Genomic DNA, 56594 nt, shown 5'->3' on the forward strand with positions numbered 1-56594 from the left:
CAGCGTCTCCTCGAAGCCGTTGCCCGCGCGGACCGGGCGCAGCACCGGCGACAGCCGGTCCGTCACGCCGCTGTCCACGCTGCCGTTCACACTTCCGTTCATGGTCCCCCTTCCCAATCAATGGTCTACGGCCCTACCTTAAGACCCCCGGACGCACCGACAGGAGGCACACCGTGGCTGACCGCACGCCCCCGCTCACAGTCGACGAGCTGCGCCGGCTCGTGGATTCCGGGGAGGTCGACACCGTCGTCCTCGCCTTCACGGACATGCAGGGACGGCTCCAGGGAAAGCGGTTCGCCGCCCGGTTCTTCCTCGACGAGGTCCTCGAACACGGCACGGAGGGCTGCAACTACCTCCTGGCCGTGGACGTCGACCTCAACACCGTCGGCGGCTACGCCATGTCATCCTGGGAGCGCGGCTACGGCGACTTCGCCATGCGCCCGGACCTCACCACCCTGCGCCGCACGCCCTGGAACCCCGGTACCGCCCTCGTCACCGCCGACCTCGCCTGGCACGACGGCTCGCCCGTCCTCGCCTCGCCGCGCCAGATCCTGCGCCGCCAGCTGGACCGGCTGGCCGAGCACGGCTGGAGCGCGCACGTGGGTACGGAGCTGGAGTTCATCGTCTTCAAGGACAGCTACGAGGGCGCCTGGAACCGCGGCTACCGCGACATGACGCCCGCCAACCAGTACAACGCCGACTACTCCGTCCTCGGCACCGGCCGCGTCGAGCCCCTGCTGCGCCGCATCCGCAACGAGATGGGCGCGGCCGGCATGACCGTGGAGTCCGCCAAGGGGGAGTGCAACCTCGGCCAGCACGAGATCGCCTTCCGCTACGACGAGGCGCTCACCACCTGCGACCAGCACACCGTCTACAAGACCGGGGCCAAGGAGATCGCCGCCCAGGAGGGCATGGCGCTCACCTTCATGGCCAAGTACGACGAGCGCGAGGGCAATTCCTGCCACATCCACCTCTCGCTGCGCGACGAGGCCGGGCGCCCCGTCTTCGCGGGCGGTGGTGGTGACGGCGGTGGTGGCGACGGCCCGTACGGGATGTCGCGGATCATGCGGCACTTCCTCGCCGGACAGCTCGCCGCCCTACGGGAGTTCACCCTCCTCTACGCGCCGAACATCAACTCCTACAAGCGCTTCCGCCCCGGCTCCTTCGCCCCCACCGCCGTCGCCTGGGGACCCGACAACCGCACCTGCGCCCTGCGCGTCGTCGGCCACGGCCACTCGCTCCGTTTCGAGAACCGGCTGCCCGGTGGCGACGTCAACCCCTATCTGGCCGTCGCCGGCATGGTCGCCGCCGGGCTGTACGGCATAGAGCGGGAGCTGGAGCCACCGGAGGTCTGTACGGGCAACGCCTACCGGGGCGACGCCGCGCACGTGCCCGCGACCCTGCGGGAGGCCGCCGCCCTGTGGGAGGCGAGTCCCATGGCCAGGGCCGCGTTCGGCGACGAGGTCGTGGAGCACTACCTGAACATGGCGCGTGTCGAGCAGGACGCGTACGACACCGCCGTCACGGACTGGGAGCGGTACCGCTCCTTCGAGCGGATGTGACGCGCCACGTTGTGGGCAGGCGTTCCGCGGGGCGGAACGGGTGGGCACAACGCGACCACCGGCGTGCAGCCGCGTACGAACTGGCAACCCCGGCCGCGAGCGGCGGGGCGAACCGCAGGAGAGGACTTGCACGAGCTTCGCGTACTCAATCCGGCTACGGAAGAAGTCATCGCCACCGTCCCGGCGGCCACGTCGCAGGACGTCGACGCGGCAGTCCGCCGCGCCACCGGCGCCCAGCACCGCTGGGCCGCCCTCGCCCCCGGCGACCGGGCCCGGCAGCTGCGCCGCTTCGCCGACGCGGTCGACGCGCACCTGGAGGAGCTCGCCCAGCTGGAGGTCCGCGAGGCGGGCCACCCGATCGGGAACGCCCGCTGGGAGGCCGGGAACGTCCGCGACCTGCTGGAGTACGCCGCCGGGGGAGTGGAACGGCTGACCGGCGCCCAGATCCCCGTACCCGGCGGGCTCGACGTCACCTTCCACGAACCGCTCGGCGTCGTCGCCGTCATCGCCCCGTGGAACTTCCCGATGCCCATCGCCGCCTGGGGCCTGGCCCCCGCGCTGGCCGCCGGGAACGCCGTCGTCCTCAAGCCCGCCGAGACCACCCCGCTCACCGCGCTCCGCCTCGCCGCCCTCGCCCTGGAAGCGGGGCTTCCGGAAGGGCTGTTCCAGGTGCTCCCGGGCGCGGGCCCGGTGGCGGGGGACGCGCTCGTCCGCCACCCCGGCGTCGCCAAGGTCGTCTTCACCGGCTCCACCGCCGTCGGCAGGAGCATCATGGCCGCCTGCGCGGAGCAGGTGAAGCGGGTGACGCTCGAACTCGGCGGCAAGAGCCCCAACATCGTCTTCGCCGACGCCGACATCGAGCGCGCCGCGGCCGCTGCCCCGGACTCCTTCCTCGACAACACCGGCCAGGACTGCTGCGCCCGTAGCCGCGTCCTCGTCCAGCGGTCCGTGTACGACCGCTTCCTGGAGCTGCTGGAACCGGCCGTGAAGTCCTTCACCGTGGGCGACCCCACCGACCCGGCCACGCGGATGGGCCCGCTGATCTCCGCCGCGCACCGCGAGCGCGTACGGTCGTACGTCCCCGAGAGCGCCCCGGCCCTATTCCGCGGTGAGGTGCCCTCCGGCAAGGGCTACTGGTACCCCGCGACCGTGCTCGAAGCGGCCCCCGGCGACCGGGTGGCCGTGGAGGAGGTCTTCGGGCCGGTCGCCGTCGTCATCCCCTTCGAGGACGAGGCCGAGGCGGTACGGCTCGCCAACGCCACCGACTACGGGCTGTCCGGCTCGGTGTGGACCCGGGACGTCTCCCGTGCCCTGCGGGTCTCCCGGGCCGTCGCCGCCGGCAACCTCTCCGTCAACTCCCACAGCAGCGTCCGCTACTGGACCCCCTTCGGGGGCTTCAAGCGGTCCGGTCTCGGCCGGGAGCTGGGCCCCGGCGCGCTCGCCGCGTTCACCGAGACCAAGAACGTGTTCGTCGCCATCGACCCGCTGACCGACCCTCTTGAGGAGAGCAAGTGACCGACCAGCAAGCCGTCTGCCGCCGCCTCGTCGGCCGCACCGCCGTCGTCACCGGAGCAGGCAGCGGCATCGGCCTGGCCAGCGCCCGGCGGCTCGCCTCCGAAGGCGCCCACGTCGTCTGCGCCGACATCGACGAGAACGCGGGCAAGGCCGCGGCCGACGAGGTCGGCGGGCTCTTCGTCCGGACCGACGTCACCGACCCCGGGCAGGTCGAGGCGTTGTTCCAGGCGGCGTACGAGACCTATGGGTCCGTCGACATCGCCTTCAACAACGCCGGGATCTCCCCGCCCGAGGACGACTCCATCCTCACCACCGGCCTCGACGCCTGGAAGCGGGTCCAGGAGGTCAACCTCACCTCCGTCTACCTCTGCTGCAAGGCCGCCCTGCCCCATATGCGGCGGCAGGGCCGGGGCTCGATCATCAACACCGCCTCCTTCGTCGCCGTGATGGGCGCCGCCACCTCGCAGATCAGCTACACCGCCTCCAAGGGCGGTGTGCTGGCGATGTCCCGCGAGCTCGGGGTGCAGTTCGCCCGCGAGGGCATCCGGGTCAACGCGCTGTGCCCGGGGCCGGTGAACACCCCGCTGCTCAAGGAACTGTTCGCCAAGGACCCGGAGCGCGCGGCGCGCCGGCTGGTGCACGTGCCCGTGGGACGGTTCGCCGAGCCGGAGGAGATCGCGGCCGCCGTCGCCTTCCTGGCCAGCGACGACTCGTCCTTCGTGAACGCCGCCGAGTTCCTCGTGGACGGAGGCATCGCGGGGGCCTATGTGACGCCGCTGTAGGGTCCATGATCAGCAGCCGGAAACCGGCCGACCGGTCCAGGACCCGGACCTGGACCTGGACCCGTCGGCCGGTCCCCGCCTATGTCCCGTCCGTCACACGTACCAAAGAGAGCACATGCGCACCACGTCCGCCATAGTCGTCGGCCTTGCCACCGCCGCCGCCCTCGCCGCCGCGCCCGTCCCCGCCGGCGCGGCCACCACCCACGACCGCGCCCCCCGCGCGAACTGTCCCCGGCTCGACCCCAAGCTCCCCTGGTACGGCGACAACCGCGCCAAGCTCCAGAAGATGATCGACGAGCGCGGCACCTGCTCCGGCAAGCGCGGCCCGCGCCCCGTCGCGGCCTTCGACTGGGACAACACCGTCGTCAAGAACGACATCACGGACGCGACCCTCGCCTGGGCCCTGAAGCACGACAAGATCCTGCGGCCCGGGCACTGGACGGACACCAACGCCTTCCTGACCCCCGCCGCGGACAAGGCGCTCACCAAGGCCTGCGGCACGGCCGTCCGCGTCGGGCATCCGCTGCCCACCTCGAAGAACACCGCCTGCGCCGACGAGATCTTCGAGATCCGCGAGAAGTCGAAGACCATGGCGGGCGAGGACGCCTTCGCCGGCGACTGGAACCACCGCCGCACGGTCCCCGGCTACGCCTGGATCCCGCAGCTGTTCGCCGGCCACACCCCGGCCGCGCTCACCTCCTTCGCCCGCCAGGCCCGCGCCGAGCAGCTCGCCGCGCCCGTCGGCGCGACGCAGAAGGTCGGCACCCACACCCTCGCCGGGTACGTGCGCTACTACGACCAGCAGAAGGACCTCATCCGTACGCTCAAGGCGGCCGGTTTCGACGTCTACATCATCTCCGCCTCCTCCGAGCCGATCGCCGAGGCCTGGTCGGACGGGGTGGGCCTCGACCGCAAGCACACCATCGGCATCCGCAACGTCACCAAGCACGGCCGTCTGACCACCGCCGTCAAGGGCTGCGGCGGCGTCGAGACCGGCCGCGGCGACGCCCTGCCGTACATGGACGGCAAGCGCTGCATGATCAACCAGGAGATCTTCAAGATCAAGGGCGCCGCCGCCTGGAAGCAGCAGGACCCGGCCCACCGCATCGCCCTCGGCGCGGGCGACGCCGACACCGATGTGACGTTCGTGAACGACGCGACCGGTGCGCACGTCGCCATCAACCGCAACAAGTCCGAGCTGATGTGCCGTGCGTTCGACGACGCCGACGGCCGCTGGGTGGCCAACCCGATGTTCATCGACCCGATGCCGCGCAAGTCCGGTACGTACCCGTGCTCGACCACGGGAGCCACGACCGCCGACGGCTCCAAGGTGCCGGTGCGGCGTGCCGACGGCAGTGTGATCCCGGATCAGGTGGACAAGGCGTTCTGATCTGACGGGTCATCCGCCGGGTGATCCGGCGGATTGAGGGAACGTTTCCTCGGGCAGGTTCCGTCGCCAGGGTGATTTTCGCTGCGGAGGTGTCCGGACATGCCCGAGACGATGCTCGCCGGACGGCTCGACCTGCGGTCGGGCCGTTTCGCCGTCGAGGAGGTACCCGTCCCCGAACCCGGCCCCGGCCAGGTCCGGGTCGCGGTGCGGGCGGCGGGCATCTGCCTGTCCGACGTCCACCTCGTCGACGGCGAGCTCAAGCCCGCGTTCGCCCGCACCGGGAAGGTCACGCTCGGCCATGAGACCGCCGGGGTGATCGACGCCCTCGGCCCGGACGTCCCCGTGCCCTGGGCCGAGGGGCAGCGCGTCCTGCTCCAGGCGGGGGAGCGCTGCGGGGAGTGCGCCGGGTGCGTCCGCTACGAGCCGTGCCGGGCGGTCCGTACGCGCGGCGTCGACTACGACGGCGGGTGGGCCGAGTATGCCCTCGCCACCCACCACACGCTCGTCCCGGTCCCCGACGGCCTCCCCTTCGAGCAGGCGGCCGTCATCCCCGACGCCGTCTCCACGCCCTGGGCCGCCATCACCACCACCGGGCGCGTGCGCTCCGCCCGCCCCGCCGGCGTCTGGGGCGTCGGCGGGCTCGGCGCGCACGCGGTGCAGTTGCTGCGGCTGGCCGGGGCGGCGCCGATCGTCGCCGTCGACCCGCTGGAGAGCGCCCGGCGGCGGGCCCTGGACTTCGGCGCCGACCTCGCCCTGGACGCCGGTGCGCCGGACGTGCGCGAGCGGATCCTGGAGGCCACCGGAGGGCTGGGGCTCGACCTCGCCCTCGACACGGCGGGTGTGCCGGCCGTTCGTGATCAGGCCGTGCGCTGTCTGGGGCGGGGTGGGCGGCTTGTGCTCGTCGGCATCGCCCCTGGTCCGCTGACCCTCGCCGACAGCGCCGCTCTCATCTTTCGGGAGCAGCAGGTGCTCGGGCACTACGGGTCGGCGCCCGCGCACGTCGACGAGCTCGTCGTGCTCGCCCGCCTGGGGCGGCTGGACCTCGGACGGTCCATCAGCGGCACCCTGCCCCTGGCGGAGGCGGCGGCCGGCGTGGAACGGCTGCGGAAGAAGGACGGGGATCCGGTCCGGCTGATCCTGGTGCCGTGAGGCTCCCACGGCGGCGAGCCCGGAAAGCCCACCGAACCCCGCGCGGGAGGCGCCGGTCACAGGAACGTGCGGCCCTCGCCCCGGTATGTGGGAACCGTGTCCACCACCCTGTCGCCCTCGACGAGGTGGAGCTCCGCGAAGCGCTCGCACAGCTCGCCCGCCTTGGCGTGCCGGAACCACACCCGGTCGCCGATCAGCAGGTCGTCGGTGGGGTGGCCCAGCAGCGGGGTCTGCACCTCGCCGGCGCCCTCCTGGTTCGCCAGCCGCAGCCCCGCCGGCAGGTACGGGACCGGCAGCCGGTCCCGTCCGGCCGCGCCCGACGCGGGGTAGCCCCCGCCCAGGACCGTCACCACGCCCACCCCGGGCCGGCGCACCACGGGCAGCGCGAACAGCGCGGCCGGACGGGCGGTGAAGGACGAGTAGCCGTCGAACAGCCGCGGCGCGTACAGCCCCGACCCGGCGGCGATCTCCGTCACCGCCTCCTCGGCCGCCGTGTGCTGCACACTGCCCGTCCCGCCGCCGTTGACGAACTCCAGTTCCACCACGTCCCGTACCGCCCGTACGGCCTCCGCGCGCAGGGCCGCCACCCGCTCCCGGGCCACGGACTGCATCAGGCGGATCGCCCGGGAGCGGAGGGGGCGCCCGGCCACCGTGTCTCCCACGCCCGCCACATGCGCCTCATAGGCCATCAGGCCCACCAGGCGGAATCCCGGACGGCGGTCCACGGCCCTGGCCAGCTCCGCCAGTTCGCCCGGATCGCTCAGCGGCGACCGCAATGCCCCGATCCGTAACCGGCCGCCCAGCATCCGCAGCGAGACGTCCAACTCCAGGCAGACCCGGACCTCCTCACGCCCCGTCCGGGCCGCCTCCACCACCGCCAGCTGCGCCGGGTCGTCCACCATCACCGTCACGGCGGCGGCGAGCTTGGGGTCCGAAGTCAGTTCGGCGAAGGCCGAGCGGTCCGCCGACGGGTACGCCACCAGTACGTCCGGAATCCCCGAACGCGCCAGCCACAGCGCCTCGGCGAGGGTGTAGGCCAGCACGCCCGCGAAGCCCTCCCGCGCCAGCACCCGCTCCAGCAGCGCCCGGCACCGCACGGATTTGCTCGCCACTCGTACCGGTTTGCCCCCCGCCCTCCGCACCAGATCGGCGGCATTGGCATCGAACGCCCCGGTATCGACCACCGCGAGGGGAGCGTCCAGATGGGCGGTGGCCCGGTCGTAACGCGCTCTGTCGGACGACATGGCGGGCAGCCTGCCAGAGCCGGATTCCGCTGACCAGGGTTCGGGCCCGGGCGAATGGCACCCGTCGCGTCGCGCACCGTAAAGTGGCGCGCACACCACGGCCTTCGGGCCGGCGGCGGATGTGGCGGAAGTCCGACATACGGCGGTACGACCGGCCGGCTCGCGAGGGGGAGCGCAGGTTGAGCACCGAAGCGGAACCCATGCCGCCGCCTCCCGCCCCCCACTGGGCACCCCCGCCGCCCCCGCTCCCGCCCCCCGTTCCCGTACCGCCCCCGCCCGCGCGGGGCGCCGGACGCGCCGCCACGGCCGCCGTCAGCCTGGTCCTCGGGCTCGGCCTCATAGCCGGGGCCGTGACCGGGAGTTGCCTGGCCGCAGGCCCGGGCGACGGCTCGGCCGCCGAGGCCGCCTACACCCGCGGCGCCACGCTCTGGCGCGGCCTGTCCGTCGACCGGATCTTCCCGGCCGTCGTCCACCGGGACGCGGCCGGACCCGGCGGCGCCCCACGCGAGTGGACCCGGCTGGGCGTCGCCCCCGACAGCGGCTGCGCCGACGCCTTCGACCCCCTCCTCGCCACCGCCCTGGCCCCCGTCGGCTGCGCCCGGCTGCTGCGCGCCACCTACGCGGACGCCACGTCCTCCCATGTGACGACCGTCGGCCTGCTCGTCACGGACGCGGACGCGGCGGGCATGCGCGCCCTGCGCCGCCGGTTCGCCGACGAACACCTCGACGAGCGCGCCGATCTGATGCCCCGCCCCCTCGCGCTCCGGGACACGCCCGCCGCGCGCTTCGGCGACGCGCAGCGCGCCAGCTGGCACATCGCCGTCATGACGGACGTGCCCGTCGTCGTCTACGCCGTCACCGGCTTCGCCGACGGCCGTACGGGCACCCGGCCGCTGCCCGCCGTCCGGGCGGTCGTCCCCGGCGCCACCGAGGCCCCGGCGGAGGCGGGCCTCGGCCATGACGCGACGACCCTCGCGGAGGAAGTGGAGCGCGCCTACCGCGACGCCGCGCGCCGGCCGGCGGGCCGGGAGGCCGGCCGATGAGGCGTCCGCGCCGGGCCCTGGCCGCGCTGGCCGCCGGGACCGCCCTCGCCGTGCTCGTCGCCGCCCCGGCCCGGGCGGACGCCATAAGGGCGCAGGAGTGGGCGCTCGACGCCCTCCACGTCCAGGACGTCTGGCGGACGACCAAGGGCGCCGGGATCACCGTCGCCGTGCTCGACACGGGCGTCGACGACGGCCACCCGGACCTGCGGGGACGGGTCCTGCCGGGCAAGGACCTGATCGGCTTCGGCGCCGGGCCGGGCGACCGCGCCTGGGCCCGGCACGGCACCGCCATGGCCGGGATCATCGCCGGCCGGGGGCACGGCGAGGACGACGCCGACGGGATCACCGGCGTCGCCCCCGAGGCGAGGATCCTCCCGGTGCGGGTGATCCTCGAGGACAGCGACCCCGCCCGCGCCAAGGCCCGGGGAGCGCGCGGCAGCGCCCTCGCGGACGGCATCCGCTGGGCCGCCGACCACGGCGCCGACGTGATCAACCTGTCCCTGGGCGACGACAGCGACACCGCCCACCCCGAGCCGCGCGAGGACGCGGCCGTGCAGTACGCCCTCGCCAAGGGAGCCGTCGTCGTCGCCTCCGCGGGCAACGGCGGCGAGCACGGCGACCACGTCTCCTACCCGGCGGCCTACCCGGGCGTGATCGCCGTGACGGCCGTCGACCGCTACGGCGGCCGTGCCTCCTTCTCCACCCGCCGCTGGTACGCCACCGTCAGCGCGCCCGGCGTCGACGTGGTCATCGCCGACCCCGACCGGCGCTACTACGAGGGCTGGGGGACGAGCGCGGCCTCCGCCTTCGTCTCCGGGGCCGTGGCGCTTCTGCGCGCCGCCCGGCCGGGGCTGAGCCCGGCACGGGTCCGCGAGCTGCTGACCGAGACCGCGCGGGACCGGCCGGAGGGCGGGCGCGACGACGAGGTGGGCGCGGGGATGGTGGATCCGGCGGCGGCGATCGAGAAGGCGGGACGGGAGACGGTGGCCGCCCGGCGGGCGGCGCCCGCGGTGCCGCGCTACTTCGGCGGCGGGCCGGGAGCCGCGCCGGACCCTGCCGACGGGGGCGGGCCGGGTCTGTCGGCGCTGGTCGCGGGCGGTGCGGGGGTGCTGCTGCTCGTGGTGTCGGCGGTGCTGCGGCGCCGGCGGCCGGAGGCTGCTCCCGCCCAGTCCGGCCCCTTCCCGTAACCGGGGCTCCGGCGGGGAAACCCCACCCGATACGCTCAAGCCGTGGCGCTCAAGAACATCCCGGACTCCCAGTTCTCCGACGACGACGGCTCCGCCGACCCCGCTCTCGCCGAGGCGCTCGCCGCCTGGGCGGCGGACCGCTCGGCCGAGGCCGAGCGGCGGGTGCTGGCCGCCCTGCCGGGCACCCGGCTGCTCGTGCCCGTGGTGGCCGTGCTCGGCGAGGTGGAGACCGGGCCCGACGGGCTCAAGCGCGAGAAGTCCAGCGACATGGCCGTACCGACGCTCCAGGCGCCGGACGGGCGCCGCGCGCTGCCCGCGTTCACCTCGACCGGCACCCTCGCCCGCTGGCGCGCGGACGCCCGGCCCGTGGCCGTGCCGCTGCACCAGGCGCTCCGGGCCGCCGCGCACGAGAAGGCGGACACCATCGTGCTGGACCTGGCCGGTCCCGTGACCTACCCGCTGACCGGCGCCGCCCTGCTGGCGCTGGCCGAGGGGCGCGACAGCGCGGACCCGCTGGCCGACCCCGCCGTCACCGGCGCCCTGCGGGGCGTCCTCGCGGCCGAGCCCGGCGTGCTGCGGGCGCACCTCACCCCGTCCGGCGAGGCCGACGGCACGCTGGCGCTGGTCCTCGCCGAGGGCGCGGCGGCCGGTGACGTGGTGCGCCGGGTCGCCGAGGGGCTGGCCGCCGACGAGGTGCTGCGGGCCCGGCTGGTGCGGGGCCTGGACCTCGCCCTGCTGCCCGCGGCGGCGCACGTCCCGGGAGAGGCGCTCTTCAGCCGCTAGCCGGGCCACCGGCCGCGGCCGTCCCGACAGGCGCTCCCGGGGATACCGTCCGACAATTTCACGAGGACGGTCCACGAGATCCTCAGGAGGTCGCCATGGACGCCCTGAAGAACGTGAAGCCGGCCCTGGCCAATCTGGACCCGGTGAAGACCAGGACCGCCGCTTCCGAGTTCCTCGGAACCCTGCTGCTGGTGCTGTTCGCGGTGGGCTCCGTGGTCCTCGCGGCCGACTACATCGGCGTGGTCGGCATCGCCCTGTCGTTCGGCTTCACTCTTCTGGCCCTGGTGTACGCCTTGGGGCCGGTGTCGGGCTGCCACCTCAACCCGGCGGTGACGCTCGGGCTGCTGCTGGAGCGCCGCATCACGATCCACACGGCCATCGAGTACTGGATCGCCCAGCTGGTGGGCGGCATCGTCGGCGCGGCGATCCTCTTCCTGATCGCCAAGCAGGTGCCCGGGATCAAGACCGACGGGACGTTCGGCAGCAACGGCTACGCGGACCGTTCGGCCGTGCACATCAACACCGGTGGCGCGTTCCTCGCGGAGGTCGTCCTGACCTTCCTGCTGGTGTTCGTGGTGCTCGCGGTGACCCACCGGGTCGCCGTCGTGGGCTTCGGCGGGCTGGCCATCGGCCTGGCGCTGGCGGTGGACCACCTGGTCGGCGTCCCGCTGACCGGCACCTCGGTCAACCCCGCCCGTAGCATCGGCCCGGCGCTCTTCGCGGGCGGCGCGGCCCTCTCCCAGCTGTGGCTGTTCATCATCGCCCCGCTGGTCGGCGGCGCCCTCGCCTCGTACGCCCACCGGGTCACCCACCCGCCGCACGGCGTCGCCATGCTCGCGGACGAGCTCGCGGCGCCCGAGCCGCTGGCGGGTACGGGCGAGGGCCGGCCCGACCGGCCGCACTACGGCGGCCCGGCCTGAACCGGCCCTCGACGGAAAATCCCTACGCGTACACGGGTCCGGTGAACTTCTCACCGGGCCCCTGGCCCGGCTCGTCCGGGACGACGGACGCCTCGCGGAAGGCCAGCTGGAGCGACTTCAGGCCGTCGCGCAGCGGGGCCGCGTGGAAGTTGCTGACCTCGGTGGCGCTCGCGGTGACCAGCCCGGCGAGCGCGGTGATCAGCTTGCGGGCCTCGTCGAGGTCCTTGTGCCGCTCGCCGTCCTCGGCGAGGCCGAGGTTGACCGCCGCCGCGCTCATCAGGTGCACCGCGACCGTGGTGATCACCTCGACGGCGGGGACGTCCGCGATGTCGCGGGTCATGGTGTCGAAGTCGGGGGTGGGGTTCTCCCCGCTGGTGGGGGTCGCGTCGCTCATGGCGCACACGATACGTCCCGGTGCCGGATCGGTCCGCCACCGGCCGGTACGCCCGGTTAGCACGTCTGCTCCCCACCTGCTATCGTCGGTAAACGACCGGCTGAGCACATCAGTGTGCCCGGCCCACAAGTGGAGCTCCGTTCTCCCACCTTGCCGACCATGGGTCGGCAGGTCTCCGGTCAGGCGGTAGCCATCGTTCCGTACGGACGATGGAGCTGCCCGATAGCGCCCCGCGGCTTGCCGTGGCGGTGTTCCGGTATGGAGCCCCGCCTGTGCCCGTCGGGGCATTTTTCATGTGCCGGCGCGGTTGGTCTTTACGAAAAGACGTTGCGCGGCGGCCCACGAGGGCGTCGCGTGGTGCTACCGAGGAGGCCCCATCAGCGCCGAGCCCCGCATCAACGACCGGATCCGTGTCCCCGAGGTGCGACTTGTCGGTCCCAGCGGCGAGCAGGTAGGCATCGTGCCGCTTGCCAAGGCCCTGGAGCTTGCGCAGGAGTACGACCTCGACCTGGTCGAGGTGGCGGCGAACGCACGCCCGCCGGTCTGCAAGCTCATGGACTACGGGAAGTTCAAGTACGAGTCGGCCATGAAGGCCCGTGAGGCGCGCAAGAACCAGGCGCACACGGTCATCAAGGAGATGAAGCTCCGGCCGAAGATCGACCCGCACGACTATGACACCAAGAAGGGTCACGTCGTCCGGTTCCTCAAGCAGGGCGACAAGGTCAAGATCACGATCATGTTCCGTGGCCGTGAGCAGTCCCGCCCCGAGCTGGGCTACCGACTGCTTCAGCGCCTCGCGGAAGACGTCCAGGACCTGGGTTTCGTCGAGTCGAACCCCAAGCAGGACGGCCGAAACATGATCATGGTTCTCGGTCCGCACAAGAAGAAGACCGAGGCGATGGCCGAAGCCCGCGAGGCCCAGGCCGCCCGCAAGGCGGAGCGCCAGGGTGGAACCACCGCGGACGTGGACGCCCCCGAGGAGCCCGCAGAGGCGTGATCCCGGGGCCTCGCGGCCCTGGTGCTCACTCCGGGGCGTCCCCCGCTCCGGACAGCAATCAACAGTTGACGCTTCACCGCGCCCCCCACAGGGCCGTGGAGTGCCACCGACGAGGAGAGAACGGCGCTATGCCGAAGAACAAGTCGCACAGCGGTGCCAAGAAGCGCTTCAAGGTCACCGGCTCCGGCAAGGTGCTGCGTGAGCGCGCTGGCAAGCGCCACCTGCTCGAGCACAAGTCGTCCCGCCTGACGCGTCGCCTCACCGGCAACGCCGAGATGGCCCCGGCCGACGCCAAGAAGATCAAGAAGCTTCTCGGCATGTGACATTCGGCCTCGCGCCGAATGTCCACACCGGGACCCAATCGTTTTCGGGTCGTGTGAGAACCCACCACGGCCCCGCTACAAGGAGTTAACAAGTGGCACGCGTCAAGCGCGCAGTCAATGCGCACAAGAAGCGCCGGGCGATCCTCGAGCAGGCCAGCGGCTACCGCGGTCAGCGGTCGCGTCTGTACCGCAAGGCCAAGGAGCAGGTCACCCACTCCCTGGTCTACAACTACAACGACCGCAAGAAGCGCAAGGGCGACTTCCGTCAGCTGTGGATCCAGCGCATCAACGCCGCTGCCCGCCAGAACGGCATGACGTACAACCGCCTCATCCAGGGTCTGAAGGCCGCCAACATCGAGGTGGACCGCAAGATGCTGGCCGAGCTCGCGGTCAACGACATGAACGCGTTCGCCGCGCTCGTCGAGGTCGCGCAGAAGGCCCTGCCGGCCGACGTCAACGCGCCGAAGGCCGCCGCCTGATCCAGGCGCCGCAAGGCACCGTCCGGACCCGCAGGCCCCCGGCCTGCGGGTCCGCTCGCGTCCGGGCCCCGGTACGGGGTGTGACCGGACGCCCACCGCACCTCCGCTACCGAAAGTGAGCCCATGGCGGCCCCCGAGCTGACCTCCCTGCGATCGCCCCGTGTCATCGCGGCCCGCCGTCTCGCCAAGCGCGGCTTCCGCAGCAAGGAACGCCGCTTCATCGCGGAGGGACCGCAGTCCGTCCGCGAGGCCGTCGACCACCTCATCGAGGTGTACGTGACGCCGGACGCCGCCGAGCGCCACGCCGACATCGTCGCCGCCGCCCACGCCGCCGGGGTGCCCGTGCTCACCGCGACGGACGAGGTCATCGCGGAGATGTCCGACACCGTCACCCCGCAGGGCATCGTCGGCCTGTGCCGCTTCCTGGACTCGCCCTTCGAGGAGATCCTGGCCGGCCGGCCCCGGCTGGTCGCCGTCCTCGCGCACGTCCGCGACCCCGGCAACGCCGGTACGGTCCTGCGCTGCGCGGACGCCGCGGGCGCCGACGCCGTCGTGCTGACCGACGCCTCGGTGGACCTCTACAACCCCAAGTCGGTGCGGGCCTCCGTGGGCTCCCTCTTCCACCTGCCGGTGGCCGTGGGCGTCCCCGTCGAGCAGGCCGTCGCGGGCCTGAAGGCCGCCGGGGCGCGGATCCTGGCCGCCGACGGCGCCGGCGACAAGGACCTGGACGAGGAGCTGGACCAGGGCGCCATGGGCGGGCCCAGCGCCTGGATCTTCGGCAACGAGGCCTGGGGCCTGCCGGAGGAGACCCGGGCGCTCGCCGACGCCGTGGTGCGCGTCCCGATCCACGGAAAGGCCGAGAGCCTCAACCTCGCCACGGCCGCCGCGGTGTGCCTCTACGCCTCCGCCCGTGCGCAGCGCGCGTCCGGAGGGTGCCGCTCCGTGACCTCCAGCTAGTAGGGTGGCGCTCCGGGGGTCGGGAGGGGGTGCGGGTCGATGAACGTCAGGACGTCCGGGAGCGTGGTGGCCGGCACATGCCCGGCCGCCTCCATGGGCTCCCCGGGACCGGCCGCCGCCCTCCACGCCGACGACCTGCCCGACGGGCTGGTCGTCGCCGACGCCACCGGCCGGATCACCTGCTTCAACGCCGCCGCGGCCCGGATCACCGCCGTGCGCCCGGGCGACGCCCTCGGCCGGCAGCTGGACGGCGCCCTGCCGCTGGAGGATCTGGACGGCCGCCGCTGGTGGGCCGTGACCGACCCCTACGGCGGGCTCGCCACCCGCACCGGCCAGCCCGAGCGCAATCTGCTGCTGCCCGGCGGCCGCCAGGTGCTGGTCTCCGCCCGCTACGTCCGCGAGCGGCCCGGCGGGCCGGTGGTGCGCGTGGTGGTCCAGCTGCGCGGCACCGAGGCGCGCCGGCGCACCGAGCGCAGCCACGCCGAGCTGATCGCCACCGTCGCCCATGAGCTGCGCTCCCCGCTGACCTCCGTCAAGGGCTTCACGGCCACGCTGCTGGCCAAGTGGGAGCGGTTCACCGACGACCAGAAGCGGCTGATGCTGGAGACGGTCGACGCCGACGCCGACCGGGTCACCCGGCTGATCGCCGAGCTGCTGGACATCTCACGGATCGACTCCGGCCGCCTGGAGGTGCGCCGGCAGCCGGTCGACATGGCCGCCGCCGTCCGACGGCACGTGGCGAGCTACACCCGGGCCGGGATGCGGCCCGAGCGGTTCGAGATCAAGGTCGCCGATTCGCTGCCCGCGCTCTGGGCGGATCCGGACAAGGTCGACCAGGTGCTGGGCAACCTCCTGGAAAACGCCGTGCGCCACGGCGAGGGAGTCGTCACCATAGAAGTGACACCAGCACTGATGAAGGTCCACGCGGAGGGGACGGCGGTCACCGTGAGCGATGAGGGCCCCGGCATCCCGGAGGAGTCGATGGCCCGCGTCTTCACCCGCTTCTGGCGGGGCAGCAAGCGCGGCGGCACCGGCCTCGGGCTGTACATCGTCAAGGGCATCATCGACGCCCACGGCGGGACGATCACGGTGGGGCGGGCGGCCCACGGCGGCGCCCAGTTCCGATTTACCCTGCCCGTGGGCGCCCCGGCCTTCCTCACCCAGGCCTGAGCCGCGCCCACGGGCTCATCCGGATCGCGCGGCCCCTTAGACTCGACCTTTGGCACCTTTGGCACGACCTTTGGCCAGCGCCGTTGGGCGAAGCCGCGCGGGAGCGAAGCGAAGCCTGGGGGCACCTCCCAGCGGTAGCTGGGGGACAATCGGAAGCACGGGAAGATATGTCGGCACCCAATAAGTCGTACGACCCTGTCGAGGTCGAGGCACTGAAACCGGAAGAGATCGAGCGGATGCGGGACGAGGCGCTCGCCGCCTTCGCCGCGGCCGCCGACCTCGAGGCCCTCCGCGAGGCGAAGGGCGCCCACATGGGCGACCGCTCCCCGCTGGCCCTCGCCAACCGCGAGATCGGCGCCCTGCCGCCGCAGGCCAAGGCCGAGGCCGGCAAGCGCGTGGGCATGGCCCGCGGCGCCGTGAACAAGGCCCTCGCCGCCCGTCAGGCGGAGCTGGAGGCCGAGCGCGACGCCCGCGTCCTGGTCGAGGAGGCGGTGGACGTCACCCTGCCGTACGACCGGGTGCCCGCCGGCGCGCGCCACCCGCTGACCACGATCGGCGAGCGCATCGAGGACGTCTTCGTGGCCATGGGCTACGAGGTCGCCGAGGGCCCCGAGGTCGAGGCCGAGTGGTTCAACTTCGACGCCCTGAACCTCGCGCCGGACCACCCCGCCCGCACCATGCAGGACACCTTCTTCGTGCGGGGCGCCAAGAAGGACGCCGACTCCGGCGTCGTGCTGCGCACCCACACCTCCCCGGTGCAGATCCGCTCGATGCTCGACCGCGAGCCCCCGGTCTACGTCATCTGCCCGGGCCGCGTCTACCGCACCGACGAGCTGGACGCCACCCACACCCCCGTCTTCCACCAGGTCGAGCTCCTCGCCATCGACGAGGGCCTGACCATGGCGGACCTCAAGGGCACCCTCGACCACATGGTGCGGGTGCTCTTCGGCGAGGACATGCGCACCCGGCTGCGCCCGTCGTACTTCCCGTTCACCGAGCCGTCCGCCGAGATGGACATGGTGTGCTTCGCCTGCCGCGGCGAGTCGGTCGGCAACCCCGACAAGGCGTGCCGCACCTGCTCCAGCGAGGGCTGGATCGAGCTGGGCGGCTGCGGCATGGTCAACCCCCGGGTGCTGATCGCCGCGGGCATCGACCCGGAGAAGTACAGCGGCTTCGCCTTCGGGTTCGGCATCGAGCGAATGCTGATGTTCCGCCACAACGTCGAGGACATGCGAGACATGGTCGAGGGTGACGTGCGCTTCACCAGGCCGTTCGGGATGGAGATCTGATGCGCGCCCCGCTTTCCTGGCTGCGGGAATACGTCGACCTTCCGGCCGGCGAGACCGGCCGCGACGTGCAGGCCAAGCTGATCGACGCCGGCCTCGAGGTCGAGCGCGTCGAGCAGCTCGGCGCCGACCTGACCGGCCCCCTCGTCGTCGGCAAGGTCCTCACCATCGAGGAGCTCGAGGGCTTCCGCAAGCCGATCCGCTTCTGCACCGTCGACGTCGGCACGGCCAACGGCACCGGTGAGCCGCAGGAGATCGTCTGCGGCGCCCGTAACTTCACCGTCGGCGACAAGGTCGTCGTCGCGCTGCCCGGCGCCGTGCTCCCCGGCGACTTCGCCATCGCCGAGCGCAAGACCTACGGCAAGGTCTCGCGCGGCATGATCTGCTCCGGCGACGAGCTGGGCATGGGCGACGACGGCACCCACGGCATCATCGTGCTCTCCAACGAGCACGAGGTCGGCGCCGACGCCATCGAGCTGCTCCAGCTCGTCGACGAGGTCCTCGACATCGCCGTCACCCCCGACCGCGGCTACTGCCTGTCGATGCGCGGCATCGCCCGCGAGGCCGCCACCGCCTACGGTCTGCCGCTGCGCGACCCGGCCCTGCTGGACGTGCCCGCGCCCAACAGCTACGGCTACCCGGTCGCCGTCGCCGACCCCGCCGGCTGCGGCCGCTTCACCGCCCGCACGGTCATCGGCATCGACCCCGAGGCCCAGTCGCCGATCTGGCTGCGCCGCCGCCTCCAGAAGGCCGGCATGCGCCCGATCTCGCTGACCGTCGACGTCACCAACTACGTGATGCTCGAACTGGGCCAGCCGCTGCACGCCTACGACCGCGCCCGCCTGGACGGGACGATCGGCGTGCGCCGCGCCCAGCCCGGCGAGAAGCTCACCACCCTCGACGGCACCAAGCGCGTCCTGGACGCCGAGGACCTGGTCATCGCCGACAACCGCGGCCCCATCGGGCTCGCCGGTGTGATGGGCGGCGCCGAGACGGAGATCGCCGACCACGCGGCCGGCGAGGGCTCCACCGACGTCGTCATCGAGGCGGCGCACTTCGACGCGGTCGCCATCGCCCGCGCCGCCCGCCGCCACAAGCTGACCACCGAGGCGTCCAAGCGCTTCGAGCGCGGCGTCGACCCGCAGGCCGCCTCGGCCGCCGCCCAGCGCACGGTCGACCTGCTGGTGCTGCTCGGTGGCGGCACCGCCGAGGCCGGCGTCACCGAGGTCGTCGCGCCCAGCGGGCCGCGCACCATCTCCATCCGCGCGGACCACCCGGACCGCGTCGCGGGCGTCGAGTACGGCCGCGAGACCGTCGTGCGCCGCCTCCAGGAGGTCGGCTGCGACGTCTACGGCCAGGACGAGCTGATCGTCACCGTCCCCAGCTGGCGGCCCGACCTCACCGACCCCAACGACCTCGCCGAGGAGGTCATCCGGCTGGAGGGCTACGCCAACGTGCCCTCGGCGCTGCCCGCGCCGCCCGCCGGCCGTGGCCTGACCCACCGCCAGCGCCTCCACCGCCGCGTCGGCCGGGCACTGGCCGGGGCCGGCTATGTCGAGGTGCTCAACTACCCCTTCATCGGTGAGTGGGCCCTGGACCACCTGGGCCTGGCCGCCGACGACCCGCGTCGCACCACGGTGCGCCTGGCCAACCCGCTCTCCGAGGCGGAGCCGGCGCTGCGCACCACCATGCTGCCGGGGCTCTTCGCCGCCCTGCGCCGCAACGACAGCCGCGGCGAGCACGACCTGGCGCTCTTCGAGACCGGCCTGGTCTTCGAGCCGACGGGCGAGGAGGGCGTCCCGGCGCGGCTGCCCGTCGACCGCCGTCCCACCGACGAGGAGATCGCCGGCCTCAACGCCGCGCTGCCCCGGCAGCCGCGCCGTGCCGCCGTCGTCCTCGCCGGCGCCCGCGAGCGGGCCGGCTGGTGGGGCCAGCAGGCCCGTCCGGCCGGCTGGGCCGACGCCGTCGAGGCGGGCCGCACCGTGGCCCGTGAGGCCGGCGCCGAGCTGATCATCCGTCAGGACCAGTCGGCGCCGTACCACCCGGGCCGGTGCGCCGTGTTCTCCGTCCTGATCGACGGCCAGGAGGTGGCCGTCGGCAACGCCGGTGAGCTCCACCCGCGCGTCATCAAGGCGTTCGGCCTGCCGGAGCGCGCCTGCGCCATGGAGATCGACCTCGATCTGCTGGAGCGGGCCGGCAACGGCGCCGTCCAGGGGCCGCACGTCTCCACCTTCCCGGTCGCCACCCAGGACGTCGCGCTCGTCGTCGACTCCTCGGTCCCGGCGGCCGACGTCGAGGCCGCCCTGCGGGACGGCGCCGGCGAACTGCTGGAGTCGCTGCGCCTGTTCGACGTCTTCACCGGCGCGCAGCTCGGCGAGGGCAAGAAGTCCCTGGCCTACGCGCTGCGCTTCCGCGCCGCGGACCGCACCCTGACGGCCGACGAGGCCTCGGCCGCGCGTGACGCGGCCGTGCGGGTTGCGGTGGAGCGCGTGGGTGCGGTGCTGCGCGGCGCGTAGCGCGTAGCGCCTGGCGGCGGGCCTGAGCGGCGACGGGGGCCGGGGTCACCCGGCCCCCGTCGTGCGGCTCGCTCACGGGCGTCGTCGCGGCGGCCGTGGCCGGGCGGTGGCGCATGAGCGCCGGGTCGGTACCGGAGTCTCGCGACCGCGGGCCGGCCTGGGCTGGTCGCGCCGTTCCCCGCGCCCCTTGCGGGGCGCAACGCGCCTGGGGCGCCCCGGAAATTCCGGGGCGCCCCAGGCCCGTTGCGCCCTCTTCCGGTCGGCCGGAGGCCGTCGGTATCCCCCGATCGGGTGGAAAATGCGGCCCAACCCTCCGCATCCGCTTGCGCGATCGCGAGAATCAGGCGCGTCTTTGCTGCTAGGGGGCCGACGGCATGATCCGTACACGAGCGGCTCGCTTCCGGCGGGGAATCGTGTTCGTGCTGCCCGGGCTGTGGGTCCTCGCGGTCGTCCTCTGGGAACTCCTCAGCCCCCTCGGCACCCGGTTCATCGAACTCCTCGCCGCCACACCCGCGATCGCCTGCGCCGGTACCGGGCGCCGCCAGTGCGTCCTGCTCGGCGGCGTCTGCGCGCTGCTCGCGCTCGCCCCGCCCGTCCCGTCCGGGCGCGCCGGGGCGGGCGGCAGGCTGGGCACGTGCGGCGCGGTCCTCGCCGTCGTCGCGGCGAGCTATCTGATCTCCGGCCGCACCCGCCGGCTCACCGGCGAGCTGGAGCGCGCCCGGGAGGTGGCGGTCACCGCGCAGACCGTACTGTTGCGCCCCCTGCCGCCCCTGCTCGACGGGATCGCTCTGGCGAGCCTTCATGTGTCCGCCGGCGAGGGGGCGCTCGTCGGCGGCGACCTCTACGAGGCGCTCGCCACCCGGTACGGCGTGCGCGTCCTCATGGGCGACGTACGCGGCCACGGGCTGCCCGCCCTCGGCACCGCCGCCGCCCTCCTCGGCAGCTTCCGTGACGCGGCGTACGACGAGGCGGAACTGCCGGACGTGCTGCGCCGCCTGGAGCGCGCCCTCCACCGGCACCTGCGGGACCGGGGGGAGCGGGGCACCGGCGGCGCGGCCCGGGACGGCTGGGACACCGAGGAGTTCGCGACCGTGCTCCTGCTGGAGGTCCGGGCGGACGGCGAGGTCGTGGCGCTCAACTGCGGCCACCCCTGGCCGCACCGGCTGGCCGGCGAAGGCGACGGCGTCGGCGTCGCCGGCCCCCGGCCCACCGTCGTGGGGCACGGCGACCCGCTGCCCCCGCTCGGGGTGTTCCCCCTGCCCGCCGGGCTGCCGCCCCTCCCGCTCACCCGGCTGTTCCCCGGTGACGTCCTGGTGCTCCACACCGACGGTGTCGAGGACGCCCGGGACGCCGAGGGCAGGTTCTTCCCGCTCGCCCGCGCCCTCGCCGAGGCCGCCCGGGACACCCCGCCCGCCCTCCTGACCCTCGTCGCCCGGGTGCGGGCCGCGCTGCTGCGGCACACCGGCGGGCCGGTCGCCGACGACTTCGCCCTCCTCGCCCTGCGGAACGAGCGCGGCCCCGGTCCGCTGGCCGCCGCCAGGCCGCCCCGGGCGCTCGTCGCGGGCTCCTGACGTGCGCCCGCGCCCATGGCCCGTTCACACCCCGTGCGAACCGATCTCCACTACGCTGATCCCACCGAGCGCACCGGAGGGCGGGATGGAGCCCAACACACTGCTCGACGCCATCCTCGACGAGGCGGGAATCTCCCACGCGAGCCTGGCCGCGCACATCAACGCGGCGGGCCGGGCCCGGGGACTGGCGTTGCGTTACGAACACACCGCCGTCGCCCGCTGGCTGAAGGGCCAGCGGCCCCGGGGCCAGGTCCCGGACCTGATCTGCGAGGTCCTGGGCGAGCGGCTGCACCGCGGGCTGACCCTCGACGACATCGGCCTGGGCACCCCCGGCACCCCCCGGGCGCCCGGCACCCCGCTGTCCGGGTTCGTCGATCGTGCCACCGCCCTGTGGCGCTCCGACGAGCAGCAGCGCGAGCACGTCGTCCGGGCCCCCGCCGTCACCGGGACCCCCGCCGTCATCCCCGTATGGGAGTGGGAGAACCCGCCCGAGGACGCCGATGTCTCCCGGCGCGGGCTGACCCGGGTCTCGATGACCGACATCGAGATGCTCCGCGCGGCCCGGGCCCACTACGAGCAGATGTACCGCAAGGCGGGCGGCGTGGCGACCCGCGCCCGGGTCGTCGGCTTCCTCAACGCCGAGGCCGCCCCGCTGCTGCGCGGCGGCTACTCCGACGCCATGGGCCGTCAGTTGCACCGGGCCACCGGGGGGCTGGTGGCGGTCGCCGGGATCTGCGCCTACGACTCCGACGCCCACGGCCTGGCCCAGCGCTACTTCCACCAGGCCCTGCGGCTCGCCAAGGCCAGCAACGACCGTGGCCTGGGCGCCTATGTGATCGCCCTCCTGGTCAACCAGTCGCTCTTCATGGGGGAGTACCGGCAGGCCGTCGCCTTCGCCGAGTCCGCGGTGCGGGCCGCCGGCCGGGACCTCACCCCGGCGCTCGCCGCCGATCTCTACGCGATGCAGGCCAAGGCCTACGCCCGGCTCGGCGACGGCCAGGGGGCGCTGGGCTGCATCCGGCGCGCCGAGGCGGCCGCCGAGCGGATCCACCGGGGGATGGAGCCCGCCGAGACCGGCTACGTCCAGCCCGGACTGGTGAACGTACAGGTCGCGGAGGCCCTGCTGAGCCTCGGCGACCTCGGGCCCGCCCGTGAGCACGCGGACCGGGCCGTCGACACCCCCGCCCACGACCGGGGCCGTGTCCACCGGCTCGCCATGCTCACGCACATCGAGCTGCGTCAGGGAGACGCGGACAAGGCGGTGGCCACCGCGCGGGAGATGACCGAGCAGGCGAGAGGCATGGAATCGCAGCGCTTACGGGACCGGCTCCGTGCGGTGCGCGAGCACCTGATCGAAAGTGGGTGCGCGGCCACGGCCGAGGCCGCCGAGATGATCGACGGGGCGCTGCGCGTGCCGTTGTGAGAGAGGTCGCCAGGACGGCGCCCGGGAGGTGGCCACCTCGGCGGAAGGTGGCAGAACGTTGCGTTGGAAGAATCTCAGGGAGCTGACCGTCTACGAGAACCGCTGGTTCCAGGTCAATCTCGCGGACGTCGAACTGCCCGACGGCCGTCATCTCGACCACTTCCTCATCCGGTTGCGGCCCGTCGCCGTGGCCACCGTGGTCAACACGGCCAATGAGGTCCTGCTGCTGTGGCGGCACCGTTTCATCACCGACAACTGGGGCTGGGAGCTGGCGGCCGGGGTCGTCGAGGACGGTGAGGACATCGCCGCCGCCGCGGCCCGGGAGATGGAGGAGGAGACCGGCTGGCGGCCGGGCCCGCTCAGGCACCTGATGTCCGTCGAGCCGTCCAACGGGCTCACCGACGCCCGGCACCACATCTACTGGGCGGACGAGGCCGAGTACATCGGCGACCCGGAGGACGGCTTCGAGTCGGACCGCCGTGAGTGGGTGCCGCTCAAGCTGGTGCCGGACCTGATCGCCCGCGGCGAGGTCCCGGCCGCCAACATGGCCGCCGCGCTGCTTTTGCTGCACCACATGCGGCTCGGCTGAAGCGCTCCCCGCGCCCCGAAGGGGCGCGGGGAACTGCGCGACAGGCCACGGACGGCCCGCAGACGGGCACGCTCACCGGCCGCCCACGGTCTGCCATACGGTCAAAGCCAGCGCAGCGACCCCCGTGAGGGCGGCCAGCGACGGCAGCGGCCACCGGCCGTGCTCCAGGGCCCTTAGCCGCTCGGCGACTTCGGCGAGGTCTCGTTCCGCCTGCTCGCTCCGCTGGCCGAGCAGGGCGAGCCGGCCGTCGATGCGGACGACGCCGACGTCCAGGCTGCGGCGGAGCTCCGCGAGCTCCGCCGGAGTGGTGGCGGTGCGCTCGGGATGGATGGTCACGGTCCGTACCCCTTTTCGAGAAGACGCTGTCGGTGCGACGATCCGAGTCAATCGCGCGGACAGGCGGGGCGGGAGCGTGTGCGGAGGGTATTCGCGGGTCACCGGCGCACACCCCGTGTGAAGGCGGGGCGGGCGCCGGTGGTCACGGTCAGTAGGTGTAGAAGCCGGAGCCCGTCTTGCGGCCCAGCCGGCCCGCGTCGACCATCCGCTGGAGCAGCGGGGGAGCGGCGTACAGGGGCTCCTTGTACTCCTCGTACATGCTGTCGGCCACGGAGGCGACGGTGTCCAGGCCGATGAGGTCGGAGAGCCGGAGGGGGCCCATGGGGTGGGCGCAGCCCAGCTCCATGCCGTTGTCGATGTCCTCGCGGCTGGCCATGCCGGACTCGAACATCCGGATGGCGGAGAGCAGATACGGGATGAGGAGGGCGTTGACCACGAAGCCGGAGCGGTCCTGGGCGCGGATGGCGTGCTTGCCGAGCACCTTGCCCACGAGCGCCTCGGCGCGGTGGATGGTGTCGTCGCTCGTGGTGAGCGCCGGGATGAGCTCGACGAGCTTCTGCACCGGGGCCGGGTTGAAGAAGTGGATGCCGATGACCCGGTCCGGGCGGGAGGTGGCGACGGCCAGCTTCACCAGCGGGATGGAGGAGGTGTTGGAGGCCAGGATGGCGTCCGGGCGGGTCACCACCTGGTCGAGGACCTGGAAGATCTCGGTCTTGACCTGCTCCTTCTCCACCACGGCCTCGATCACCAGATCGCGGTCGGCGAATTCGCCGAGGTCGGTGGTGAAGCTCAGCCGGCCCAGGGTGGCGTCGCGCTCCGCTTCGGTGATCTTGCCGCGTTCGGCGGCCTTGCCGAGGGAGTTGGTCAGCCGGGTGCGGCCCAGCTCCAAGGCCTCGCCGGTGGTCTCCGCGACCTTGACGTCCAGGCCGGCCCTGGCGCACACCTCCGCGATGCCCGCGCCCATCTGGCCGCAGCCCACCACTCCGACGCGTTCGATGTCGGTCACCACATCGTGCCTTTCGCTGATCTTCGGTCGACCGGCGGAGGACCGGAGGTCATCCGGCTGCCGCCCTGGAAAAGACGTTACTCCGCGCGGGGCGGTGGCGAGGGGGCCGGGGCGGGCATGCTCTGCGTGAAGGGTGTGACTCACGCGACAGCACCGGAAGAAGGAGCATCCGCATATGGGGCGTTTGACGCGAAGAGGGTTCACCGTGACCGCCGCGAGCACCATGGCGGCGCTGCTGACCACGACGGGTGAGGCGGCGGGGGTCGAGGTCGCGGGGGCGGGCGAGCGGACGGGGCGGACCCAGGGGCGGGAGTTCCGGGGCATGTGGATCGCGACCGTCGTCAATGTCGACTGGCCCTCGCGTCCCGGGCTGCCCCCGGAGCGGCAACGGGCCGAGCTGCTGGACCTGTTCGAGGCGGCGGTGGCCCGGCGGCTGAACACCGTGATCCTTCAGATCCGGCCGACGGCCGACGCCTTCTGGCCCTCCCGCTTCGAGCCGTGGTCGGAATATCTGACCGGCATTCAGGGACGGTCGCCCGGCTGGGATCCGCTGGCCTTCGCCGTGCGCGAGGCCCACAAACGCCGTCTGGAGCTCCACGGTTGGTTCAACCCCTACCGCATCGCCAACCACACCGACCCCGGACGGCTCGTGCCCACCCATCCCGCGCGGATCCACCCCGAGTGGGTGGTGCCCTACGGCGGGAAGCTCTACTACAACCCCGGGCTGCCCGAGGTCCGCCGGTTCGTCCAGGACGCCCTGCTCGACGCCGTGTGGCGCTACGACCTCGACGGCGTCCACTTCGACGACTACTTCTACCCGTATCCCGTGACCGGCCAGACCTTCGACGACACGGCCGCCTTCGAGCGGTACGGCGCGGGCTTCCCCGACCGGGCGGCCTGGCGGCGCGACAACATCGACCGCCTGGTACGCGAGACGGGCGAGCGCCTCAAGCGCCGCAAACCGCACGTGCGCTTCGGGATCAGCCCGTTCGCCGTCTGGCGCAACCGCACCACGGACCCCCGGGGCTCCGACACCAAGGCCGGGGTGCAGACCTACGACGACCTCCACGCCGACACCCTCGCCTGGGTCCGCCGGCAGTGGATCGACTACATCGTCCCGCAGTGCTACTGGCACATCGGCTTCGCACCCGCCGACTACGCCACGCTGGTGCCCTGGTGGGCGGAGGCCGTCCGCGGCACGAACGTCCAGCTCTACATCGGCGAGGCCCTCTACCGGGCGGGCGACCCCGCGCAGCCCGCGCCCTGGCAGGACCCGGCCGAGCTCTCCCGGCACATCGCGCTGAGCCGCCGCCATCCGGAGGTGCGCGGCAACGTCTACTTCTCGGCGCGGAACGTCGTCGCCGACCGCATCGGGGCGATGGCGCGCGTGGTGAAGGACCACTACCCCCACCGCGCGCGCCCGCCGCGCTAGAGCCGTCTAGAACTGCTCGCTCGCCTTGCGGTGGTCCACGATGGAGTCGGGGCCCGGCGACATGATCGTCTCGTGCCCCTTGTCGTCCCGCACCCGGTAGGGCGGGTTGCCCTTGGGCCCCAGGACCTCCACGATCTCCACGGTGTGGTCGTGCTGCCCGACGACCCTGCCGTGCACCACCAACCGGTCGCCCTTCTTCGCTTCCATCGACGTGACCCTTTCGCCGGGGACGGACAGGTGCGCTCTCGGATACTCCCAGCCTAAGGTGACCGGCGGTATAGGGCGCGTTCAGGAATGGCCGGTGCCCGCCGTCGCGCCCGCGGCGTCCGCCACGGCCTCCCGCAGCCATCGGTGGGCCGGGTCGGTGTCCACGCGTACGTGCCAGGCCATGCCCAGGGCGACCGGCGGCAGGGACAGCGGGATCTCCCGGACCACCAGCGGCACGGCCTGGGCGACATGGGTGGCGACCGCCGCGCCCACCAGCGCCAGCGCGTCGGAGCGCAGCGCCAGGAAGCAGGCCGTGACGTGCGACGGCACCGTCGTGAGGATCCGGCGGGTCAGCCCGAGCTCGGCCAGCCGCTCGTCGACGACGCTGTGGAGGAGCCCCCGCCGGGTGACCGTGATGTGGGGGAGCGCGGCGAACCGCTCGACGGTCAGCGGCCCGGCCGCGTGCGGCGCGTCGGCGCGGCAGACCGCGACATGGTTCTGCGGCGGCAGCGGCCGGCTGCGCACGTCGTGCGGGAGCTCGGGCAGCTGACCGATGTCCAGGTCGACGCCGTCGCGCAGATCGGCGGGGTCCTCGTCGCCCTCGGGCAGGATCCGCAGCTGGACGCCGGGCGCCTCCCGGGCCACGCGGGCGGTGAGCGGCGGGCCGAGGACGACGGCCGACGCGTCGTTGGTGCGCAGGGTGAACCGCCGCTCCACGGTCGCGATGTCGACCTCCGGCGCGGGCCGCAGCGCGGCCAGCGCCCCGGCGAGGGCCGCCTCGACCGACGGCCGCAGCTCCCGCGCCCGGGGGGTGAGGGCCAGGCCGCGCCCGGCCGGGACCAGCAGCGGATCGCCCAGCACCCGCCGCAGCCGGCCGAGGGTGCGGCTCATCGCCGAGGCCGAGACGTTCATCCGGGCGGCGGCGCCCGTCACGCTCCCCTCCCGCAGCAGGGCGTCCAGGGCGGGGAGAAGATTCATGTCGGGCAACTGCATGAGGGGTATCGTTGCACGCCGCTCACAGGTCGCGGGGAACTGCGCGATCAGCCACCGACGGCCCGCGGTCGGACGACAGCGGATGCGGCAGGGCGCTCAGGACGCCGTGAAGACCAGCGACGCATTGTGTCCGCCGAAGCCGAAGGAGTTCGTGAGCGCGGCCGTCACCGCGCCCCGGCGCGGCCCGCCCGCGACGACGTCGAGCCCCACCTCGGGGTCCAGGGTCTCGAGGTTCGCCGTGGCGGGGACGACGCCGTCGCGGACCGCCAGGATCGCGGCGAGCGCGCCGACCGCCCCCGCCGCGCCGAAGAGGTGTCCCGTCATCGACTTGGTCGCCGTGACGGACGGGTGGAGCCCGATGGCCTCGGTGACCGACCGCGCCTCGACCAGGTCGCCCTGGGGCGTGGAGGTCGCGTGGGCGTGGACGTGCTCGATGTCCCGGGGGGAGAGCCCCGCCGAGGCCAGTGCCAGGCGCATCGCCCGGACCTGGCCCTCGGGGTGCGCGGCGGTGATGTGGAACGCGTCCGAGGTGACCCCGGCCCCGGCGAGCCGAGCGTGGGCGCTGGCCGCGCGGGCGGCGGCGAACTCCGCTCGCTCCAGGACGACCACGGCGGCGCCCTCGCCGATGACGAAGCCGTCGCGGCCGGCGTCGAAGGGACGGGACGCCAGGGCGGGCGCGTCATTGCGGGTCGAATGGGCCTTGGCCTGCGCGAAACCGGCGATGGGCAGCGGGGCGATACAGGCCTCCGTGCCTCCCGCGACCACCACGTCGGCCCGGCCGAGCCGGATCAGGTCCAGGCCCATGGCGATGGCCTCGGCGCCGGACGCGCAGGCGCTGACCGGGGTGTGGGCCCCGCCCCGGGCGCCCAGCTCGATGCTGACCCAGGCGGCGGGCCCGTTGGCCATCAGCATGGGGACGGTGTGGGGGGAGACCCGCCGCACCCCGGACGCCTCCAGGACGTCGTCCTGCCCGAGCAGCGTCAGCGCGCCGCCCGTGCCCGTACCGATCACCACGGCCAGCCGCTCCGGCTCGACCTCGGGCCGGCCCGCGTCGGCCCACGCCTCCCGGGCGGCGACGAGCGCGATCTGCTCACAGCGGTCCATCCGGCGGGCCAGCACCCGGTCCAGGACCTCGGCCGGCTCGGACTTGAGCCGCCCGGCGATCCGCACGGGCAGCTCCGCCGCCCACTCCTCCTCGATCGGGCCGATCCCCGACTCCCCGGCCAGCATCGCGGCCCAGGTCGAGGCCACGTCCCCGCCGAGCGGCGTCGTGGCACCCAGACCCGTGACCACCACATCCTTGACATCGCTGCTCATGGACAACCCCCTTTGTGGTAGGGATATAACTCCCCGCCCGGGAAGCGGGCAGGGAGTGATCAACTCACTGGCCACTCTTCCAGGGGTTTTCCGGCAGAACGGATGCCGTGATCCACGGAGTCGGGTTCCGGGGATTTGTAGGGTCCGGTGATTTACTCCACGGGCTTGAGGTTGGCCCCGCCCGAGCGGCGGGCCTGCAGCTCGGGGGCGAGGGCGGCCCAGATCTGCTTGTCGTGGCGGACGCCGTCGAAGGGCCAGTACTCGCGCCGCACACCTTCGAGCGCCATGCCGAGCCGCACGGCGACGGCGGAGCTGCGCTCGTTGTCGGCCCGGCAGTGCCATTCGGCGCGGTGCATCCCCCGCTCGGTGAAGGCCCAGTCCAGCAGGGCGCGGCACGCCTTCGTGACCAGGCCCAGTCCCTCGGCGGCCGGCTCCAGCCAGCAGCCGATCTCGCAGGAGCCGAAGGTGATGTCGAAGTCCACGAACATCACGCCGCCCACGAGCGTGCCGTCGAGCCAGATGCCGTACAGGCGGGCGCCGTCCGCGGCCTGGCGCTCGGCGTAGCGGCGCAGAGTGCCCCGCGCCCCGTCGAGGTCGTCGGTGACGAAGGCCGGCCCGACCCACGGCCGGATGTGCTCGCGGGCCCGGTCCATATGGGCCGCGAACTCCTCGGCGTGCCATATCTCCAGCGGGCGGAGGTGGGCGTCGTCCCGCAGTGGAAGGGAGAACATGGTGACCCCATTCACATAACAAGTGTTACGGATATGTACGGTGGCAGCATGCCACGTACCAAGGGAGATCACGAAGCCCGGCGGCGCGAAGTCTCGGAGGCGGTCTGGCGGGTGCTGGCCGCGCACGGCTTCGGCGGGCTGACCCTGCGTGCCGTCGCCACCGAGCTCGGCGCGACCACCGGTCTGCTCACCCACTACTTCCCCGCCAAGCGCGACCTGGTCGCGTACGCCCTCGACCTGCTCGCCGAGCGCACCGCCTCCCGCCCCCGGCGCGCGGCCGGGGAGGGGCTGTCCGCGGTGCGGGCCGCCCTGCTGGACATCCTTCCGCTGACCGCCGAGGCCACCGCGAGCAACCGGATCTGGGTCTCCTCCTGGGACACCGCGCTCGCCGACCCCGCGCTGAGCGACGACTACGGCCGGAAGTACGCCGAGGGCCGCGGCAGGCTGCGCGACCTGGTCGCCGCGGCCCAACGGCTGGGCGAACTGCCCCCGGGCGACCCGGAGCGCATCGCGGCCGGCGCCCAGTCCTTCGTGCTCGGCCTGGTGGTGCAGGCGCTGTTCAGCCCCACGACGTTCCCGCCCGAGCGCCAGGCGGAACTCCTCGACGACTACCTGGCGGCGCTGAGCTGATTCCACCGCAGCGGGGTGATCTCCATGCCCCGGCGGGGCACGACGAGGGCATTGCATAAAACTGCCGCTATTCGTATAGTCATGCCATCACCAAGGAGGCGTCGATGGCGGCGATACACGCGGCAGTGGCCGGAGCGAGCGGATACGCGGGCGGGGAAGTGCTGCGCCTGCTGCTGGGGCACCCCGAGGTCCGTATCGGCGCGCTGACCGGGAACTCCAACGCCGGCGCCCGGCTCGGCGGCCTCCAGCCGCATCTGCCGCAGCTCGCGGACCGGGTGCTGCTGCCGACGGGGACCGAGGCCCTCGCCGGGCACGACGTCGTCTTCCTGGCCCTGCCGCACGGGCAGTCCGCCGCCGTCGCCGACGGGCTCGGCGAGGACGTCCTGGTCGTCGACTGCGGGGCCGACTTCCGGCTGAAGGACGCGGCCGCGTGGGAGCGCTTCTACGGCTCCCCGCACGCGGGCACCTGGCCGTACGGGCTGCCGGAGCTGCCCGGCGCGCGGGACGCGCTGCGTGGTGCCCGGCGGATCGCCGTTCCGGGCTGCTACCCGACCGCCGTTTCCCTCGCGCTCTTCCCCGCGTACGCCGCCGGGCTGGCCGGTCCCGAGGCCGTGATCGTCGCCGCGTCCGGCACCTCCGGCGCCGGCAAGGCCGCCAAACCGCACCTGCTGGGCAGCGAGGTCATGGGCGCCATGAGCCCGTACGGCGTCGGCGGCGGCCACCGGCACACCCCGGAGATCGTCCAGAACCTCTCCGCCGCCGCGGGCGAGCCCGTCACCGTGTCCTTCACCCCGACCCTCGCCCCCATGCCCCGCGGCATCCTCGCCACGTGCAGCGCCAAGGCCCGGCCCGGCGTCACGGCGGACACCGTGCGCGCCGCGTACGAGAAGGCCTTCGCCGGCGAGCCGTTCGTCCGGCTCCTGCCGGAGGGGCAGTGGCCCTCGACCGCGTCCGTCCTCGGCTCCAACACGGCCCTCGTCCAGGTCGCCCTCGACGAGGCGGCGGGCCGCATCGTCGCCATCAGCGCCATCGACAACCTCGCCAAGGGCACGGCCGGCGGTGCCGTGCAGAGCATGAACATCGCCCTCGGGCTGCCCGAGGAGCTGGGACTGCCCGCCACCGGGGTGGCGCCATGACCATCCGGCGCGCGGTCGCCACCGCGCTCGCCCGGCTCACGCCGTGCGCCTCGGGCGCCCCGGGCACCCCCCGCACCCCGCGCACCCTGTGCGACAGATCCCCGTCCGGCCGTCGGGCCGGAAACCAGGACCCGAAGAAGAAGACGACGGCAGTCGGCAAGGAGAAGCAGTGAGCGTCACAGCGGCGAAGGGCTTCACGGCGGCGGGCATCGCCGCCGGGATCAAGGAGAGCGGACAGCCCGACCTGGCCCTCGTGGTCAACCAGGGCCCCCGCCTGGCCGCAGCGGGCGTCTTCACCGCCAACCGCGTCAAGGCCGCCCCCGTCCTCTGGTCCCAGCAGGTCCTGAGGGGCGGTCAGGTCTCCGCCGTCGTCCTCAACTCCGGGGGCGCCAACGCCTGCACCGGGCCGGAGGGCTTCCAGGACACCCATGCCACCGCCGAGAAGGCGGCCGAGGCGCTGGGGCACAGCGCCGCCGAGATCGCCATCGCCTCCACCGGCCTGATCGGCGTCCGGCTCCCCATGGACAAGCTGCTGCCCGGCATCGAGAAGGCCGCCGCCGAACTCTCCGCGCACGGCGGCGAGAAGGCCGCCATCGCCATCAAGACCACGGACACCGTGCACAAGACGGCCGTGGTCCAGGGCGACGGCTGGACCGTCGGCGGCATGGCCAAGGGCGCGGGCATGCTCGCCCCCGGCCTCGCCACCATGCTCGTCGTCCTCACCACCGACGCCGACGTCGACGCCGCCGGCCTCGATGCCGCGCTGCGCGCCGCCACCCGGACCACCTTCGACCGGGTCGACTCCGACGGCTGCATGTCCACCAACGACACCGTGCTGCTGCTCGCCTCGGGCGCCGCCGGCGTCACCCCCGGCCAGGACGCCTTCACCGAGGCCGTACGGGCCGTCTGCGACGACCTCGCCCGCCAGCTCATCGGCGACGCCGAGGGCGCCAGCAAGGACATCCGCATCGAGGTGATCAACGCCGCCACCGAGGACGACGCCGTCGAGGTCGGCCGCTCCATCGCCCGCAACAACCTCCTCAAGTGCGCCCTCCACGGCGAGGACCCCAACTGGGGCCGCGTCCTCTCCGCCATCGGTACCACCTCCGCCGCCTTCGACCCCGACCTGCTCAACGTGGCCATCAACGACGTCTGGGTGTGCCGCAACGGCTCGGTCGGCGACGACCGCGATCTCGTCGACATGCGGTACCGGGAGGTCCGCATCACCGCCGACCTGTCCGCGGGCTCCGAGGCCGCGATCATCTGGGCCAACGACCTCACCGCCGACTACGTCCACGAGAACAGCGCGTACTCCTCATGACCACCACGGACAGCGGCGACACGACCGCGACGACGACCACCGCGACCACCGCGACCGCACCCACCGACCGCATCGCGGGCACTGCGGGCGCGGGCGGCACCCGCCGGCACACCGCCCTGCCCAAGGCCCGCACCCTCGTCGAGGCCCTGCCCTGGCTGACCCGCCATCACGGCAAGACCGTCGTCGTGAAGTTCGGTGGCAACGCCATGGTCGACGAGGAGCTCAAGGCCGCCTTCGCCCAGGACGTCGTCTTCCTGCGGCACGCCGGCCTCAAGCCCGTCGTCGTCCACGGCGGCGGACCGCAGATCAGCGCCCAGCTCGACCGGATGGGCATCGCCTCGGAGTTCAAGGCCGGGCTGCGGGTCACCACGCCCGAGGCCATGGACGTCGTCCGGATGGTCCTCGCCGGGCAGGTGCAGCGCGAGCTCGTCGGCCTGCTCAACCAGCACGGCCCGCTGGCCGTCGGCCTCACCGGCGAGGACGCCCACCTGATGACCGCCACCAAGCACTACGCCGAGATCGACGGCGAGCGCGTGGACCTCGGGCGGGTCGGCGAGATCACCGCGATCGACCCGGGCGCCGTCCAGGCCCTGCTCGACGACGGCCGCGTCCCCGTCGTCTCCTCCATCGCCCGCAGCGCCGACGACGGCGACGTCAACGGGATCTACAACGTCAACGCCGACACCGCCGCCGCCGCGCTCGCCGTGGCGCTCGGCGCCGAGACGCTGATGGTCCTCACCGACGTCGAGGGCCTCTACGAGGACTGGCCGCACAGCGACGAGGTCATCAGCCGGCTCACCGCGAGCGAACTGGAGCGGCTGCTGCCCGAGCTGGCCAGCGGCATGGTGCCCAAGATGGAAGGCTGCCTCTACGCCGTGCGCAACGGCGTCACCACGGCGCGGGTGATAGACGGCCGCGTCCAGCACTCGATCCTGCTGGAGATCTTCACGGACGAGGGCATCGGCACCATGGTCGTGCCGGACCCGGAGGGGCAGTCATGACGACCAACGCGGAGCTCACCAGGCGCTGGCAGGGCGCCCTGATGGACAACTACGGCACGCCCGCGATCCCGCTGGTGCGCGGCGAGGGCCCGTTCGTCTGGGACGCCGACGGCAAGCGCTACCTGGACTTCGTCGGCGGCATCGCCGTCAACGCCCTCGGCCACGCCCACCCGGCCGTCGTCCGGGCCGTGTCGGACCAGATCGCCACCCTCGGTCACGTCTCCAACCTCTTCACCGCCGAGCCGACCGTCCAGCTCGCCGAGCGGCTGCTGGCGCTGGCCGGCCGCCCCGGGCGGGTCTACTTCGCCAACTCCGGCGCGGAGGCCGTCGAGGCCGCGTTCAAGATCGGGCGGCGGACGGGCCGGCCGCACATGGTGGCCGCCCGGGGTGGCTTCCACGGCCGCACCATGGGCGCCCTCGCCCTCACCGGCCAGCCCGCCAAACAGGACCCCTTCCTTCCGCTGCCGGGCGACGTCACCCACGTGCCGTACGGGGACACGGAGGCGCTTCGCGCGGCCGTCACCACCGAGACCGCGATGGTCGTCCTGGAGCCCGTCCAGGGCGAGAACGGCGTCGTCGTGCCCCCGGCGGGCTATCTGGCCGCCGCCCGGGAGATCACCCGCGCGGCCGGGGCCCTGCTGGTGCTGGACGAGATCCAGACAGGTATCGGCCGCACCGGACACTGGTTCGAGCACCTGGCGCAGGGCGTCGAACCGGACGTCGTCACCCTCGCCAAGGGCCTCGGCGGCGGGCTGCCCATCGGCGCGACCCTGGCCTTCGGGCCCGCCGCCGAGCTGCTGACACCTGGTCAGCACGGCTCCACCTTCGGCGGCAACCCCGTCGCCTGCGCCGCCGCGCTCGCCGTCCTGGAGACCCTGGAGAGCGACGGGATCCTCGGCCGGGTCAAGCGCGTCGGGGGTCTGCTGAGTGACGGGATCGCCGCGCTCGGCCACCCCCTCGTCGACCACGTCCGTGGTACCGGCCTGCTGCTGGGTATTGTCCTTGGCGAGCCCCTCGCACCGAAGGTGCAGCAGGCGGCCCAGGAAGCCGGCCTGCTGGTGAACGCGGTCGCGCCCGATGTGGTGCGGCTGGCCCCTCCGCTGATCATCACCGAGGATGAGGCGGAGACGTTCCTCCGGACGCTGCCCGGCGTCCTGGACGCCGTCGCCGACGGGGCCCACGGGGAACGACGATCCGGAGACTGACGAAGAAGATGACCGAGGCGCAGGAGACCGAGCCGGTTCACGGCGGACAGGCCGTGCCGCAGACCCGCACCGCACGCCACCGCCGAATCGTGGACATCCTCAGCCGGCAGGCCGTCCGCTCCCAGAGCCAGCTCGCCAAGCTGCTCGCCGACGACGGACTCTCCGTCACCCAGGCGACGCTCTCCCGCGACCTCGACGAGCTCGGCGCCGTCAAGATCCGCAACACCGGCGGCGAGCTGATCTACGCGGTGCCGGGCGAGGGCGGCGACCGCACCCCGCGCGCCCCCCTCGGGGAGTCCGCGTCGGAGGCCCGGATGGGCCGGCTCGCCGGCGAGCTGCTGATCTCGGCCGAGGCCTCGGCCAACCTGGTCGTGCTGCGGACGCCGCCGGGCGCCGCCCAGTTCTTCGCCTCGGCGATCGACCAGGGGGGCGTCCACGAGATCATCGGCACCATCGCCGGTGACGACACGGTGCTGCTGATCAGCCGTGACCCCAGCGGCGGCCAGGCGCTGGCGGACCATCTGCTGAGGCTGGCGCAGAAGGAACGCTGAGAGCCCCGTCAGGGGCGCGGGGAACTGCGCGACAAGCCCCCACGGCCCGCAGCGTGGTACCACGCTCAACTCCCCCCGTCGAGGGGAACGTTCGAACTCCGGCGAAAGCGCACGCCGAGGGAGCCGGTGACGGCATCCTGCGCCGGAGGAACGTCCTCTCGACGAAGGGAGCGCGCCGAGTGACCGGCGACGACCTCACGCTGTGCATCATCGGTGCCGGACCGCGCGGCCTGTCGGTGCTGGAGCGGCTGTGCGCCAACGCCCGGGCTGCCGCGGCCGCCGGCCCGCCCCGGGCCATGGACGTCCACCTCGTCGACCCCGGACGCCCCGGCTCAGGCGGCGTCTGGCGCACCGGCCAGTCGCGCCATCTGCTGATGAACACCGTGGCATCGCAGATCACCATGTTCACCGACGCCGGAGTGCGGATAGCGGGGCCGCTCGAACCCGGCCCCAGCCTCTACGCGTGGGCCCGCTCCCGCCCCCACGCCGACGCGGCGGTCCGCGCCGAGGCCCGCCGGCTGGGCCCGGACTCGTACCCCACCCGGGCCTTCTACGGGCACTACCTGGAGTGGGTCTTCCGGCGGGTGGTGCGCCGCGCCCCCACGGGTGTCTCCGTCCACGTCCACCGCGCCCGCGCCGTCGCGCTGGACGACACGCCGGACGACGCGGTCGGCCCCGCCCGGCAGACCGTCCGCCTGGACGACGGCACCCTCCTCGGCGGTCTCGACGCCGTCGTCCTCTGCCAGGGCCATCTGCCCACGCGCCCGACGGACGCCGAGGCGGCCCTGACCTCCTTCGCGGACGCCCACGGCCTGCTCCACATCCCGCCCGCCAACCCAGCCGACGTCGACCTCTCCGCCGTCCGGCCGGGGGAGCCCGTGCTGTTACGGGGCCTCGGCCTGACCTTCTTCGACCACATGGCCCTGCTCACCGAGGGCCGGGGCGGCACCTTCGTCAGAACCGGCGGCTCCCTCGTCTACCGCCCCTCGGGCCGCGAACCCCTCCTCCACGCGGGCTCCCGGCGCGGCGTCCCGTACCACGCGCGGGGCGAGAACGAGAAGGGCGCGCACGGCCGCCACCGCCCCCGCCTGCTCACCCCGCTCACCCTCGCCCGGCTGCGCGCCCGCGCCGACGCCGGCCGGCGCCTCGACTTCCGGGCCGACCTGTGGCCGCTGATCGCCAAGGAGGCCGAGTGCGTCTACTACGAGGCCCTGCTGCGCCGCCGGGGGAGCGGAGAGCGCGAGCTCGCCGAGTTCGTGGACCGCTATCTCGCCGCCCCGCGCGGGGCGGCGGAGCGGGACGTCCTCGCCCGGTACGGCATCGGGCGCGCCGACCGCTGGGACTGGGACCGCGTCGCCCGGCCCTGCGCGGGCCTGCGCTTCGGGGGCCCGGCGGAGTTACGGGACTGGCTGCTCGGCCATCTCGCCCGTGACGTGGCCGAGGCCCGCGCGGGCAATGTCAGCGGCCCCCTCAAGGCGGCCCTCGACGTCCTGCGCGACCTGCGCAACGAGATCCGGCAACTGGTCGACCACGGCGGGCTGCTCGGCGACTCGCACCGTGACGACCTCGACGGCTGGTACACCCCGCTCAACGCCTTCCTCTCCATCGGCCCGCCCGCCCACCGGATCGAGCGGATGGCGGCACTGATCGAGGCGGGGATCCTGAGCGTCGTCGGGCCGGGCGCGCGGGTGCGCACGGAGGCCGGGGCCTTCGTCCTGGAGTCGGACGTGCCGGGCGCGGGGGCGCGCGGCCGGGTCCTGATCGAGGCCCGGCTGCCCGAGCCGGATCTGGCCCGCACGGCCGACCCCCTGCTGCGGCACCTGCTCGCCACGGGCCAGTGCCGCGCCCACCGCATCCCGTGCGGCGACGGCACCGACTACGTCACGGGCGGGCTCGCCGTCACCGGCCGCCCGTGCCACCTGCTCGACGCCACGGGCCGCCCCCACCCGCGCCGCTTCGCCCTCGGGGTGCCCACGGAGTCCGTCCACTGGGTCACGGCGGCGGGCATCCGCCCGGGCGTGGACTCGGTGACGCTGGGGGACGCGGATGCGGTGGCCGGGGCCCTGCTGCAGCTGCATACGAAAGAAGCCTCTGATCTGCGGTTTCCCGCTGATCAGAGGCTTCTTCACACCGTCGGGACGGCGGGATTTGAACCCACGACCCCTTGACCCCCAGTCAAGTGCGCTACCAAGCTGCGCCACGTCCCGGTGCGACGTTCCCTCCGGGGTTTTCTTCCCGGTGGGGCGTGCAGAAAGAAAATATCCTGTTCCGGGCTGTGATCCAAATCCGGGGGGTCAGCGCCTGCGGTCGAAGGTGTTCGTGGGGATGTCGACCTCGCTGCCGTCGGCCAGCTCGAGGTGGATGGTGTCGCCGTACTTGTGCAGAGCGCGCCTGGCGTACCTGCCGTCGACGGGGTGGGTGAGCAGATCGCACTCGCCACGGAACGGGTCGATGATGAGGTAGATGGGGACGCCGAAACGGGCGTACTGCTCCGTCTTGATCACGTAGTCGTTCTTGTCGTACTTCGAGGACACGACTTCGATGGCGGCCAGCAGGTCCTCGTAGGAGTAGGTCTCCTGCGCGCCTTCTTCGACGATGGCCACGTCGGGGCAGCGTTCGGGCTCGCCCGGAAAGGTGAACGTCACGTCGTTGTACGCACGCCCCCTGCCGAGGACTCCCCTCGCCGCAGCGATGACGTCGGCGATGGTCTCGCTCTGGACGCTGCTCTGCGGCGTCATGATGATCCGATCCCCCACCGCTTCGATCTTGAAGCCCTCTATCACCGACGCCGCGCGGTCGATCGCGTTGTGCAGCCGATCGGTCTGCACGGTCATGGACAACCTCCCTGGCTGGGCCCCTCGATAGTCGCATCGTAGACCGGCTCGCCGACATCCACTCGTGACCGATTCACCCTCCCGAGCTATTGACGAAACATGCGCCGCACTGCATAGTTATACCCACCAGCGCATGAATGCGCAGCGCACAGCGCACCGCACCGTAAGGAGAACCCCCGTGACCGAGCGCGTCGTACTCGCCTATTCCGGCGGCCTTGACACCTCCGTCGCCATCGGCTGGATCGCCGAGGAGACGGGCGCCGAGGTCATCGCCGTCGCCGTGGATGTCGGTCAGGGCGGCGAGGACCTGGACGTCATCCGCAAGCGCGCGCTCGCCTGCGGTGCGGTCGAGGCCGAGGTCGCGGACGCCAAGGACGAGTTCGCCGAGGAGTACTGCCTCCCCGCGATCAAGGCCAACGCCCTCTACATGGACCGGTACCCGCTGGTCTCCGCCCTCTCCCGGCCCACGATCGTCAAGCACCTCGTCGCCGCCGCGAAGAAGCACGGCGCGACCACCGTCGCCCACGGCTGCACCGGCAAGGGCAACGACCAGGTGCGGTTCGAGGCCGGCATCTCCTCCCTCGCCCCCGAGCTGAAGTGCATCGCCCCCGTCCGGGACTACGCGATGACCCGGGACAAGGCCATCGCCTTCTGCGAGGCCAAGGGCCTGCCGATCGCGACGACCAAGAAGTCGCCGTACTCCATCGACCAGAACGTCTTCGGCCGCGCCGTCGAGACCGGCTTCCTCGAGGACATCTGGAACGCCCCGATCGAGGACGTCTACGACTACACGGCCAACCCGGCCACCCCCCGCGAGGCCGACGAGGTGGTCATCACCTTCGACAAGGGCGTCCCCGTGGCCATCGACGGCAAGCCCGTCAGCGTGCTCCAGGCCATCCAGCAGATGAACGAGCGGGCCGGCGCCCAGGGCGTCGGGCGGCTGGACATGGTCGAGGACCGGCTGGTCGGCATCAAGTCCCGGGAGATCTACGAGGCGCCCGGCGCGATCGCGCTGATCACCGCGCACCAGGAGCTGGAGGCCGTGACCGTCGAGCGCGAGCTCGCCCGGTACAAGCGGCAGGTCGAGCAGCGGTGGGCCGAGCTGGTCTACGACGGCCTGTGGTTCTCCCCGCTCAAGCGGGCGCTTGACGGCTTCGTCGCCGAGGCCAACGAGCACGTCTCCGGTGACATCCGGATGACCCTCCACGGCGGCCGGGCCGTCGTCACGGGCCGGCGGTCCGAGAAGTCGCTGTACGACTTCAACCTCGCCACCTACGACACGGGCGACACCTTCGACCAGTCGATGTCGAAGGGCTTCATCGAGATCTTCGGTCTGTCCTCGAAGATCGCGGCCAAGCGGGACCTGGCCGCCCACTAGTCCGCCCGCCACCCCCCAACCCGTCGCCTCCCCGGCCCTGAAGGACCGGGGAGGCGACGGCACCGCACGCACCCCATCGCGCAGAGGAGCAATCGACGATGACCACCGGATCGCAGCCCCCCGCCGACGGCGGTGACGTGCGGCTGTGGGGTGGCCGGTTCGCGGACGGGCCGGCCGAGGCCCTGGCGAAGCTGTCCGCCTCCGTCCACTTCGACTGGCGGCTCGCGCCCTACGACATCGCCGGCTCCCGCGCCCACGCCCGGGTGCTGCGCAAGGCCGGGCTGCTGACGGACGACGAGCTCACCCGCATGATCGAGGGCCTCGGGCTGCTGGAGGCCGACGTCGCCGCCGGCACCTTCACCGGCACCGTCGCCGACGAGGACGTCCACACCGCCCTGGAGCGCGGCCTGCTGGAGCGGCTCGGCCCGGAGCTCGGTGGCAAGCTGCGTGCCGGCCGGTCGCGCAACGACCAGGTCGCCACGCTCTTCCGGATGTATCTCCGCGACCACGCGCGGATCATCGGCGGGCTGATCGCCGATCTCCAGGAGGCGCTGGTCGGGCTGGCGGAGGCCCACCCCGACGTCGCCATGCCGGGCCGCACCCACCTCCAGCACGCCCAGCCGGTGCTCTTCGCCCACCATGTGCTCGCCCACGTCCAGGCGCTGTCCCGGGACGCGGAGCGGCTGCGGCAGTGGGACGAGCGCACGGCGGTCTCGCCGTACGGCTCGGGCGCGCTCGCCGGGTCCTCCCTCGGGCTGGACCCGGAGGCGGTCGCCGCCGACCTCGGCTTCGAGCGGGGCTCGTCCGGGAACTCCATCGACGGCACGGCCTCCCGGGACTTCGTCGCCGAGTTCGCCTTCATCACGGCGATGATCGGCGTCGACCTGTCGCGGATCGCCGAGGAGATCATCATCTGGAACACGAAGGAGTTCTCCTTCGTCACCCTCCACGACGCCTTCTCCACCGGCTCCTCGATCATGCCGCAGAAGAAGAACCCCGACATCGCCGAGCTCGCGCGCGGCAAGTCCGGGCGGCTGATCGGCAACCTCACCGGGCTGCTGGCCACCCTCAAGGCCCTGCCGCTCGCCTACAACCGCGACCTCCAGGAGGACAAGGAGCCGGTCTTCGACTCCTGCGACCAGCTGGAGGTCCTGCTCCCGGCCTTCACCGGGATGATGGCGACCCTCACCGTCCACCGCGAGCGGATGGAGGAGCTGGCGCCGGCAGGGTTCTCGCTGGCCACCGACATCGCCGAGTGGCTGGTCCGGCAGGGCGTGCCGTTCCGGGTGGCGCACGAGGTCGCGGGGGAGTGTGTCAAGGAGTGCGAGGCGCGCGGCATCGAGCTGGACGGGCTGAGCGACGAGGACTTCGCCGCGATCTCCCCGCATCTGACCCCCGAGGTCCGCACGGTCCTCAGCGTCCCCGGCGCGCTCGCCTCGCGCAGCGGGCGGGGCGGTACGGCCCCCTCGGCCGTGGCGGTCCAGCTCCAGGAGGTCAAGGCCGATCTGGCGGTTCAGCGCGCCTGGGCGGATGCGCGACACGCATGATCGTTTTGAGACGACCATAATTCGTGTGAGACATTCACGTCTCATCCGGGTTATGGTCGTCTCATGAGCCTTGACCGCCGCGAGCATGTACTGAGAGCAGCCGCAGCCCTGCTCCCCCGCAAGGGGACCGCCTCCATGGACGAGATCGCCAAGGCCGCAGGCATCAGCCGCGCCACCCTCCACCGTCACTTCGCCGGTCGCGACGCGCTCGTGCGGGCTCTGGAGAAGCACGGCATCGAGCAGTTCGAGCGGGCCCTGGACGAGGCCCGGCTGGACGAGGGAGACGCGGCGCAGGCCGTGCGCCGCCTGATCGGGAAGGCCGAGCAGGCCGCCGGTCTGATGTCCTTCCTCTACACCGAGAACCAGCTCTTCGAGGGCGAGATCGACGAGGGCTGGAACCGCCTCGACGCCCGTGTCCACGCGCTCTTCCTGCGCGGCCAGGAGGAGGGCGCCTTCCGGGTCGACCTCTCACCCGCCTGGCTCACCGACGCGCTGTACGGGCTGATCGCCTCCGGGGCGTGGGCCGTGCAGGATGGGCGGGTGGCCGCCAAGGACCTCACCCGCATGGTCTCCGAGCTCCTGCTCGGCGGGGCGCAGCGCAGGGCCGAGCGGTGAGCGCCCGGACCGCCGGCCCGGCGCCCGGCGCGCCCGCGCCGGTGGAGACGCCGCGCCCGGGGCGCTGGCTGGCGCTGGCCGTGCTCGCCCTCGCCGTCCTGCTCGTCGCCGTCGACGCGACCGTTCTGGGGCTCGCCACGCCGTTCCTCAGCGAGGACCTGCGCCCGTCGGGCACCCAGCTGCTGTGGATCGGTGACGTCTACTCCTTCGTCATCGCCGGACTCCTCGTCTCCATGGGCAGCCTGGGCGACCGGGTGGGCCGCAAGAAGCTGCTGCTGACGGGCGCCGTGGCGTTCGGCGCGGTGTCGGTGCTCAACGCCTACGCGTCCAGCCCGGAGATGATGATCGCGGCGCGGGCGCTGCTGGGCGTGGCGGGCGCGACGCTGATGCCCTCGACGCTCGCGCTGATCCGCAATATCTTCCACGACCCCAAGGAGCGCAGCCTGGCCATCGGTATCTGGGGTGCCATGGCCTCCGCCGGTGCGGCCGTGGGCCCGGTGGTGGGCGGCTTCCTGCTGGAGAACTTCTGGTGGGGCTCGGTCTTCCTGATCAACCTGCCGGTGATGGCCGTGCTCGTCCTCGTCGGGGCGAAGCTGCTGCCGGAGTCCAAGGACCCCGCCCCGGGGCCGTGGGACCTGCCGAGCGTGCTGCTGTCGATGGCCGGCATCATCGGCCTGGTCTACGCGATCAAGGAGGGTGCCACCAACGGCTTCGGCTGGCCGATCGCCCTTTCGGCCGTCGTCGGCGCGGGGGCGCTGGTGTGGTTCGTACGGCGGCAGCTCACGCTGTCCTCGCCGCTGCTGAACATGCGGCTCTTCCACCACCGGGGCTTCTCGGCGGCGGTCCTGGCGGACCTGCTGACGGTGCTGGGGCTGTCCGGGATGGTCTTCTTCCTCTCCCAGTTCCTCCAGCTGGTGCAGGACCGCAGCCCGCTGGAGGCGGGACTGGCCGAGCTGCCCGCCGCCATCGGCGCGGTGACGGCCGGTCTGCTGGCCGGGCAGGCCGCCCGGCGCTATTCGGTGCGCTCGGTGGTGGCCGGCGGGCTCGGGGCGATAGGGCTCGCGCTGGCGGCGCTGGTCGCGCTGGGCGCGGACACCGCCTACCCGGTGCTGGGCGCGGCGCTGCTCGTCGTCGGCATCGGGGCGGGCTTCTCCTTCACCGTCACCGCCGACGTGATCCTCTCCAGCGTGCCCAAGGAGCAGGCGGGCGCGGCCTCGGCGGTCTCGGAGACGGCCTACGAGCTGGGTGCCGCGCTGGGCATCGCGCTGCTCGGCACGATCGTCACCGGGGTCTACCGCGGGTTCACCGTGCCGGCCGGGGTCCCGGCGGGTGCGGCGGGCGACGCGCGGGAGTCCCTGGGCGGCGCGGTCGAGTCGGCCGCCACCCTGCCCGCGGACACGGGCGCGGCGCTGCTCGGCTCGGCGCAGGACGCGTTCGTCGAGGGGTTGCGGATCGCCTCCGGTGTGGGTGCGCTGGTGCTGCTGGTGACGGCGGTCGCGGCCTGGTTCCTGCTGCGCGGACAGCGGCTGGAGGAAGGGTACGGCGGCTGAGCAGGCATGGGCTCGGATGAGCAAACACCACATGGGCCGGGGTGGCAAGCCCCGGCCCATGTGACGTTTACCGGCGAGTAACTCTCTTGACGCACTCCTGACACACCCGAGAACATCACGTCCACCGGTCGACATTGTCGAACGAGGTTCGGACGAAGGCGTCCGCAGCAGCGACGCCATGTTCAAAGGAATCCCCCACATGCGTCTGCGTACCACCGCACGGTTCCTGGTCGCCGCCGCGGCCACCGCGGCCCTGAGCCTCATGGGGCTCACCGCCTCCCCGGCCTCCGCCTCGGTCCTGGACGTCCCGCCCAAGGGCGCCAACGACTGGTCCTGCAAGCCGGACTCGGCGCATCCGCAGCCCGTCGTGCTGGTCAACGGCACGTTCAAGCTGATGGCGGAGAACTGGGCCAAGCTCTCCCCGAAGCTCAAGGAGGCGGGCTACTGCGTCTTCGCCTTCAACTACGGGCACATGGAGACCGACCCCATCCCGCAGGCCGCCGCCGAGCTGCGCGACTTCGTCGAGGCCGTGCGGGGCGCCACGGGCGCCGCCAAGGTCGACATCGTCGGGCACAGCCAGGGCGGCATGATGCCGCGCTACTACGTGAAGTTCCTCGGCGGCGCGGACAAGGTCGACGACCTCGTGGGCATCGTCCCGTCCAACCACGGCACGCTGAACCCGCTGGCCATCCCGTTCGGCTACACCTTCTGCCCGTCCTGCCTGGACCAGCGCGTCGGCTCGGACCTGCTCAAGAAGCTCAACGAGGGCGACGAGACCCCCGCCGGGCCCGACTACACCGTCATCACCACCCGGCACGACGAGGTGGTCGTCCCCTACACCAGCGCCCTGCTGACCGGCCCGGCCGAGCACCTCAGCAATGTCGTGCTCCAGGACAAGTGTCCGCTCGACCCGTTCATGCACGACCAGGCCACCAAGGACCCGGTCGTCGCCCAGTGGGTGCTGAACGCCCTCGGGCGCAAGGGCCCGGCCGACCCGGCGTTCCAGCCGCGCTGCCTGGGCTAGCCGCGACGGTCCCCGCGCGGCGGCCGGCCGGGCGTCAGGCCGCCTTGGCCTTGGTGGCGTACATGTCCACGTACTCCTGGCCGGAGAGCCGCATGACCTCGCTCATCACCTCGTCGGTGACGGCGCGCAGCACATAGCGGTCGCGGTCCATCCCCTCGTAGCGGGAGAAGTCCAGCGGCTCGCCGAAGCGCACCGTCACCGGCGCGATGCGCGGCAGGCCCTTCCCGGAGGGCTGGACCTTCTCCGTGCCGATCATCGCGAACGGCACCACCGGGGCGCCCGTCATCAGCGTCAGCCGGGCGATGCCGGTGCGGCCGCGGTAGAGACGGCCGTCGGGGGAGCGGGTGCCCTCGGGGTAGATGCCGAAGATCTTGCCCTCGTCCAGCACCCGACGGCCCGTCATCAGCGCGGCCACCCCGCCGTTGCCGCCGTCGCGGTCGACCGGGATCATCCCGGAGGCGCCGAAGAACCACGCCATCAGCCGGCCCTTGAGCCCCTTGCCCGTGACGTACTCGTCCTTGCCGATGAAGAACACCTGGCGCTTGACGACCAGGGCGAGGAACAGCGAGTCCACGAACGTGGTGTGGTTCCCCGCGAGGATCACCGGCCCGCTCTCCGCGATGTGCCCGGCCCCCTCGATCTTCGGGCGGTACAGGACGCGCATGAGCAATCCGAGGAACGCCTTGAGCAGGATGCGGGACAACGGACCCTCCGGTCGTGATGTGCGGGACGGGCGCGCGGGGCGCGGTCGATGACGATACTCGCGGGTACGCCTCTTGTGCACGCGGGGTTGACCGAGTCGAAACAGAGTGTTGACGTGACTTTCCACTCCGTTCCGCATTCGTTCTTCAACCCGGAAGTCGGACGTGCATACGATCGGCCGACCGGGTAGCAGCCCACGGCACAGCCGTGGCACCACACGGCATCAGCACCACAGAAGGAGAGACATGCAGCAGGAGCAGCGGCCGGGCAGGCGCACGGTGCTGGGGGCCGCGGCGGCCCTCGGCGCGGGGGCGGTCGCCCTCGGCGGCGGAGCGGTTCCGGCGATGGCGGCCGGGCGGGAGACGGACCTCACGGCCGGGCGCGGCCACGGGGGTTCGCTCAAGGACCTGCCCGTGCCCACCGTCATCGGTCACCGCGGCGCCTGCGGCTACCGGCCCGAGCACACCTTCGGTTCCTACGAGTACGCCCTCGCAGGCGGCGCGGACGTCATCGAGCAGGACGTCGTGCCGACCAAGGACGGCCACCTCGTCTGCCGGCACGAGAACGACATCACCGCCACCACCGATGTCGCCGACCACCCGGAGTTCGCCTCCCGCAAGACCACCAAGACCGTGGACGGCGAGAAGCACACCGGCTGGTTCACCGAGGACTTCACCCTCGCGGAGCTGAAGACGCTGCGCGCCAAGGAGCGCATCCCGGGCAACCGCCAGCACAACACCCTCTACGACGGCCGCTGGGACGTGCCGACGTTCGAGGAGGTCCTCAAGTGGGCCGACGCGCAGGGCCGCAAGCGCGGCCGCCGGATCTGGCTGCACGTGGAGACCAAGCACCCCACGTACTTCCGCAAGATCGGCCTGGGCCTGGAGGAGCCCCTCGCCAAGCTGCTGCGCCGCTACGGCCGCTCGGGCCGCAATGGCTACACCTTCCTCCAGTCGTTCGAGCCCAGCAGCCTCCAGCGGCTCGGCCGGCTCGGCCTCGACTGCCCCAAGGTGCTGCTGCTGGACGACCTGCCCACCCGCCCCTGGGACTTCGTCGAGGCGAAGGACCCGCGCACCGTCGCCGACCTCATCACCCCCAAGGGCCTCAAGTGGGTCTCCGGCTTCGCGCAGGGCATCGGCCCCTGGGTGAACCTGATCATCCCCCGGGACAAGAACGACCGGCTCACCAAGCCCACCACGCTGGTGCGCGACGCCCACGGTGCCGGGCTGATCCTCCACCCGTACACCATGCGCAACGAGAACAGCTTCCTGCCCGCCGACTTCCGCCGGGGCACGGACCCCAACGCCTACGGCGACGCGTTCGGCGCGTTCAAGGCGTACTTCGCGACGGGCATCGACGGCATATTCTCCGACAACTGCGACACGGCGGCCATGGCGCGGGACGCGTTCCGCAAGGGGTGACGTCGGGGCCGTTCGGGCGACCCACCACACCCGGACGGGTGAATTCCGGGTACCCCGGAAACCGGTGGGTCGGAGACCGGCGTCCCCGCCCGCATGACCACTCAGAGTGATCTCCTGACCCGGCTCGCCCCCCTGCTCGAGGCGGAGTGCGCCGCCGAGGCGCACTCCGCGGGCCTGGACGCGGCCGACCTCGAACAGTCCGTCTGGGTGCGGCTGCTGAGCGAGCGCCGCGCCGGGGAACCCACCGCGCGCTTAGCGGCGGCCGTCCGGGCCGAGGTGGGGGCCGCCCTGCGCCGGGCCCGGCGGGAGGTGCTCTACGACCCCACCGCCGAGGCCGCCCCGGCACCCGGCGGGCGGGTGGACTCCGGGGTGGAACAGGCCGTGCTGGCCGCCGAGTCCCGCCGCGAGCTGTGGGCCGCGATCCGTCGGCTGCCCGGCCGCTGCCCTCGGCTGATTTCCGCGCTTCTCTCGGGCCACGACCCGACCTACCGTGAAATCGCAGGGAAGTTGGGAATGTCACAAGGATCTTTGGGGCCCGTACGTTCCCGTTGCCTGGGATGCCTGCGCAGAATGCTCATGGCAGAGATTGCAGCTCCTTGACCCGGGGGAAAGGAGCATCAAGCGACCCAGCAAGGGGAGGCGTGCGCACATGGGCATGAGCGTGACCATCTCGGCCGCGGCCGAGCACGATGCCGAGCAGATCCTCAAGCTCCAGTACCTCTGCTACCAGAGCGAGGCGGAGCTCCACGGCGACTACACCATCGAACCCCTGACGCAGACGCTCGACGACCTGCGCGCCGAACTGGGCCGCGGCTGTGTGCTCGTGGCCCGGCTCGGCGAGGAGGTCGTCGGCTCCGTCCGCGCAGCCGTCGACACCGAGGGGACGGCCGTCATCACCGGGCTGATCGTCCACCCCCGGCTGCGGCGGCACGGCCTGGGCGGGCGGCTGCTCGCCGCGATCGAGGAGCAACTGGCGGGGGAGTGGGGTGCCAAGCGGTTCCGGCTGGCCACCGGCCGGCGCGGCGAGGGGAGCCTGCGCCTCTACCGCAAGTGGGGCTACACCCGCACCGGCGCCGAGCCGGCCGGGCGGGACCTCACCGCCGCCACCCTGGAGAAGGAGGCCGGGCCCGCCGGGGCGCCCGCCTTGGTGACGAGCGCCTGACGCCGGGCCGTGCCGGGCCTCAGCGCGGGGCCCGGCGCAGCCAGACCATCGCGGTCACCGGCAGGACGACCGGGATGAAGAGATAACCCATGCCGTAGTCCGACCAGACCGTGGCGTCGGGGAAGGCGGACGGCTCCAGCAGCGTCCAGGTGCCCACGGTCACCACGCCCACCAGCTCGGCGGCGCAGCACACCAGCGCCGCCCTGCGGGCCCGCCCGCCACCGCGCACCAGCGAGTACGTGATGAAGGCGTACACCACGGCGGCGGCCGCCGACAGGACGTACGCGAGCGGCGCCCGCCCGAAGTCCATGATCATCTGGACGATCGAGCGGGAGGCCGCCGCGACGGTGAAGACGCCGTAGAGCCAGACCAGCAGCCGGCCCGGCCCCTGGCCGAGGTCGAAGCCGGACCGCTCGCCCGCGTCGGTGTGCTCGGACATGTCGGTCGTGTGCTCGGACATGTCAGCCTCCCCAGATGTCGTAGAGCCGCACTTCCAGCACGGCCAGGATCACGGCGCCCGCCGCCACGGTGGCCGAGCCCCAGCGGGTCCGCTCGGCCAGGGACATGAAGCCCGCCGCGGGAACGGCGGCCGCCGCGCCCAGCAGATAGGCCACGAAGATCGCCGTGCCCTGCGCCGGCTTCTCGCCGCCGGACAGCCGCACCACACCGATGACGAGCTGCACCAGCGCCAGCAGTGAGACCACGGCCATGCCGATGAAGTGCCAGTCCTTGGTCGGCTCGTCCCGGGCGAAGGCGAAACCGCACCAGGCGGCCAGCGCGAGAGCGGCCAGACCGGCCGCGAGCGTCAGCGCGTCGAGCACCGGGACCCCCGGGCGACGTGGGTGTGCGAAGGGGACGAGACAGGCATGGGACGACTTTAAACGCCCCGTACGGGCCCCTCGCGCGCGCCCCCGCGGTCCAGGGAGCGAGAGATCGCGTCCGGTATTCGGACAGGCTTGGCCGATTCGCACGTGCTTCTGTTTTACTTGCCCGCATGACCACGACGAGCACCCGCATCTTTGCGACCGAGGCGATCACGACGCCCGGTGCTGCTCGTCGTATGTGTCGAATGTGTGACTGCTGAGGGCCCCTGTGCCTCGCGCCCCGAAGCGAGACCCCGTAGCGCACCCCGTCCGGCGAACCGCCGTAGGGAGCCGCGCCGCCCCCGCGTCACCCGATGCCCCTGAGCCCGAGCCCCACGCGCTCGCCAGGGCCCTATCGATGCCGCGTTCCGCAATGAATTCCCGTGCCGGCGCCATCGCGTCGCGCACTCGACAGTGACGGAAACCCCTGTGATCACCACTACGGGCCTGACAAAGGTCTACCGCTCACGAGGCCGCGAGGTCACCGCCCTCGACGGCGTCGATCTCCACGTCCGTGAGGGCGAGGTGTACGGCGTCATCGGCCAGAGCGGCGCCGGCAAGTCGACCCTCATCCGCTGCGTCAACCTCCTGGAGCGCCCCACCTCCGGCACGGTCACCGTCGCCGGCCAGGACCTCACCGCCCTCGCCGGGCGGGGCCAGCGGGCCGGCGCCGAGCTGCGCAAGGCACGCAGCCGCATCGGCATGGTCTTCCAGCACTTCAACCTGCTCTCCTCGCGGACCGTGCAGGCCAATATCGAGCTGCCGCTGGAGATCCTCGGCGTCTCCGGCAAGGAGCGCGAGCGCAAGGCCCTGGAGCTGCTGGACCTCGTCGGCCTCGCCGACAAGGCCAAGGCCTACCCCGGCCAGCTCTCCGGCGGCCAGAAGCAGCGCGTGGGCATCGCCCGCGCCCTGGCCGGCGACCCCAAGGTGCTGCTCTCCGACGAGTCGACCTCCGCGCTCGACCCGGAGACCACCCGCTCCATCCTCCAGCTGCTGCGCGACCTCAACCAGCAGCTCGGCCTGACCGTCCTGCTGATCACCCACGAGATGGACGTCGTCAAGACCATCTGCGACTCCGCGGCCCTGATGAAGGGTGGCCGCGTCGTGGAGTCCGGCACCGTCTCCGAACTGCTCGCCACCCCCGGCTCCGAGCTGGCCGCCGAGCTGTTCCCGGTCGGCGGCGAGCCCTCCGGCCCGGACCGCACCGTCGTGGACGTCACCTTCCACGGCGACGCCGCGGCCCGGCCCGTGATCTCCCAGCTCTCCCGTACCTACAACATCGACATCTCGATCCTGGGCGCCGCGATGGACACCGTCTGCGGCAAGCAGGTCGGCCGGATGCGCATCGAGCTGCCCGGCCGGTTCGAGGAGAACGTCGTCCCGATCGGCTTCCTGCGCGAGCAGGGCCTCCAGGTCGACGTGGCGGATGTGAAGACTCCGGCGCCTGCCGACTCGCTCCTTAAGGAAGGTGCCAAGTGACCTGGGCCGAGATGCAGCCACTGCTGCGCGACGCGTGTCTCGACACGCTCTTCATGGTGTGGTGGTCCACCGTCTACGCCGTCATCGGCGGTCTGCCGCTGGGCCTGCTGATCGTCCTGACCGACCGCGGGGGCCTGCTCCAGAACGTCGCGGTCAACAAGGTCCTCGGGGCGATCCTCAACCTGGGCCGTTCGCTGCCCTTCATCATCCTCATCGTCTGGCTGATCCCCTTCAGCCGGATGGTGGTCGGCACCTCCATCGGCCCCAGCGCGGCCGTGGTGGCGCTCGCCATCGGAGCGATCCCCTTCTTCGCCCGGCTGGTGGAGACCGCCGTCCGCGAGGTCGACCACGGACTGGTCGAAGCCGTGCAGTCGATGGGCGGCGGCACCTGGACGATCATCTTCAAGGTGCTCCTCCCGCAGGCCCTGCCCTCCCTCCTCGCGGGCCTGACCACCACCGTCATCACCCTCATCGGCTACTCCGCCATGGCGGGCGCGGTCGGCGGCGGCGGCCTCGGCAACCTCGCCATCACCTACGGCTACCAGCGGCGCGAGGACGCGCTGATGAACGTCACCATCCTGCTGCTGATCGCCATCGTGACCGTCGTCCAGATCGCCGGCGACCTCGCCGTACGCCGCCTCGCCTCGCGCGGCGGCCGCCAGGCGGCCCCCGTCGGCCTCCGCCGCCTCCTGCCCGCCCGGCGCGAGCCCGCCGCCGCGGCCGCCACGACCCCGGCCACGGGCGTCGCGGAGCCCGAGGCCGTCCTGGACAAGGCGGTCTGACCCGCACCACCCCCCACCAGACTCCCCGGAGCCCGGACCCTTTGCCGGGCGTCAGTACCGGGGCACCCGAGAAACACCAAGCAAGGAAGGCACTCTTCGTGCGTACCACCGTCAAGCTCACCGCCGCCGTCGCGGCCGCCGCCGCCCTGACCCTCGGCCTGAGTGCCTGCAGCGCGCCGTCCGACACCTCCTCCTCCGGCAGCTCCAAGAAGGGCAAGGACGCCGACCCGGCCGCCAAGCTCGTCGTCGCCGCCAGCCCCACCCCCCACGGCGACATCCTCAACTTCGTCCGCGACAACCTCGCGGCCAAGGCCGGCCTGAAGCTGGAGGTGAAGGAGTTCAACGACTACGTCCTGCCCAACACCGCCACCCAGAACGGCGAGGTCGACGCGAACTTCTTCCAGCACAAGCCCTACCTCGACGACTTCAACAAGAAGAACAAGACCGACATCGTGCCGGTCGTCAACGTCGAGATCGAGCCGCTCGGCCTCTACTCCAAGAAGGGCAAGAAGGTCGCCGACCTCGGCTCCGGCTCCACCATCGCCGTCCCCAACGACGCCACCAACGAGGGACGCGCCCTCAAGCTCCTCGCCGACAACGGCGTCATCAAGCTGAAGGACGGCGTCGGCGCCGCCGCCAAGCTCTCCGACGTCGCGGACGACAAGGGCGTGAAGTTCACCGAGCTCGAGGCCGCCCAGATCCCCTCCCGCCTCGACGACGTCGACGCCGCGGTGATCAACGGCAACTTCGCCATCAGCGCCAAGCTCAGCCCCGCCAAGGACGCCATCGCCCTGGAGAAGGCCGAGGGCAACCCCTACGCCAACTTCCTGGCGGTCAAGAAGGGCAACGAGAAGGACCCCCGGATCGAGAAGCTCGCCAAGCTCCTCAACTCGGACGAGGTCAAGAAGTTCATCGAGCAGAAGTTCAGCAACGGCGCCGTGATCCCCGCCTTCGGTCCCGTCGCGAGCTGACACCTTGTAACCTCGGCCGTCCGTATGGACACAGGCCCCGCGCACACGATCGCCCGTGCGCGGGGCCTGGCGCTTGGCGCACCCGCCCGCACATGCTGCATGCTGGTGCACCCGGGGCCCGCCCCGTACCACTCGAGCCCACCCGCCGCGGCGTTGGAGCAGCGCATGACTTCCACCTTTCCGGACATCTCCATCAGTACGGACCGGCTGGTGCTGCGCCCGTTCGAGGCCGGGGACATCCCCCCGCTCGCCGAGATGATGAACGACGAGCTCGTCACCGCCTGGACCTCGGCCCCCTACCCCTACACCACCGCCGACGCCCGCGACTGGGCGCTGCGCCGGGCCCCCTCGGAACGCCTCTCCGGGCGCGGAATCGTCTTTGCGGTCGCCGAGTTCCTCACCCAGCGCCTCGTGGGCACCCTCCACCTCCGCAACACCGACTGGCGCACCCTCACCGCCGAGGTCGCCTATGTCACCGCGCCCTGGGCCCGGGGCGAGGGTTACGCCTGCGAAGCCGTGCTCGCCGCCGCCGAGTGGCTCTTCCGCGACCAGAAGTTCGAACGCCTGGAGATGCGCACCGCCGCCGACAACACCGCCGCCCAGCAGGTCGCCCAGAAGGCCGGCTGTGTCAGCGAGGGCGTCCTGCGCAGCGCCTGGATAGCGCGCAGCCGCACCGAGGGCGGCGCCGGCTGGACCGAGTCCCGGACGGACCTCCTCATCTGGAGCCTCCTGCCCGAGGACCTCGACGAGCTCCAGGAGCCCCGGGCGGGCGGCGGATACGACTACACCTCCGCCGGGGGCTACGCCTCCGCGCTCCACGACTGGCGCTGAGCACCCCCGCCACCGCGCCCGGACGGGTACCCGGCCGGGGTACGCTCACCCTGCCCGTTCGCCCTGCCCGTTTACGGGCACCCACCCCGCGAACGCGCCACGCGCCCCACCCCGTGATCCATCCCGCGCCCCACCCCGCGATCCGCCCCCGACGAGCCCCAGGAGACTGACGACGATGGCCGACCGGGTCACGGTGATCGGGTGGGACGGCTCACCGCTGACGGCCGCGGCCCGCTCCGCCCTCGGAGCCGCCACCCTGGTCGCCGGCGCCGCGCACCACCTGGCCCTGCCCGAGGTGCCCGCCGACGCCGAGCGCGTCCGCCTCGGCAGCGTCGACCTCGCCGCCCGTCGCATCGCCCGGCACCGCGGCTCCGCCGTCGTCCTCGCCGACGGCGACCCCGGCTTCTTCGGCGTCGTCCGCACCCTGCGCGCCCCCGAGCACGGCCTGGAGGTCGAGGTGGTGCCCGCCGTCTCCTCCGTCGCCACCGCCTTCGCCCGGGCCGGCATGCCCTGGGACGACGCCCAGGTCGTCGTCGCCCACAGCCGCGACCTGCGGCGCGCCGTCAACGTCTGCCGCGCCCACCCCAAGGTCGCCGTCCTCACCTCGCCCGGCGCCGGCCCCGCCGAGCTCGCCCTCCTCCTCGGCCCCGTCCACCGCACCTTCGTCATCTGCGAGGAACTGGGCACCGAGCGCGAACAGGTCACCGTCGTCACCTCCGACCGGGCCGCGGACCACACCTGGCGCGACCCCAACGTCGTCATCGTCATCGGCGGCCTCGGCGCCCCCACCGGCCGCGGCGGCTGGATCGCCGGCCGCGACCCCGGCTATCCGCCCGCCCTGCGGGGCTGGGCGCTGCCGGCGGACGCCTATACGACCGGTGGGGACGCCGGCGGCACGGACGCCTCCGCCGACGGGTTCGGCGAGGGGGAGTCCACCGAGCTGCGCGCCGCCCAACTGGCACGGCTCGGCCCGCGCGTGGGCGACCTCGTCTGGGACATCGGCTCCGGCAGCGGCGCGGCGGCCGTCGAGGCCGCCCGCTTCGGCGCCGCCGTCATCGCCGTCGACCGCGACCCCGCGGCCTGCCGCCGCACCACCACCGTCGCCCGCCGCTACGGCGTCCAGCTCCAGGTCGTCCAGGGCGTCGCCCCCCATGTCCTGGAGGACCTGCCGGAGCCCGACGTCGTCCGGGTCGGCGGCGGGGGAGCCCCCGTCGTGGCCGCCTGCGCGGACCGCCGCCCCGAGCGCATCGTCGCCCACGCCGCCACCCGCGACGACGCCGAGGCCATCGGGAGGGCGCTCGCGGAGGGCGGATACGCCGTGGAGTGCACGCTGCTCCAAGCAGTGGAGTTGGACACAAGCGCCTGGACGGAGCGGGAGCGCGCCGTAGCCTTCCTTCTGAGTGGCCGTCGTACGCACCCTTGAGAACGGGCGACCGTGCGGAGGGTAGGCTGGCGGATCGTTGTGCAGCCGCCCCGGTCGCCCCGATCGCCTCGGTGTCCGACACCACAGCCGTCAATGCCCCGAACGCGCCGCCCGCTTGGCGCGTACAGGGCAGGGTGGCACCGGACGGTACACAACGTGCCGCGACGTACACGCGCTCGTTCTTCTTCGTGGGCGTGAGCGGTTGGAAGGAGCACTACCGATGGGCGAGGGGTACGCATGACCGACACCGGCCGGTTCCCGGACGAGGGACAGCCGGAGAACGCAGGCGCACTGCCCGGCCATCCGCTTCCCGCGGATGGCACGGCCCCTGCCGACCCCGGAGATCCCACCGCCTACGCCTACCTCGACCACGACGCCGCGGACGAGGACGACCTGCTGCTGATGCCGGGTGCCCAGGGCGCCTGGAGCGAGCAGCCCGCCGCCCAGGGCGGTACGCACGAGACGGGCGGCCGTGACACCGGCTCCCTCGACTACACGAGCGTGCGCACCCCGGCGCAGGCCGCCGCGCCCGCGCCGCCGCGCCGCCCGCTCCACCTGGGCCCGCCCGTGCCGGAGCCCAACAGCGGCGTCGTCCGCTCCCTCGCCGACCGCGGCCCCGCCGCCCCGCAGCAGCCCGTCGGCTCCCCGGCCCGCCCGCCGGCGCCGCCGGTCGGCGGCGTCGAATACCTGGACGTGGCGCCGGGGGACGTGCCACTGGCGGAGGCCGCGTCGGCGGACGTTCCGGTGGCGGACGTTCCCCAGGCGGGCGTTCCGCCGGTGGAGGCCCCGCCGGTGGACGTTCCGCCGGTGGCCTTCGTGCCGCCGCAGCACGCGGCCGACGCGGTCGCGGCCGCCCACGACATAGGCGCCGGCGGCCCGGCGACGGCACCTGACGGCGCCTCGGCCGCCACGCCCCAGCCGCCCACCACATCCGGCGTCCCCGCCCCGCGCGTCCCCGAGCCCGCCCCCGTCATGACGGTCGCCCCCGGCGCGGCCCAGGCCCTCGTCGACCGAGTGGCGACGACGCCGCCAGGGGGTACGCCTGTGGGCGGGGTGGCGCTGATGGATGGCGCCGCGTCTGAGGCCGTGTCGGCGGATGCCGTTTCGGCTGGGGCCGGTGTGGTCGCGGCTGCTGCGGGCGCGCCTGCCGTGCCGAGTGACGTGCCGTCTGCCGAGGTCGTGGCCGGTACGGTTCCGGCCGACGCGCCGGCCGACGCCGCCGCGCCCGGGCAGGCGCCTGCCACCGCGGGCGCTCCTGTCGCGCAGAACGAGCAGAACGATGCGCCGTCGGCGGAGGGTACGGCTTCGGCTGAGGCTGAGGCCGCCGTCGGGACGGTAGCCGGGGACGTCGCGCCCGAGCACGCTTCCGCTGCTGCGGTCGCGGTCGCGCCGAGTGACGTGCCGTCGGCTGACGCCGCCGCCGAGCCGGCTGTGGCCGCGCCCGTTGACGCGCCGTCGACCGAGGCGGTGGCCGAGGCGGCGGCCGGGGTTGTTCCGGCTGCCGAGCCGGTGGCCGATGCCCAGGACGAGTCCGTCTCGGCCGTGCCGGAGCAGATCCCTGCGGGTGCGCAGGTGGACGAGGTCGTCGTGGAGGTCACCGCGACCGAGGCGGCCCAGACCGTCGAGCCGGCGGCCTCCGTACAGCAGGCCCCGGCGGCCGTTCCGGCGGCGGACGCCGCCGCGCGACCCGTCGCCGAGGCCCAGCAGCCCGCACCCGCCCAGGGTGCGCCCGCCGGGGTGCGGGGCATGGGTGTCATGGCGTTCCTCGACGCCCCCATCCCGCAGGCCGTGATCGACGCTGTCCCCGCCCCGGAGGCGGCTGTCCAGTCCGTCCCGGCGCACGCTGACGCCGTTGCCGTCGTCGACGGCAGTACGCCCGAGGGCACGGCATCGCAGGCCGGCTTCGCCGCCGAAAGCGGGCAGCCTGCTGCCGTCGCTGACGGCAGTGCGCCTGCGGCTGAGAGCGCGGCGTCGCAGGCTGCCGCCACCACTGACGGTGGGCAGCCCGTCCCGGTAGAGCCCGTTGCCGTCGCTGACAGCGACGCCTCTGCGACGGAAGAAGTTGCACCACAGGCCGCGCCCGCCGTGACGACGGACGGGACCGCTGCCGATGGCGGTGCGCCCGCGCAGGCGGCCGACGCCTCGACGGCTGAGGCCGCGGCGCCGCAGGCCGCAGCGCCCGTGGCAGCGGAGGGAACCACTGCCGGAGGCGGGCAGTCCGACGCCGCCGCTGACAGCAGTGCGTCCGCCCCGGCGGCCGTCGCCCCCGAGGCCGGGGACGCGGCATCGCCGGCCGCCCCCGCTGTCGTCGCCGATGGCGCCGGTGCTCCGGAGCCGGCCGTCGTGGTGACGGTCCCCGCCGCCGACGATGAGCAGTCCGACGTCGCTGTCGTGGCCGACGGCAGCGCGCCCGTGGAGGCCGAGGCCGCCGCGCCGCAGGCGCCCGTCGTGGCGACTGCCCCTGCCACCGGTGGTGAGCAGCCTGATGCCGTTGTCGTGGCCGACGGCAGCGCGCCCGTGCAGACTGAGGCCGCCGCGCCGCAGGCGCCCGTCGCGGTGACGGTCCCCGCCACCGGCGGCGAGCAGTCCGACGCCGTTGCCGTGGCCGACGGTAGCGCGCCCGTGCAGGCCGATGCCGCCGCGCCGCAGGCGCCCGTCGCGGGGACAGCTCCTGTCACCGGCGGTGAGCAGTCCGACGTCGTTGTCGTTGCCGACGGCAGCGCACCCGCGCAGGCCGATGCCGCCGCGCCGCAGGCGCCCGTCGCGGGGACAGCTCCTGTCACCGGCGGTGAGCAGTCCGACGTCGTTGTCGTCGCCGACGGCAACGCGCCCGTGCAGCCCGTCGCGGAGACGGTCCCCGCCGCCG

55 protein-coding genes and 1 tRNA gene (2 of these 56 running past the window's edge) are annotated in these 56594 nt (G+C 73.1%); 42 read left to right on the top strand and 14 right to left on the bottom strand.

What is annotated here, in order from left to right:
- Positions 1-102, bottom strand: the beginning of a protein-coding gene (locus tag ACFYZR_RS12815) for a FadR/GntR family transcriptional regulator (RefSeq protein ID WP_391909062.1). 645 nt of this gene lie to the left of the window's left edge; only the first 102 of its 747 coding nucleotides appear in the window; the start codon lies at positions 100-102; the stop codon falls past the left edge of the window.
- Positions 103-173: 71 nt separating this feature from the next.
- Between ACFYZR_RS12815 and ACFYZR_RS12820 the strand changes: the two genes are divergently transcribed.
- The 5 genes from ACFYZR_RS12820 (at position 174) to ACFYZR_RS12840 (ending at position 6398) form a co-directional block, all read left to right on the top strand.
- The gene (locus ACFYZR_RS12820) at positions 174-1562 is read left to right on the top strand and encodes a glutamine synthetase family protein (RefSeq protein ID WP_391909065.1); all 1389 of its coding nucleotides are present in this window, start codon (positions 174-176) and stop codon (positions 1560-1562) included.
- A 126-nt stretch (positions 1563-1688) separates the two neighbouring features.
- Positions 1689-3077, top strand: coding sequence for an aldehyde dehydrogenase family protein (locus tag ACFYZR_RS12825; RefSeq protein ID WP_391909068.1), 1389 nt, complete (start codon positions 1689-1691; stop codon positions 3075-3077).
- The gene (locus ACFYZR_RS12830; RefSeq protein ID WP_391909071.1) at positions 3074-3859 is read left to right on the top strand and encodes a 3-oxoacyl-ACP reductase; all 786 of its coding nucleotides are present in this window, start codon (positions 3074-3076) and stop codon (positions 3857-3859) included. Before ACFYZR_RS12825 ends, ACFYZR_RS12830 begins: the two co-directional genes overlap by 4 nt.
- A 115-nt stretch (positions 3860-3974) precedes the next feature.
- Positions 3975-5249 carry a haloacid dehalogenase-like hydrolase gene (locus tag ACFYZR_RS12835; RefSeq protein ID WP_391909073.1) on the top strand — a complete coding sequence of 425 codons (1275 nt, stop codon included), beginning with the start codon at positions 3975-3977 and terminating at the stop codon, positions 5247-5249.
- 99 nt (positions 5250-5348) lie between these two features.
- Entirely contained in the window at positions 5349-6398 is a 1050-nt protein-coding gene (locus ACFYZR_RS12840; protein WP_391909076.1) for a zinc-binding dehydrogenase, read from the top strand.
- 56 nt (positions 6399-6454) lie between these two features.
- Here ACFYZR_RS12840 and ACFYZR_RS12845 read toward each other — a convergent pair whose 3' ends face one another.
- The gene (locus ACFYZR_RS12845; protein ID WP_391909079.1) at positions 6455-7642 is read right to left on the bottom strand and encodes an amino acid deaminase/aldolase; all 1188 of its coding nucleotides are present in this window, start codon (positions 7640-7642) and stop codon (positions 6455-6457) included.
- Positions 7643-7821: 179 nt separating this feature from the next.
- Here ACFYZR_RS12845 and ACFYZR_RS12850 point away from each other — a divergent pair, with 179 nt between their 5' ends.
- From ACFYZR_RS12850 to ACFYZR_RS12865, 4 genes are all read left to right on the top strand, one after another.
- The gene (locus tag ACFYZR_RS12850; protein WP_391909081.1) at positions 7822-8685 is read left to right on the top strand and encodes a hypothetical protein; all 864 of its coding nucleotides are present in this window, start codon (positions 7822-7824) and stop codon (positions 8683-8685) included.
- Positions 8682-9872 (top strand): type VII secretion-associated serine protease mycosin, encoded by a 1191-nt coding sequence (gene mycP / locus ACFYZR_RS12855; RefSeq protein ID WP_391909084.1) that lies wholly within the window; start codon positions 8682-8684, stop codon positions 9870-9872. Before ACFYZR_RS12850 ends, mycP begins: the two co-directional genes overlap by 4 nt.
- Before the next feature lie 42 nt (positions 9873-9914).
- Positions 9915-10655 carry an SseB family protein gene (locus ACFYZR_RS12860; RefSeq protein WP_391909086.1) on the top strand — a complete coding sequence of 247 codons (741 nt, stop codon included), beginning with the start codon at positions 9915-9917 and terminating at the stop codon, positions 10653-10655.
- A gap of 95 nt (positions 10656-10750) precedes the next feature.
- Positions 10751-11575 carry an MIP family channel protein gene (locus ACFYZR_RS12865; RefSeq protein WP_391909090.1) on the top strand — a complete coding sequence of 275 codons (825 nt, stop codon included), beginning with the start codon at positions 10751-10753 and terminating at the stop codon, positions 11573-11575.
- Between the two features lie 22 nt (positions 11576-11597).
- Here the strand turns inward: ACFYZR_RS12865 and ACFYZR_RS12870 are convergent, their stop codons facing one another.
- The gene (locus ACFYZR_RS12870; protein WP_126913404.1) at positions 11598-11969 is read right to left on the bottom strand and encodes a DUF1844 domain-containing protein; all 372 of its coding nucleotides are present in this window, start codon (positions 11967-11969) and stop codon (positions 11598-11600) included.
- A 307-nt stretch (positions 11970-12276) separates the two neighbouring features.
- Between ACFYZR_RS12870 and infC the strand changes: the two genes are divergently transcribed.
- From infC to ACFYZR_RS12920, 10 genes are all read left to right on the top strand, one after another.
- Positions 12277-12966 (top strand): translation initiation factor IF-3, encoded by a 690-nt coding sequence (infC, locus tag ACFYZR_RS12875; protein WP_391909093.1) that lies wholly within the window; start codon positions 12277-12279, stop codon positions 12964-12966.
- A gap of 128 nt (positions 12967-13094) precedes the next feature.
- The gene (gene rpmI, locus ACFYZR_RS12880; RefSeq protein ID WP_126913401.1) at positions 13095-13289 is read left to right on the top strand and encodes a 50S ribosomal protein L35; all 195 of its coding nucleotides are present in this window, start codon (positions 13095-13097) and stop codon (positions 13287-13289) included.
- Between the two features lie 92 nt (positions 13290-13381).
- Positions 13382-13768, top strand: a complete 387-nt coding sequence (gene rplT, locus ACFYZR_RS12885; protein ID WP_229356600.1) for a 50S ribosomal protein L20 — start codon at positions 13382-13384, stop codon at positions 13766-13768.
- 123 nt (positions 13769-13891) lie between these two features.
- Entirely contained in the window at positions 13892-14725 is an 834-nt protein-coding gene (locus ACFYZR_RS12890) for a TrmH family RNA methyltransferase (protein WP_391909097.1), read from the top strand.
- A 93-nt stretch (positions 14726-14818) separates the two neighbouring features.
- A complete protein-coding gene (locus tag ACFYZR_RS12895; RefSeq protein WP_391909798.1) occupies positions 14819-15895 on the top strand; it encodes an ATP-binding protein in 1077 nt (358 codons plus the stop codon).
- A gap of 167 nt (positions 15896-16062) precedes the next feature.
- Entirely contained in the window at positions 16063-17184 is a 1122-nt protein-coding gene (gene pheS / locus ACFYZR_RS12900) for a phenylalanine--tRNA ligase subunit alpha (RefSeq protein WP_391909100.1), read from the top strand.
- The gene (gene pheT, locus ACFYZR_RS12905; protein ID WP_391909103.1) at positions 17184-19697 is read left to right on the top strand and encodes a phenylalanine--tRNA ligase subunit beta; all 2514 of its coding nucleotides are present in this window, start codon (positions 17184-17186) and stop codon (positions 19695-19697) included. Before pheS ends, pheT begins: the two co-directional genes overlap by 1 nt.
- Before the next feature lie 374 nt (positions 19698-20071).
- Complete coding sequence (locus tag ACFYZR_RS12910; protein WP_391909106.1) at positions 20072-21268, top strand: PP2C family protein-serine/threonine phosphatase; 1197 nt, start codon at positions 20072-20074, stop codon at positions 21266-21268.
- 85 nt (positions 21269-21353) lie between these two features.
- Positions 21354-22691, top strand: a complete 1338-nt coding sequence (locus ACFYZR_RS12915) for a tetratricopeptide repeat protein (protein WP_391909109.1) — start codon at positions 21354-21356, stop codon at positions 22689-22691.
- A gap of 58 nt (positions 22692-22749) precedes the next feature.
- Entirely contained in the window at positions 22750-23280 is a 531-nt protein-coding gene (locus tag ACFYZR_RS12920; RefSeq protein ID WP_391909111.1) for an NUDIX domain-containing protein, read from the top strand.
- Between the two features lie 72 nt (positions 23281-23352).
- On the opposite strand, the gene ACFYZR_RS12925 is transcribed toward ACFYZR_RS12920, so the two are convergent.
- Together ACFYZR_RS12925 and ACFYZR_RS12930 are read right to left on the bottom strand one after the other, a co-directional pair.
- A complete protein-coding gene (locus tag ACFYZR_RS12925; protein WP_391909113.1) occupies positions 23353-23616 on the bottom strand; it encodes a hypothetical protein in 264 nt (87 codons plus the stop codon).
- 148 nt (positions 23617-23764) lie between these two features.
- Positions 23765-24622 carry a 3-hydroxybutyryl-CoA dehydrogenase gene (locus ACFYZR_RS12930; RefSeq protein WP_311610282.1) on the bottom strand — a complete coding sequence of 286 codons (858 nt, stop codon included), beginning with the start codon at positions 24620-24622 and terminating at the stop codon, positions 23765-23767.
- Positions 24623-24797: 175 nt separating this feature from the next.
- Between ACFYZR_RS12930 and ACFYZR_RS12935 the strand changes: the two genes are divergently transcribed.
- Positions 24798-26054: a glycoside hydrolase family 10 protein gene (locus ACFYZR_RS12935; protein ID WP_391909116.1), complete on the top strand. Its 1257-nt coding sequence runs from the start codon at positions 24798-24800 to the stop codon at positions 26052-26054.
- 6 nt (positions 26055-26060) lie between these two features.
- Here ACFYZR_RS12935 and ACFYZR_RS12940 read toward each other — a convergent pair whose 3' ends face one another.
- The 4 genes from ACFYZR_RS12940 to ACFYZR_RS12955 all read right to left on the bottom strand — a co-directional run bounded on the left by ACFYZR_RS12940 (position 26061) and on the right by ACFYZR_RS12955 (position 29302).
- Positions 26061-26261, bottom strand: a complete 201-nt coding sequence (locus tag ACFYZR_RS12940; protein ID WP_391909119.1) for a DUF1918 domain-containing protein — start codon at positions 26259-26261, stop codon at positions 26061-26063.
- Positions 26262-26342: 81 nt separating this feature from the next.
- Positions 26343-27254 (bottom strand): LysR family transcriptional regulator, encoded by a 912-nt coding sequence (locus tag ACFYZR_RS12945; protein ID WP_391909122.1) that lies wholly within the window; start codon positions 27252-27254, stop codon positions 26343-26345.
- A 96-nt stretch (positions 27255-27350) separates the two neighbouring features.
- A complete protein-coding gene (locus ACFYZR_RS12950; RefSeq protein ID WP_391909125.1) occupies positions 27351-28571 on the bottom strand; it encodes a beta-ketoacyl-[acyl-carrier-protein] synthase family protein in 1221 nt (406 codons plus the stop codon).
- A gap of 152 nt (positions 28572-28723) precedes the next feature.
- Positions 28724-29302, bottom strand: coding sequence for a GNAT family N-acetyltransferase (locus ACFYZR_RS12955; RefSeq protein ID WP_391909129.1), 579 nt, complete (start codon positions 29300-29302; stop codon positions 28724-28726).
- 48 nt (positions 29303-29350) lie between these two features.
- Between ACFYZR_RS12955 and ACFYZR_RS12960 the strand changes: the two genes are divergently transcribed.
- From ACFYZR_RS12960 to ACFYZR_RS12995, 8 genes are all read left to right on the top strand, one after another.
- The gene (locus ACFYZR_RS12960) at positions 29351-29932 is read left to right on the top strand and encodes a TetR/AcrR family transcriptional regulator (protein WP_391909132.1); all 582 of its coding nucleotides are present in this window, start codon (positions 29351-29353) and stop codon (positions 29930-29932) included.
- A 104-nt stretch (positions 29933-30036) separates the two neighbouring features.
- The gene (gene argC, locus ACFYZR_RS12965; RefSeq protein ID WP_391909135.1) at positions 30037-31068 is read left to right on the top strand and encodes an N-acetyl-gamma-glutamyl-phosphate reductase; all 1032 of its coding nucleotides are present in this window, start codon (positions 30037-30039) and stop codon (positions 31066-31068) included.
- Positions 31065-31241, top strand: a complete 177-nt coding sequence (locus ACFYZR_RS12970) for a hypothetical protein (RefSeq protein ID WP_391909138.1) — start codon at positions 31065-31067, stop codon at positions 31239-31241. The genes argC and ACFYZR_RS12970 overlap by 4 nt, the downstream gene beginning before the upstream one ends.
- Positions 31238-32389 carry a bifunctional glutamate N-acetyltransferase/amino-acid acetyltransferase ArgJ gene (gene argJ, locus ACFYZR_RS12975; protein WP_391909141.1) on the top strand — a complete coding sequence of 384 codons (1152 nt, stop codon included), beginning with the start codon at positions 31238-31240 and terminating at the stop codon, positions 32387-32389. Before ACFYZR_RS12970 ends, argJ begins: the two co-directional genes overlap by 4 nt.
- A complete protein-coding gene (gene argB, locus ACFYZR_RS12980) occupies positions 32386-33390 on the top strand; it encodes an acetylglutamate kinase (RefSeq protein ID WP_391909144.1) in 1005 nt (334 codons plus the stop codon). Before argJ ends, argB begins: the two co-directional genes overlap by 4 nt.
- The gene (locus tag ACFYZR_RS12985) at positions 33387-34595 is read left to right on the top strand and encodes an acetylornithine transaminase (protein WP_391909147.1); all 1209 of its coding nucleotides are present in this window, start codon (positions 33387-33389) and stop codon (positions 34593-34595) included. The genes argB and ACFYZR_RS12985 overlap by 4 nt, the downstream gene beginning before the upstream one ends.
- 8 nt (positions 34596-34603) lie before the next feature.
- Positions 34604-35146 carry an arginine repressor gene (locus ACFYZR_RS12990; protein ID WP_391909151.1) on the top strand — a complete coding sequence of 181 codons (543 nt, stop codon included), beginning with the start codon at positions 34604-34606 and terminating at the stop codon, positions 35144-35146.
- Between the two features lie 179 nt (positions 35147-35325).
- Positions 35326-37314, top strand: coding sequence for an FAD/NAD(P)-binding protein (locus tag ACFYZR_RS12995; RefSeq protein WP_391909154.1), 1989 nt, complete (start codon positions 35326-35328; stop codon positions 37312-37314).
- On the opposite strand, the gene ACFYZR_RS13000 is transcribed toward ACFYZR_RS12995, so the two are convergent.
- Together ACFYZR_RS13000 and ACFYZR_RS13005 are read right to left on the bottom strand one after the other, a co-directional pair.
- A tRNA-Pro gene (locus ACFYZR_RS13000) sits at positions 37280-37353 on the bottom strand. The genes ACFYZR_RS12995 and ACFYZR_RS13000 overlap by 35 nt on opposite strands.
- Positions 37354-37440: 87 nt before the next feature.
- Positions 37441-37980 carry a Uma2 family endonuclease gene (locus ACFYZR_RS13005; protein ID WP_391909157.1) on the bottom strand — a complete coding sequence of 180 codons (540 nt, stop codon included), beginning with the start codon at positions 37978-37980 and terminating at the stop codon, positions 37441-37443.
- A gap of 178 nt (positions 37981-38158) precedes the next feature.
- Here ACFYZR_RS13005 and ACFYZR_RS13010 point away from each other — a divergent pair, with 178 nt between their 5' ends.
- The 5 genes from ACFYZR_RS13010 (at position 38159) to ACFYZR_RS13030 (ending at position 44094) form a co-directional block, all read left to right on the top strand.
- Positions 38159-39358, top strand: a complete 1200-nt coding sequence (locus ACFYZR_RS13010; RefSeq protein ID WP_391909160.1) for an argininosuccinate synthase — start codon at positions 38159-38161, stop codon at positions 39356-39358.
- Positions 39359-39456: 98 nt separating this feature from the next.
- Positions 39457-40905, top strand: coding sequence for an argininosuccinate lyase (argH, locus tag ACFYZR_RS13015; RefSeq protein ID WP_391909163.1), 1449 nt, complete (start codon positions 39457-39459; stop codon positions 40903-40905).
- Between the two features lie 63 nt (positions 40906-40968).
- On the top strand, positions 40969-41520 hold the full coding sequence (locus ACFYZR_RS13020) for a TetR/AcrR family transcriptional regulator (protein ID WP_391909165.1): 552 nt from the start codon (positions 40969-40971) through the stop codon (positions 41518-41520).
- Entirely contained in the window at positions 41517-43070 is a 1554-nt protein-coding gene (locus ACFYZR_RS13025; RefSeq protein ID WP_391909168.1) for an MFS transporter, read from the top strand. The genes ACFYZR_RS13020 and ACFYZR_RS13025 overlap by 4 nt, the downstream gene beginning before the upstream one ends.
- 199 nt (positions 43071-43269) lie before the next feature.
- Entirely contained in the window at positions 43270-44094 is an 825-nt protein-coding gene (locus ACFYZR_RS13030) for an alpha/beta fold hydrolase (RefSeq protein ID WP_391909172.1), read from the top strand.
- Positions 44095-44128: 34 nt separating this feature from the next.
- On the opposite strand, the gene ACFYZR_RS13035 is transcribed toward ACFYZR_RS13030, so the two are convergent.
- A complete protein-coding gene (locus ACFYZR_RS13035) occupies positions 44129-44797 on the bottom strand; it encodes a lysophospholipid acyltransferase family protein (RefSeq protein WP_391909175.1) in 669 nt (222 codons plus the stop codon).
- Positions 44798-45041: 244 nt separating this feature from the next.
- Between ACFYZR_RS13035 and ACFYZR_RS13040 the strand changes: the two genes are divergently transcribed.
- The 3 genes from ACFYZR_RS13040 (at position 45042) to ACFYZR_RS13050 (ending at position 47379) form a co-directional block, all read left to right on the top strand.
- On the top strand, positions 45042-46217 hold the full coding sequence (locus ACFYZR_RS13040) for a glycerophosphodiester phosphodiesterase (protein WP_391909178.1): 1176 nt from the start codon (positions 45042-45044) through the stop codon (positions 46215-46217).
- 93 nt (positions 46218-46310) lie between these two features.
- Positions 46311-46817, top strand: coding sequence for a sigma-70 family RNA polymerase sigma factor (locus ACFYZR_RS13045; protein WP_391909181.1), 507 nt, complete (start codon positions 46311-46313; stop codon positions 46815-46817).
- Positions 46818-46866: 49 nt separating this feature from the next.
- A complete protein-coding gene (locus ACFYZR_RS13050) occupies positions 46867-47379 on the top strand; it encodes a GNAT family N-acetyltransferase (protein WP_391909183.1) in 513 nt (170 codons plus the stop codon).
- Between the two features lie 19 nt (positions 47380-47398).
- Here the strand turns inward: ACFYZR_RS13050 and ACFYZR_RS13055 are convergent, their stop codons facing one another.
- Both ACFYZR_RS13055 and ACFYZR_RS13060 read right to left on the bottom strand, forming a co-directional pair.
- Positions 47399-47839, bottom strand: coding sequence for a hypothetical protein (locus ACFYZR_RS13055; protein WP_391909186.1), 441 nt, complete (start codon positions 47837-47839; stop codon positions 47399-47401).
- Between the two features lies 1 nt (position 47840).
- Positions 47841-48200 carry a hypothetical protein gene (locus ACFYZR_RS13060; RefSeq protein WP_391909190.1) on the bottom strand — a complete coding sequence of 120 codons (360 nt, stop codon included), beginning with the start codon at positions 48198-48200 and terminating at the stop codon, positions 47841-47843.
- A gap of 471 nt (positions 48201-48671) precedes the next feature.
- Between ACFYZR_RS13060 and ACFYZR_RS13065 the strand changes: the two genes are divergently transcribed.
- From ACFYZR_RS13065 to cobT, 6 genes are all read left to right on the top strand, one after another.
- Entirely contained in the window at positions 48672-49721 is a 1050-nt protein-coding gene (locus ACFYZR_RS13065; protein ID WP_391909193.1) for a methionine ABC transporter ATP-binding protein, read from the top strand.
- Complete coding sequence (locus ACFYZR_RS13070) at positions 49718-50503, top strand: methionine ABC transporter permease (protein ID WP_391909196.1); 786 nt, start codon at positions 49718-49720, stop codon at positions 50501-50503. The genes ACFYZR_RS13065 and ACFYZR_RS13070 overlap by 4 nt, the downstream gene beginning before the upstream one ends.
- 98 nt (positions 50504-50601) lie before the next feature.
- On the top strand, positions 50602-51474 hold the full coding sequence (locus tag ACFYZR_RS13075) for a MetQ/NlpA family ABC transporter substrate-binding protein (RefSeq protein WP_391909199.1): 873 nt from the start codon (positions 50602-50604) through the stop codon (positions 51472-51474).
- A 165-nt stretch (positions 51475-51639) separates the two neighbouring features.
- Entirely contained in the window at positions 51640-52305 is a 666-nt protein-coding gene (locus ACFYZR_RS13080; protein WP_391909202.1) for a GNAT family N-acetyltransferase, read from the top strand.
- Positions 52306-52480: 175 nt separating this feature from the next.
- On the top strand, positions 52481-53728 hold the full coding sequence (gene cbiE, locus ACFYZR_RS13085) for a precorrin-6y C5,15-methyltransferase (decarboxylating) subunit CbiE (protein WP_391909205.1): 1248 nt from the start codon (positions 52481-52483) through the stop codon (positions 53726-53728).
- 237 nt (positions 53729-53965) lie between these two features.
- Positions 53966-56594 carry the 5' portion of a nicotinate-nucleotide--dimethylbenzimidazole phosphoribosyltransferase gene (gene cobT, locus ACFYZR_RS13090; RefSeq protein WP_391909208.1) on the top strand. 2162 nt of this gene lie beyond the right edge of the window, so the window shows 2629 of its 4791 coding nt (coding positions 1-2629); it begins with the start codon at positions 53966-53968; the stop codon falls past the right edge of the window.

The organism is Streptomyces sp. NPDC001678 (genome assembly GCF_042892945.1).
In the GTDB taxonomy this organism is placed as follows: domain Bacteria; phylum Actinomycetota; class Actinomycetes; order Streptomycetales; family Streptomycetaceae; genus Streptomyces.

Excerpts from the sequence above, each read along its gene's own strand:
- ACFYZR_RS12835 (WP_391909073.1), top strand. The coding sequence starts at position 3,975 with ATGCGCACCACGTCCGCCATAGTCGTCGGCCTTGCCACCGCCGCCGCC.
- ACFYZR_RS12840 (WP_391909076.1), top strand. The coding sequence starts at position 5,349 with ATGCCCGAGACGATGCTCGCCGGACGGCTCGACCTGCGGTCGGGCCGT.
- ACFYZR_RS12845 (WP_391909079.1), bottom strand. The coding sequence starts at position 7,642 with ATGTCGTCCGACAGAGCGCGTTACGACCGGGCCACCGCCCATCTGGAC.
- mycP (WP_391909084.1), top strand. The coding sequence starts at position 8,682 with ATGAGGCGTCCGCGCCGGGCCCTGGCCGCGCTGGCCGCCGGGACCGCC.
- ACFYZR_RS12865 (WP_391909090.1), top strand. The coding sequence starts at position 10,751 with ATGGACGCCCTGAAGAACGTGAAGCCGGCCCTGGCCAATCTGGACCCG.
- ACFYZR_RS12870 (WP_126913404.1), bottom strand. The coding sequence starts at position 11,969 with ATGAGCGACGCGACCCCCACCAGCGGGGAGAACCCCACCCCCGACTTC.
- rpmI (WP_126913401.1), top strand. The coding sequence starts at position 13,095 with ATGCCGAAGAACAAGTCGCACAGCGGTGCCAAGAAGCGCTTCAAGGTC.
- ACFYZR_RS12890 (WP_391909097.1), top strand. The coding sequence starts at position 13,892 with ATGGCGGCCCCCGAGCTGACCTCCCTGCGATCGCCCCGTGTCATCGCG.
- ACFYZR_RS12895 (WP_391909798.1), top strand. The coding sequence starts at position 14,819 with ATGGGCTCCCCGGGACCGGCCGCCGCCCTCCACGCCGACGACCTGCCC.
- pheS (WP_391909100.1), top strand. The coding sequence starts at position 16,063 with ATGTCGGCACCCAATAAGTCGTACGACCCTGTCGAGGTCGAGGCACTG.
- pheT (WP_391909103.1), top strand. The coding sequence starts at position 17,184 with ATGCGCGCCCCGCTTTCCTGGCTGCGGGAATACGTCGACCTTCCGGCC.
- ACFYZR_RS12910 (WP_391909106.1), top strand. The coding sequence starts at position 20,072 with ATGATCCGTACACGAGCGGCTCGCTTCCGGCGGGGAATCGTGTTCGTG.
- ACFYZR_RS12915 (WP_391909109.1), top strand. The coding sequence starts at position 21,354 with ATGGAGCCCAACACACTGCTCGACGCCATCCTCGACGAGGCGGGAATC.
- ACFYZR_RS12935 (WP_391909116.1), top strand. The coding sequence starts at position 24,798 with ATGGGGCGTTTGACGCGAAGAGGGTTCACCGTGACCGCCGCGAGCACC.
- ACFYZR_RS12940 (WP_391909119.1), bottom strand. The coding sequence starts at position 26,261 with ATGGAAGCGAAGAAGGGCGACCGGTTGGTGGTGCACGGCAGGGTCGTC.
- ACFYZR_RS12945 (WP_391909122.1), bottom strand. The coding sequence starts at position 27,254 with ATGCAGTTGCCCGACATGAATCTTCTCCCCGCCCTGGACGCCCTGCTG.
- ACFYZR_RS12950 (WP_391909125.1), bottom strand. The coding sequence starts at position 28,571 with ATGAGCAGCGATGTCAAGGATGTGGTGGTCACGGGTCTGGGTGCCACG.
- ACFYZR_RS12955 (WP_391909129.1), bottom strand. The coding sequence starts at position 29,302 with ATGTTCTCCCTTCCACTGCGGGACGACGCCCACCTCCGCCCGCTGGAG.
- ACFYZR_RS12960 (WP_391909132.1), top strand. The coding sequence starts at position 29,351 with ATGCCACGTACCAAGGGAGATCACGAAGCCCGGCGGCGCGAAGTCTCG.
- argC (WP_391909135.1), top strand. The coding sequence starts at position 30,037 with ATGGCGGCGATACACGCGGCAGTGGCCGGAGCGAGCGGATACGCGGGC.
- ACFYZR_RS12970 (WP_391909138.1), top strand. The coding sequence starts at position 31,065 with ATGACCATCCGGCGCGCGGTCGCCACCGCGCTCGCCCGGCTCACGCCG.
- argB (WP_391909144.1), top strand. The coding sequence starts at position 32,386 with ATGACCACCACGGACAGCGGCGACACGACCGCGACGACGACCACCGCG.
- ACFYZR_RS12985 (WP_391909147.1), top strand. The coding sequence starts at position 33,387 with ATGACGACCAACGCGGAGCTCACCAGGCGCTGGCAGGGCGCCCTGATG.
- ACFYZR_RS12990 (WP_391909151.1), top strand. The coding sequence starts at position 34,604 with ATGACCGAGGCGCAGGAGACCGAGCCGGTTCACGGCGGACAGGCCGTG.
- ACFYZR_RS13005 (WP_391909157.1), bottom strand. The coding sequence starts at position 37,980 with ATGACCGTGCAGACCGATCGGCTGCACAACGCGATCGACCGCGCGGCG.
- argH (WP_391909163.1), top strand. The coding sequence starts at position 39,457 with ATGACCACCGGATCGCAGCCCCCCGCCGACGGCGGTGACGTGCGGCTG.
- ACFYZR_RS13020 (WP_391909165.1), top strand. The coding sequence starts at position 40,969 with ATGAGCCTTGACCGCCGCGAGCATGTACTGAGAGCAGCCGCAGCCCTG.
- ACFYZR_RS13030 (WP_391909172.1), top strand. The coding sequence starts at position 43,270 with ATGCGTCTGCGTACCACCGCACGGTTCCTGGTCGCCGCCGCGGCCACC.
- ACFYZR_RS13040 (WP_391909178.1), top strand. The coding sequence starts at position 45,042 with ATGCAGCAGGAGCAGCGGCCGGGCAGGCGCACGGTGCTGGGGGCCGCG.
- ACFYZR_RS13045 (WP_391909181.1), top strand. The coding sequence starts at position 46,311 with ATGACCACTCAGAGTGATCTCCTGACCCGGCTCGCCCCCCTGCTCGAG.
- ACFYZR_RS13050 (WP_391909183.1), top strand. The coding sequence starts at position 46,867 with ATGGGCATGAGCGTGACCATCTCGGCCGCGGCCGAGCACGATGCCGAG.
- ACFYZR_RS13055 (WP_391909186.1), bottom strand. The coding sequence starts at position 47,839 with ATGTCCGAGCACACGACCGACATGTCCGAGCACACCGACGCGGGCGAG.
- ACFYZR_RS13080 (WP_391909202.1), top strand. The coding sequence starts at position 51,640 with ATGACTTCCACCTTTCCGGACATCTCCATCAGTACGGACCGGCTGGTG.
- cbiE (WP_391909205.1), top strand. The coding sequence starts at position 52,481 with ATGGCCGACCGGGTCACGGTGATCGGGTGGGACGGCTCACCGCTGACG.